This is a genomic window from Stenoxybacter acetivorans DSM 19021 (assembly GCF_000745895.1).
In the GTDB taxonomy this organism is placed as follows: domain Bacteria; phylum Pseudomonadota; class Gammaproteobacteria; order Burkholderiales; family Neisseriaceae; genus Stenoxybacter; species Stenoxybacter acetivorans.
Genome location: NZ_JQKE01000015.1, coordinates 1 through 50,587, shown reverse-complemented (window position 1 = coordinate 50,587; position 50,587 = coordinate 1). Strand labels below are relative to the sequence as shown.

The window sequence follows — 50,587 nt, the reverse complement described above, 5'->3', positions numbered from 1 at the left end:
AAACAAATCATGGCAGAAAACGGCATACCCGCCTATTTAATCAACACCGCAGGCGGCGGTGAAAGCAAACCCGTTAAACAATGTTCCGCCGCCTTGCCGCGTCCGGAATTGAAAGAATGCTTAGCCCCGAACCGGCGCGTGGAAATCACCGCCGAAACGGAATAAAATGTTGAAACAAAATAAAATAAAGACAGCAAAGATTGTTTAACAACCGAAACAAAACCTCAAAAGGGAGATGTGCATCATGAAAGCGAAAGCACACTTAGCCGCCGTACTGTTGGCAGCATTGCCGATGTGGGTTTATGCCGCAGACTACCGCGTGCAGATAACCGACAATGATTTTGTGCGTCAGGGAGAGAACAGCAGCATCAAAGCCGAGAAGCATGATTTTGTTCCCGGAGACGAAATCAGCGCATTCGTTACCATAAGCCATTTTGATGAAGACGACTTCCCGCACCGTCTGGAAGCGAAATGGTATCGCTGCGGCAGACTGATACACAGCCAAACCAAGGATCTGGAAAATATAGACACCCACGTTTGGCAACGCAGCCACCACGCCTGGTTTTGGATCGGCGCGGCGGCCCGGCTGGCGGGCAGCGGACAAGTAGAAATCTTTGCCGACGGTGAAAAAGTCGGGGAAGGCAGCTATAACGTGCGCAATCAAAACAGAAAAACGGTTGAATGCACCCGCGCAGAACCCGCCGCAGCTGAACCCGCACCCGCAGCAGCACCCGCAACGCAAATTGTTGCACCCGCGCCCATTGCCGCTGTTCCTGTTGTTGCACCCGTTCCTGTTGCAGCCATAACAACCGCCCCCACGCGAACCTTAACCGCCGCCGAAGCCGTATCGCAATTTAAAGGACATCGGCATATCCACATACTCATGGGCGGCACCTTATTCCGATTTAACGGCAGCCAAAGCCACCAAATGTACCGCAACGGCGTACAGGAAATAGCGTGGTTAGCACAATCGGTACGGCAAGAATACGAGCGCATCAACGGCGTATTGGTAACCGGCTATGCCGATTACATCGGCAGCCGCAGCTACAACCAGAGCTTATCTCAGGCACGAGCAGAAACGGTGAAACGGCTGCTGGTGGCAAACGGCATTGAAGCGTCCCTGATCAAAACACAAGGACGCGGTGAAGACAATCCGGTGAAATTATGCCCGCCGAGCCTATACGGCGAAGCCCTGCGCGAATGCTTAGCCCCGAACCGCCGAGTGGAAGTTGAAGTTTACGGTGAAACCCAAGATGATTTGGAAAGCGAGACAACCGAAGCCACATTGTCTGCGGAATAAAGCACTGTGTATCGGCAGCAAAATAAACGGCAACAGCCCGTAATCTTTGTTGCAATGTTAAAAAGTAGCTTGGCTGTATAAACAAACAGGCTGCCTGAGTGGTTTCAGGCAGCCTGTTTTACAGCTGTAAACTTTATCTTTTACCACGCATAGCGATAATTCACGTTTATGCCCACGTCTTGTTTCAGATAATGCCCTTTACCATAAGTTGTTTTCAGGGTTAAATTGTGCTGTTTGCCAATATCGGTGCTGATACCTGCTTCGTATAAGCCGCTGCTGCCTGTGCCGCTGATGCGCAACCGCTCATTGTTGTTGTTTAATACAACATCGCCCCAGTTGCTTCTATTCAACCGCCAGTACGCGCCGATAAAAGGGCTGATGCCAATACCGCCTACATTATAGCTACCTTGTGCTTGTATGCCGATTTGGGTCTGCATGAAATTGTGGGCAGGTGTTTCAGCGTTGCCTGATAAACGCCCTGCCAGCACGCCTGCCTGCGGGGTGAGTGACCAATGGGTTGAAACGGGCAAGGTTTTGCCGCCGTTCAATGCCACGCTGTGGGCATGCCAGCGTGATTCGGCAATTTTAGGCGCGGCAGCGGTTAAACGGCTGTAGCGATAAGTGGCATCGGCAAACCAACCATTGTCGTGTTGCCAGCCGCCGTAAATACCGGCAGTAACGGCTTTGACACTGCCATTGCCGTAGTCGCCGCCGAATTCAACGCTGCTTTGGCTTCTACCGATAAACGCACCCAAATAGCTTGTTTGTGCGTTGTTGTGGAAAACTCGGTCATAGCCCAGTTGCTGGCTGTTGCCGTGTTGTTTAAAGCCGCTGGCAGGCAAACCCGCTTCGGCGTAGCCGTTGCGCTGCTGCCATTTGCCGTAATCGCTGTTCAACCACAAGCCATGGTCGCGCTGTTGCTGGCGCAAACTTTGCAAACGCGCTTGCGTGGGTTGCTGTGTTTGGTATAACTGCTGAAATGCGGCTTGGCGAATACCGATTAGGGAATTAGCGCGGGTGCTGATTTCGGGTGCAGTAGGTGGGGTGGGACCTGAGGGCGGTTCAGGGGTATCGGGTTTGCCCGGTGTTACCGGCGGCACCGGCGGCTCAGGTTTATCAGGCGCGGCGGTTGCGCTCAATATCCAATCATTGCCCTCTTGGTTTAGATAATAATGGTATTTACCCAAGTCCACGTATTTATCGAGGAGTTGAAAACTGCCGTCACCGCCTTGGCTGGCTACCAAGATTAATTTGCCGTTGGCATCGGTTGGCGTATTTTTACTGTCGGCTACCTGAATTTGGTGCGCTCCGCCCACAACACCGTTTACCACCAGTTTATCGCCTTTGAGGTTGGCAATATCGGTGTTCATTTTAAATAAGCCGTTGCTGCCGCTTAAATTGCCGTTAATGGTGAGGGTGTGAAAACCGCCGGCTTTATCGAATTCCACCGTGGCTGTGTTGAGGCTTAAGCTATCCAGCTCGCTGTTGGCGTTAAATTTCCATAAACTGTTATTCGATAAAGTTAAATTAACTTGCGGTGCGGGTGTTAAATCAAAGGTAATATTGCCTTCTAAACGTGAGTTATCGGCGTTTAGGTTTAAAAATTGGGATTTTGCATCTTGGGCGGGTAATAAATCACCTGCATCAGTAAACCGTTTATCATTAACAATAACCAAATTGTTGGCGATAATCAGATTGCTGTTTTTGAGATTAACGGTATTTGCCCCTCTGGAATAAGGGTCGCTTCGTAAATAAATACCTTCTCCTGATTTAATCGTGGAGTCGGTAATATTGACTGTGCCGTCTTCCATAAGCATGGCGTAAGAAGAGCTGTCAGTAAAATTCAAACTGCTTTTATTAAAATCAATTTTCCCTCCTTCAAATACATTAAAACCAATGAGCGTTTTTCCTTTGCCGATAATTTCGACATTATCAAAGGAAGCTCGTGCGGTTAAGCCTCTGCCACTGGAATCACCCACAAGCGCAACTATTGCTTGTTCTGTATTTTCAGTTAAGGTAATTTTATGATTTTTAGCAGTTAAAACGCCGGGCTGTACATTAAATGCTTTAACACCAGGCGCATCAAGATAAATATCGGCTTGGTTATTCACTTCTCCTTGAGTTATGTCAACAGCAGAACCGCCCTCAATATTGGCAGCTTGCCCTGTCATCGTGATTTTTGCACCTTTTTCCAATACAACATTGCCGAAAAGTGCTTGAACAGCATTGATTTCATAATATTCGTTGTACGGCGCATACGAATCATCGGCCAAATAAGTGGTATCAACAACAATATTTGCTCCGCTTTTAATGGTCATTTCTGCCGGTTGTGTCCCGTTGGGACTGCCGCGTACAACCATTACACCCCGTGATTGTATGCCTCCGCTTCCTCCTGAAGAAGCAAATTCATCAGCCAGCTCAGTTGGGCTTAGTTTTTTGTTTTGATAATCACCTGCTTTGACAAGCATATTGTCGCCGCTCAAAGCAGTACACCCCGTTGGTGCAGAGCATTCTACATTCGCCGCCAGTGAGTAAGGCGTAAACGCGGTTAGCAATGCCAATGCCAGCGGATTGAGTTTTTTTGATAAAAGAGCCATGGTTTTTCCTTCCAAATCCGATTTCTACCGTACAGCGTCTGATTGTTTTAAGTTGTTATATTATATTTCGATATTATAAATTATGAAAGAAATTATAAATAAAATTACTTGACTGCAAATTCAGGCAAGCTACGCGGTGAAAAAAACAAACAACCGCCAAAAGTATATTGCTGTTTACTTTTGGCGGTTGTTTGTGCAATGTTTTCAGGCAGCCAAGACACTTACTCAATATCTCTGTTCCAATTCCCGTAAACGCTGTTCACTTTGTGTTACTGCATTTTCTAAACCTTGAATGCGTTCCAGATATTTACTGTAGTTGCGCTCATTGCCGTAGCGCACTTGCTTGCCCGCTTCTAAGGCTTGACGTGCTGCGTTTAGTTGGCTGCGGGCGTTTTCGATGTCGTTTGCATAACCCGCTGCTTTTCTTGAGTTTGCTGTATATGCTTCTGCTTGCTCCGCTTCTGCACTGTTGCTGATATTTTCTGTATCAACAACGGGGGCAATGGTGGAAAATCCGCTGCCTAATCGGCTAATCTTGCAATTTTTGCCGCCTTGCTCGGTATAAAATACTCTGCCCGAAGCCTCTTTGCATTCATAAACATCGGCTTGCGCCGCCGCACAAGCAAAACAGGCAGTGATAAATACCGACAAGCGGCGGTAATCAGTGAAATTCATATTTTCTCCTCCAGTAAAATGAATACTTTAATCAATATCGGTTTTTCAAGCGATATAAGAGCCGAATTTGGGAATAAGAGTACGCATTTCACATCATTTTTTATCAGAAATACAGTCTCCAGCCTTTAGGCTGACGTGTTTCCGCCCTGAAAGACAGAAATTTAAGACCGATAAGGAAGAATGTAAAATTGGTTTTTTATTCGCTTTGAATAAGTCGATTTTCTATGATCGCACGCATCGGTAAGGATTTACGGAAACGGAAGCACAAAAAGGCGAGCAGAGCTCACCTTTTTATTTCGCTTAAAGTCAAGGCAGTAACAGCTCAAGGCTGTGACAGCTTATTTTTTGCCTTTAACCGGTGGTGCGGCAACCGCATCTTTCAATACTTTACCGGCACGAAATTTCGGGCTTTTTGAGGCTTTGATTTTCAGAGACTCACCTGTTTTCGGGTTGCGGCCATCACGTGCAGCGCGTTCGCCCACGTAGAAAGTACCAAAACCAATCAAAGTGACGGTATCACCTTTTTTTAAAGCGTTGCCGACCGCACTAATCATGCCGTCCAGTGCTTTGCCTGCCGCTGCTTTAGATAATTCAGCTTCTTGGGCAATTGCTTCAATCAATTCAGATTTGTTCACGGAGAAGTCTCCTTTGTTTAATGTTTAACCCCCGCCTGTTCCACCATGGAATCAGACCGCATACCAACTTTTTAAAACAATATTTTTTTGAAAAATAATGCTTGGCTTTATAACAAGCAACAATCCTCGGTGTCAAGCAAAGAATGGCGGCTTCAGACAATATGACGATATTGGTCAAACTTTTCTGCCAATACACAACATCATTCAGTGCTTGATTGTCTTTTTGCTTGACTTTGCGCCTGTTTCCTTTACCGGCGCATCAGGTTCGCTGTTTTGCCAAGGTGTGGGCTGATATTCTAAACCAAACTGCAACACTTCATCTATCCATTGCACCGGATGAATGGTTAATGCTTGTTTGACATTATCCGGAATTTCTTCCAAATCTTTAACATTATTTTTTGGAATCAGCACATGTTTGATGCCTCCGCGCAAAGCTGCCAGCAGCTTTTCTTTTAAGCCGCCAATCGCCAGCACTTCACCACGCAGGGTAATCTCTCCTGTCATCGCCACATCGGCGCGAACCGGTATTTGAGTAAAAGCAGAAACCAATGCCAAAGTGATGGCAATGCCCGCGCTAGGGCCGTCTTTTGGTGTTGCCCCTTCAGGGACGTGCACGTGAATATCGTTTTTTTCGTAAAAATCCGGTTCAATGCCCAAACTTTCAGCACGCGTACGCACCACACTCCACGCGGCAGACATGGATTCTTGCATAACATCACCCAGCTTGCCTGTGCGAATAATGTTGCCTTTACCGCGGAATCGGCTGGCTTCAATGGTGAGCAATTCGCCGCCCACTTCTGTCCATGCCAAGCCGGTTACTTGTCCGATGCGGTTTTCGCTTTCTGCCACACCGTAGTCGAAACGGCGCACGCCCAAAAAGTCATGGAGATTGTCTATGTTTACTACCATAGTATCTTTTTTGCGGCTGCCTGATTTTTTGGCATTTTTTTCGTCTTTAACCGCTTGCGCCATCACCACTTTTCGGCAAATTTTGGCAATTTCACGATCAAGGGAGCGCACGCCGGCTTCACGGGTGTAGTAACGAATAATGCCGCGCACAGCACTTTCTTCGATGTCAATTTCACCTGCCAATACGCCATTTTGTTTGATTTGCTTGGGAATCAAATACTGTATGGCGATACTGACTTTTTCGTCTTCTGTGTAGCCTGACAGACGAATGATTTCCATGCGATCCATCAATGCAGGCGGAATATTGAAACTATTGGAAGTTGCAATAAACATCACGTCGGATAAATCAAATTCCACTTCAGCGTAATGGTCGCTGAAAGAATGATTTTGCTCAGGATCCAAAACTTCCAATAAGGCACTGGCGGGATCACCGCGGAAATCGCTGCCGAGTTTATCAATTTCATCGAGTAAAAACAGCGGATTTTTAACGCCGATTTTTGCCATATTCTGTAAAATTTTACCCGGCATTGAACCGATATAAGTACGCCGATGTCCGCGAATTTCGCTTTCATCATGCACGCCGCCCAATGCCATACGCACATATTTACGCCCGGTGGCTTTGGCAATGGATTCACCTAAAGAGGTTTTACCGACACCCGGAGGACCAACCAAGCATAGAATGGGTCCTTTGAGTTTATTCATGCGTTTTTGTACGGCTAAATATTCCAAAATACGTTCTTTTACTTTTTCTAAGCCATAATGATCGGCATTCAATACCAAATCGGCTTTCACAATGTCTTTATTGACTTTGGTTTTCTTTTTCCACGGCAATTCCACCAGTGTTTCAATGTAGTTGCGCACAACAGTGGATTCTGATGACATCGGCGGCATCATCCGCAGTTTTCTTAATTCAGACAAAGCCTTGTCTTTTGCTTCTTGACTCATGCCAACGGTATTGATTTGCTTTTCCAGTGCCTCAATTTCATCATCGTCTTCGCCCAATTCTTTTTGAATGGCTTTGACTTGTTCGTTCAAATAATATTCACGCTGTGTTTTTTCCATTTGCCGCTTCACGCGTCCGCGAATGCGTTTTTCAACCTGTAAAATATCCAGCTCATTTTCCAAGAGCTGTAACAGGTGTTCCATGCGGCGGGTAACGTCTGCCAATTCCAAAATTTCCTGGCGTTGCTCCAGCTTCAATTGCAAATGTGCCGCCACGGTATCCACCAAGCGGCCATTATCATCAATGGCATGGATACTTGTCATAACTTCCGGCGGAATTTTTTTGGTTATTTTTACCAGTTGGTCAAATTGCCCCAGCAGGGTTCGGCGCAAGGCTTCATGATCATCCGGATTGCTGATTTCATCTTCTAAAACTTTAACGTAAGCCACCATGTATTCATTACCGGTATTCAGGCGTCTGACAACGGCTCGTTTTTTTCCTTCCACCAATACTTTTACTGTGCCGTCAGGCAATTCCAATACCTGCAATACTTTGGCAATGGTGCCGATTGGATATAAATCATCGAATGATTTCGGGTCTTCCGTGGTGCTGTCGGTTTGTGCCATTAAGAATACCGGCTGCTCGTGTTCCATAGCGCCGTTAAGCGCTGCAATGGATTGCTTTCGCCCGACAAATAAGGGCAACACCATGTTGGGAAATACCACCACATCGCGCAGAGGCAATACCGGCAATGCGTTGGGGTGTTTTTCGTAAACAGATTGAGTCATGCAAGCCTCAGTAGATGTGAAAATATAATATTGCCATATTGCGCTGAATCGGCGGTTTTCAAGTAAACCGTCCATACAATATAAAAGTTCCCGCTTGATGACTGATCGGCGGGAATCTTTATTATTTAATCTGCCGTTTTTTACTCACAGCGAAAATGAAAAATGATGTGCACTGATTCTGAAACCGTGGCGGAAATACAAGCTGTGTGCACCGCAGCGGTCTGCTTCAACGAAAGAATCTGCGTGAATACTTTTGCAGGATTCGGCCTTGGCGATGGTTTTAACGTATTCCAGCAAGGTATCCGCATAACCCCTGCGTGTGGCTTCACCTGTGGTAATCAAATCATTGATGTGCAAAAATTTTCCTGATGCAAATTTGGTGTTGATGCGAAAACCGCACACTGCCACGGCGTTTTGTTTGCCTGCCGCAAAAACACCGATTAGGCGATAACCTTCTTGACGCTGCACCGTAACCAATTCTTGAAACAAATTCAAATCTCTGATTTGCGGGCGCAGGCTTTGCAGTGCGGCAAAAGCCTGTGCGTTGTTTTCAGGCATGATTTCACGAATACTGACAATTTCTTCCGGTGTTTCGGCTGCCTGAACGGTTTCACTTTCACTGTCAGCGGCTTTGCTTATTGTCTGATTGGTTTCGCTTGCGATTATTGCTGCGGCTTCGGCAGGTTCGCCGCTGTTATGTTTCTCAGTTAAGCCGTCTAAAACACGTAAATCATTGTCATGTGCGAAATCCATGAGAAAGCGAAACATGGATTCATTGATTTTTTCCAGTTTGCGGTCAATCACCACACAGCGGATACCGTCCACCAATTTTGGGTGTACCCATTGATGATAAGACAGACGATGCCCTTGATTGAATGAAGATAAAATGCCGCATAAACGCTCAGACCAATCACTGGGGCGAAATGTCTTGCCATTGCCGGTTAAGCCCTGAATCACAATTTCATCTATTGCTTTGTTTTCTTTTTCAGCAAACATAACTATTTCTCTGTTTTTTATTGATGCAGCTTTGGTTTGTTGAGATAAACATCAACGCAAGTAATTTAAACGCAGGTAATTTTTAATTATACTTGAATTCATTATTGCTGCGCCAACCCGCGCATCAATACTTAAAACCCAATAAATAAAAATAGCCGAAGTCTGTATCAACAAACTTCGGCTAACAGGGTATTTCTTTATTTAAGAAATTTTTACTGACCAGCTTTTAATTGCTGGAATAAGCGAACCGACAATTTCACGGCATCAGGTCCTTGCGGCAAAATCACGAAACTTTTTGCCAATACTTCTTGCGGCGGGAAAATGGACGGGTCTTCGGAGTAGGTTTTATCCATTAAAGCGCGTGCGGGTTGGCTGGCGGGTGCATAAGTAACGAAGTCCCCATTTTTAGCTGCCACTTTCGGATCTAGGGTGTTGTTAATGTATTTGTGTGCATTGGCAACATTTTGCGCGTCTTTCGGAATCACAAATGAATCAACCCACACACCCACGCCTTCTTTCGGCACCAACACTTCCAACTTAACTTTATCACCTGCTTCTTTAGCGCGGTTTTTGGCAATATTCAAGTCCCCGCCATAACCAACCGCAACGCATAAATCACCGCGTGCCATGTCATCAATATAACCTGATGAACTGAAACGTTTAATGTCGCCGCGCACGGTTTTCAGCAAATCAGCGGCAGCTTTAATGTCGTCAGGATTGCTGCTGTTGGCATCTTTACCCATGTAGTGAAGCACGATGGGGAAGAGTTCCGATGGGCTGTCGAACACAGAAATGCCGCAGGATTTTAATTTTTGGGTGTATTTCGGATTCAACACCAAATCCCATTGATTTTCCGGCATTGGCAGGTTACCCAAGGCTTTTGTTACTGCCTCTGCATTGATGCCGATGGTATTGATTCCCCAGAAATAAGGCACGGCATATTGATTGCCCGGATCAACTTTGTCCATGAGCTTCAGTAATTCGGGGTCAATATTGCTGTAGAACGAAATTTGGCTTTTATCAATGGGCTGGTAAGCACCTGCCTGAATTTGACGGCCAACATTGGAAATGGACGGCGCAACCAAATCATAACCGGATTTACCCGTTAAAACCTTGGCTTCCAATGTTTCATTACTGTCATAATAATCATAACGTACTTTAACATTGTTTTCTTTTTCAAACGCGCTGACGGTTTCCGGATCCACATAGTCCGACCAGTTGTAGATATTTAATTCACCGGTAACCGCAGGTGCAGAAGCAAGTGTTTCGGCGGAAGCCGTTGCGGCATCGTTTTTTTGAGCAGGCGTGGTGGTGTTTCCGCCGCAAGCACTTAAAAATAAGGCAGTTAATGCTGAAAACAACAGTGTTTTTTTCATGTATTTTTCCTTTATAAGGACAAAGCAGCTCTAGGACAAAGCAACGGTATTTAACCGCCGGCTCAAAAAATGACTGGTCAGCAAACAAAATTTCACACAAGCCAATCAATCGTCTAATTAAACTGTGAAACCGCATTTGATGCAAGAAAATTTTAATGAGAAACAACAATGCTCAATTATGTTATTAAAAATAAAAAGGAAATTGTATTAAATTCTTGTTTATCTGTTTTAAAAATACCAAAAATGGCATGCAAATGCGTTTTCAGGCAATCCATCTTCGTCTTGCCTGAGGAGAAGAGGTTTGGCAACACCAAATCTGTGCCTGATCAATTTCGCCGCCGCACAATAAAATCGCTGCCGGTAACTGAAGAATAGCAGTACAAACAGAAAACCGCTACAATGCCCTATTTCATGTTTTCAGTTGCCGTTTTAGGGAAGATTCAACCATGTTTCATGCTATTGAAAAATATAAATTACCGGCACAAATTTTGTTGGGCTTAATCGCTTTAACCTTTGTCGGCTTTGGTGCAACGGCTTTGGCACCCAGCGGCCATGACTACATTGCCAAAGTGGGCAATATTAAAATAAGCGAAAGCAATGTCAATGATGCTTTGCGTAATTTTCAGGCAGCCGGTGAACGGTTGGATAAAAACGAGGTTTATCAAAGCCTGTTGCAAGAAGCCTATCTACAGCAAGGTGCGGTGGATTTGGGGTTTGTTGTTCCTTTGGAAAGCATTAAAAAAATCATCAGTAAAGATGAATCGTTTCAGGAAAACGGTAAGTTCAGCGAAAGCAAATATCAATCTTTTTTACAGCAATCCGGTTTAACCGAAAAAGCACTGATTGCCGACATCAGCAAACGATTTTCCGTACAAAATTTACTGATGCTGCTGACACAAGACAATTTGGTGAGTGATGCGCAGGCAAAATTTACCATCGCCGTTTCGCAAACCGAACGCGAAATGCGGGCAGTGCCGTTTGAGCCGTCTTCGTTTATCAATCAAATTGCGGTTAATGACGCTGTTTTGGAAAAATACTACCAAGAACACCAAGCACAGTATCAGCAAGACCAAGCGGTGAAGTTTGATTTTGTGGTGCTGGGTGCACCTGACTTGGGCAAGAAAGAAAGTGTGAGCGAAGAAGAATTAAACCAAGCCTACCAACAATTGAATTTCCCAGCATCTGCACCACGCCCTGCTTTGGAAGAAATCAAAGCCGAATTAACTGCCGATATTCAGCAGAAAAAAGGACAAAAACGCTTGCAGCAAGCCAAAGAAGAAATGGCAGATTTGGCGTTTAATAATCCGGAAAGTTTGAAAGCCATTGCCGATAAATTCGGTGTGTCTGTAAAAAAACATGAACAATGGCTGACACGTGCCGAAGCCACTGCACAAGGTATGCCGCCCGCTTTGCTGGCTGCTTTGTTCAGCGATGATGTTTTGGTGAAAAAATACAATTCTGAGCCGATTGAAGTGAACAACAGTTCTGTTTGGGTGGTTCGTGCCGCTGATGTTCGCGCTGAACATTTGGCAAGTTTTGCCGAGGTAAAAGAGCAAGTAAAAACCGACTACACCAATCAAGAAGCCGCTAAACTGGCAGAAGCGGCGGCACAAAAAACCTTGGCGGAAATTGAAAAAGGGGCAACACCCAAATTAGCATGGTCTGAAGCCAGCCGCATAAATGCTGAAACCGCTCGCTCAATAATGCCTGAGAAAGATTTTACTCGCTGGCTTAAAGCCAAGCCGCAAAACGGCAAACCTGCTTACGTGTTAATCAATATGCAAGTACCTGTTTTGGTGGAAATCCAATCACTGCATTTGCCTGAAGAAAATAAAGAAATGCAGGCGAAAGCCAAAAACATGATGAGCCGCAACATCGGCAGTGAATTGCTGGCGGTTTTTTTAAGCCATCAGGAAAAAAAATACCCGATTAAAACCGGTGCGCAAAAATTAGAAAGCCGTACTGAATAAAAGCAAGCATCTTTGCTTATTTACTGTGATTTCGGGCTGTTTGTTTCAGACAGCCCGAAATTATGAAGACCCATCTGTCATTCAAAACTCTTGCAATCAAACGGCAACCATTCCTTAATTTGCACAATTAATTTATCTCTTTGCCCTGCTTCGTTATGGCAAACGGTATTTTTAAATATGATGCACCACCAGCGGCACACCGTTGTGGTTTAATACATCAGCATCTAAATCAAACAAAGTCAGCAAATTTTCTTCAGTAATCATCTCTGTCGGTGTGCCTTGCATCGCAATTTTTCCGTCTTTCATGGCAACAATATGGTCTGCATAAGCGGCTGCCATATTGATGTCATGCACCACCATTACCGTATGCAGGTTTTGTTCATTGGTAAGATGCCGCAATAGGCGCATGAGTTCCCGAGCATGGAATATATCCAAATTATTCAAAGGTTCATCAAGCAGCACATATTCGGTTTGTTGGCAAAAAGTCATGGCGATTAAGGCGCGCTGGCGTTGCCCGCCGGAAAGCTCGCTTAAATAGCGATTTGACAATGCAGTTAAATCAAAGCGATGCAGGGCTTCTTGAACAAGGGTGCGGTCTTCTTCACCAACCAATCCGTGATTGTGCGGATAGCGGCCAAACATCAGTAAATCAGCAACGGTTATGCGGCTGTGAATATGGTTGCTTTGAGTAAGGATCGCCAATTTTTGTGCCAGCCGTATTGATGGCGTTTGGTTCACATCTAAACCGCCGACACAGATTTGCCCGCTTTGCAGCGGTTGTAAGCGCGCAATCAGCGATAGTAAAGTAGATTTACCAGCGCCGTTTGCACCAATCAAAGCAGTGATGCCGCGCTCTGCTAAGGTTAAATTGATGTCGGTTAAAATCGGCGTATTACCGATGCGATAATTTATGTGTTCAATACTTATCATTTTTTCAATTTTTTCGGTTAATTGTTTTCAGGCAGCCTGTTACTGCCAAATAACAATGAAATAACAGCATGATGATGCAAGAAAATTCAGCGGGAATATGCGTTCAACAACGCTCAAACAGCAGGCGTTTTGATGTTGTTTTGTTTACTAAATAATCAAAATCAATTAAATCTTGCGGCGGCGCAACACCAGCCACAAAAATACCAAGCCGCCTAAAAATTCAATCACGACACCCAATACCGCTTTCATTCCCAGCACTTGCTCAAAAATGGTTTGCCCCAGCACCAAAATCACGGCAGCAATTAATACAGCGGCAGGTAAACGCAAGCGGTGGTGAATATGCGGGCTGAGTGCGTTTACCATCGCGCACACCAACAAGCCAAAAAAGCTCACCGGCCCCACCAAAGCCGTAGCCACTGACACCAACACCGTCACCCACAATAAAATGATGCGGCTGTCGCGGCGGTAATCCACGCCTAAACCAATAGCCGTTTCACGCCCGAGCATCAATATATCCAAACGGCGGCACAAACGCCAAATACCGAAAAAACTCATACTCATTACCAACATACCAATGATTAACAGCGTGGTATTTACCGTGGTGAATTGTGCAAAATAACCCGTTTGGGCAACGGCAAACTGATTGGGGTCAATTAATCGCTGCAATAAACTATTTATGCTGCGAAACAACACGCCAAAAATCACGCCAACCAATACCAAACGCGCCAAATCATCGTGTGCCTGCCGTGTAAGCACGGTGAATAATCCAAATGCCGCTGTTATCATCAACGGTGCCGCCAAAGCAAATTGTCCCACTGCGCCCAGCATCACAAAACCGGTACTGCCCAATGCAAACACCAACGCGGTTTGCAGCAGCACATAAAGTGAGTCAAATCCCAGTAAACTGGGCGTGAGAATGGGATTGTGGGTTAAAGTTTGAAACAATAAAGTGGAAACACCCACCGCATAAGCCACCGTGAGCAGCAACAGCCATTTTTTGCCGCGCAAAGGCAGCACAAAATCCCAATTGCCGCGCGTGTTTATGGTAAAAAACAAAATGGTGGCAATCAGCAACGCAGCACCGAGCAAACCCAAAAAAGCAGCATCACTTAAACGTTTTTCAGGCAGCATGAGCGGCATCCTTTCTGAACAGCAAATACAAGAATGCACCCGTTCCCAAAACACCAAACAACACCGATACCGGAATTTCATAAGGTGCGTTTAATACGCGCCCCAGCACATCACACAACAGCAATAAATTTGCGCCCATTAACGCTACTGACGGTAAATTGTGCCGCAATCGATCTCCCGCCAAGCGGGTAACAATATTCGGCACCACTAAGCCGATAAACGGAATCTGCCCCACCGTTACCACCACCACCGATGTAATCACAGCCACCACCATAAGTGATAACCACAGCATCTGCGTATAATTCACGCCCAGACCAATACTGATGTCGCGCCCCAAACCGGCAATGGTTAAACGGTCTGCCAGCAGATATGCCAGTAAAGCCAGTGCACCGGTAAGCCACAGCCATTCATAACGCCCCGCCAGCACCGCTGAAAAATCACCCGCAAACCACACAGCCAGCATTTGTGCGCTTTCTGTTTCGTAGGCAATAAAAGTAACCGCTGATTCAATAATATTGCCGTAAACCAGTCCCACCAAAGGCAGCAGCAACTGCTGGCGCAGCGGTAAACGGCGCAGCATCAGCAAAAATAAACCCATACCCAACAACGCCGCCAACGCGGCAACGCCGGTTTTCGCCCACGGTGCGGCAGCGGGAAAAAACAAACTCATTAATAAAATACCCAGTGCTGCACTCTGCCCTGCGCCCACCATATCCGGGGCAATAAAACGGTTTTTCATCACAATTTGCAGCACCATGCCTGCTACCGCAAGAGCCGCACCGGTCAGTATCACCGCTGCTGTGCGCGGTAATCGGCTGATAAACAGCAGTTCAAGCGATTTTGGGCTTTGCCACAGGTTTTTCCAATCAAAATCTGCCACGCCGACAACAATGCTGGTTGTTATCAAAAACAATAACAACAGCAGATTAATGATATTGAGCTGAATGGGTATGCGCATAAACAGTTATTCTTAAAATTCCTAAAAATCATTGATTTTATGTTGTTTTATTTATAAAAATGCAATAGTGTTGCTTTTTCTTGAGGCTTTGCTTTCAGGCAGCCTGTCCATCAGAAAAATGATTTAAGGCTGCCTGAAAAGTAAAACAAACGGCTTTAAATACAATGAATATTTTTCTAACAGCGTTAATAAAATTGCTGTCATTGCAAAGCGGTTCTCGGAACACAAATACCTTTCTATAAAAAAACCGATGATGATTTTTCGTATAATAAAAAAAGCAGAGTTTGCTGAAAAATTATTTTAAAACGCCTTTAATGCCAATCTCTCTCATCATTTTTTCATAGACAACGGCTTTTTGTTCCAATTTCAACGGGTAGGCACGCGATGATGACGGCATGCGATAGAGCCTCATCGGGTGATTTTCAAACACAAATACGGCACTGCCGGATACTTTCGGTTCGGCAACAGGCAATTGATCGCGTAAGGTGTCCATTGCTTTTTGCCCCGTAACGGCAACGGCGCGGCAATCGGGTATTTGCCGCAATAATCCACAAATATCGGCGGGCTCCACCACTTCGAGAAAATTGTCGGCAGCGTTGTCTTTCAAGCGGCGGATAACGACAGCAGTATCGTAGAGTGCAATACCGCGTTCCGTTAAAAAATCCACAATTTGTGCTTTGTGAAAGGTTTTTGCAGCGGTTTCAACAAAATGATTTTTGTCGCCGTAAAAAATCAAACCCATAATCCGCCACATATCGTTGTTAAGGTTGGGATAGTAAAATTCCATTGACCAACGCTTTTTGGGCGGCGGAAAGCTGCCCAGCATCAATAACTTCGCACCGTTTGGAAGAAATGGCGGCAATGGGTGGCGTTCATTTTGAAGATTATTCATTTTTTATCTATTGAAAATTGTTTATCCGATACAAATCATACACTTTTCACCGAAAAGCAGTCGTATAGCAAACTGAAAAATGAATTATCTCACCGCATAATCACAAAACCATTGCTTTACTTTTCAGGCAGCCGATTCGTTAATGTTTTGCCGTAAAACGGTTTAAAGCGGCCTCAAAAGCGTAAGCGAACAAACTGCCGTGATTTTGGTTCGGATAAACCTGATAATGCACTTGTAAATGAGGAGTATTTGCCCATTTATTTGCCAATTGTTCTGTGCTGTTTTCAGGAACGGCTTTAACTGCTTGGTACAAGGCTTGGGCAGCAGTGTTTACCGCAGGAGCATTTGCTCGCCCGCTTTTGAGTAAAACCAGCGTGGTTTGGTCGGCCAATATCGGATATTGCCCGTTTTGCCATTGCTTCAGCATCAAACCCTTTCTCACCCACAGCGATGGATCGGCGGCAACATAATGCTGAAACATCATGGGTTTGTTTAGCAAAGTGTAAAGCACAAACAAGCCGCCATAAGAATGCCCCCACAAAGTTTGTTCATGCAAATTGATATTTGCCAGCTTCACCACTGATGGTTGAATTTGCATGCGCAGCAAAGTTAAAAATGCCGCCGCACCACCGTTTCGGCGGTTGGGTTGAATGGCATCGGCATATTCCATACCGTTTTCATCAGGAGGTGTGTAATCATAAGCACGTGCTGCGCTGTTCAAGCGTAATTCCGTGTTGTAGCCAATCAATACCAGTATCGGTTTTTTACCCGCTGCCAATGCCTTCAAGCGCGGTGTAGTTAATTCAGCCAGAACAGCATTGCCGTCCAAAGCGTACAAGACAGGGAAACCGCTCGGCGGCGGTGTGGTTTTCGGAATACCGACATACACGCGGTAATGCCGTTTGCCGTCTGCCGAATCAAAATACAGGGTTTGAAAACGATAGGCTGTTTCGCGGTTATTCAATATGCTGAAATCCGCTTGTTGGTTTATTTTGGGCTGCGGCTGTGCTATGGCAGAAACCAGCAGCAGGTAAATACTGAATAAAAATAGACGCATAATAGTTATAGGCTGCCTGAAAAACATTTTGGTTTACTTTTCAGGCAGCCGTTTTTTAAATTAATTAAAAAGATATTTTTAAATTGCCGTAAATCGCACGTCCCGCTTCGTTATAGGTTTGTGCGCTGCTATTATCCGCTTGGCGGTAAAGACGTTTGTCAAAAATATTATTCACGCCAACGCGGGCATCAATGGTTTTATTAAAACGATAACCCGCAGATACACTCCAAATACCATAGCTGCCCAATTCTTGCTTGCTCAACCTGCCGTTATCAATTCTGCTTTCTTCGTATTGACGCGGTTTTTGTCTGCCGTAGTGCGTGAATGTAAGCAAGGTATCGAATTTATCGGTGGTTTGCCATGCCAAGCTGGAATTGATGGTGTATTTTGGAATAACCGATAAAGGATTACCGGTATCTTTATTTTTGGATTGAATCATATAGGTAAAATTGTTTACCCATTTGATTCGGTCTGTAAACGGAATGGTAACGTTGCCTTCAAAACCAGATACCACCGCTTTTTTGGCATTGCTCCATTGCAAAATATTGTTACCTAAGCTGGTTTGCCCTTCAATTTCATCACCGGCAACGATTTTATTTTTGTAGTCGTTGTGGAAATACGCCAATGATGCCAAATAGCCGTCTTTGACAAATTCAACACCGATTTCTTTATTAATACTGGTTTCGGGTTTTAAATCGCTGTTGCCGCGTAAATAACAGCTTCCTGTTGCAATGCTTATCGGACAACCATTGCCGCGCGTTACCAATAAATAGTTGGGGTTTTCCTGATACAAATTCGGGGCTTTATAGGCGCGTGCAATGCCGCCTTTTACGGTGAAATAATCATTTAATTGCTGTGAAATATTCAACCCCGGACTGAGATTACCGCCGGAAGTACTGTGGTAATCAAAACGCAATGCCGGAATCAATTGGGTACGCGGGGTTAAGGAAATATTGTCTTCTGCAAATATTGCCCAATTGTGTGCTTTGGTTTTGCCTGAGCGTTGCGTGTCCATGCCTTCAATCACATCGCCCGGCATAAAACCCTGCACCATAGATGCCGGATCATCAAGGCTGTCGCGGGTATATTCCGAACCAACCGTAAGAACATGTTCTACGCCCCATGTGAATGGAATGTTGGCTTCTGCCGCCAAGCGCCCGCTTTTAAGCAGGCTGTCTTTAAAGTGTTCCTTGTTGATTTGTCCTTCGGTGGCACCCGCCAAACCTTCAGGCAGCCTGCTGTTGGTCGTGCGATCATATTGGGCAGTGATTTTGGTATCGCCCCATTCCCATACACCGTCATGCACTAGGGCATAACTTTGACGATACATGCGGTTGGTTTCTTTGCCGTCGTTTGCCAACTGTTGGGTTAAATCAGAACCATTGTTGCCCTGCGTGTCTCCTGTATAAATATTGCCTTGCCGGCTATAGCTGCTGTCTAAGATAAGTGTCTGCTCAGGAGTCAGCTGCCACGCCAAATGTGCACCTACATCTTTATTGCGAACACCTTCTTTGCCTGCGGCAATATTGGTGGGCGATTTTTGGGTGCTTTTGTTAATATCGGGCAAATCGGCATCGGTTTTATTGTAATTACCATAAAGACGGAACGACAGTGTGTCTTTGATGATGGGACCGCTCAAATTGAAACCGACACGATGGGTTGCTCCTTCTTCGTTATGAATCGGTTGATTGGTGAAATAATTTAATGAGCCGTGAAATTCTTTACTCACTTTTTTGGTAACAATATTCACCACGCCGCCCGTTGCACCCGAGCCATACCGCGCGGCTGCCGGTCCGCGAATCACTTCAATTGATTCAATGTCTTCTGCCGGAATCCAATTACTGTCGCCTCGGGTATCGCGTTCGCCGCGCCAACTGTAACGCACGCTGTTGCGAGAATTTACCGGTCGGCCGTCAATCAAAATTAAGGTGTTTTCGGGACCCATGCCGCGAATATCAATCTGCCGATTGTTACCACGCTGCCCCGAAGCGGTGTTCCCTGTGAGGTTTACACCGGGCATGGTGCGTACAATCTCGGCAATATCATTCACCACCGGACGTTTTTCCAAATCGCTTTTGGTAATTTCCGATACCCCTAAAGACTGCTGCAATTGACGTTCCGCAGTTACATAAACATCACTCAATTCCGTGCTGTCGTGATTATTATCCGCATACGCAAAACCGCTGAATAGAACCAGTGATAAAAGGCTTAAACGAAAATGTTGTGTGTTATCGGTTTTGTTATTCATTTCAACTGTCTTTCCATAAATTTTTAAATTAAAACGGTTAAATCAATAAATTTTATCGTAATGATAATTAGTATCATTTTTAAAATGATAGCACACATTAATATTTTTTATGAACCATTATTTTTTGAAAAATACTGATAAAATAATCAAACCACTGACGATTAAAGGTCTTTTTTGCCCAAATGCCGCAGTGCTTCTGCCAATTCAGGGTGATGTGCCAACCGAGCAGCGGTTTCGGTGAAAGAATTTTGAACAGACTGATTGAGTTTAAGTTTCTTTTGAGCCGCCTTTGTTTCAGGCTGCAATTGAATTTTCACTTGTATTGATTGGATGGATTCGTCCCATGTTTGTATCAATGGCAATAATGCGGGCAGCAACATACGCAAGCGTGATGCCGCCATATTGTTGCGGGACAACACCACCAAACAGCCCTCTCGGATACAGGCTACCTGAAAATAAGGGTATAAATTACTTGGCAGCTGTGCTTGCAATTTTTGGGTTAATTGCCGCCAGTATTGACTTTGACGAAATAAATTATCCAATATCGGCGATTGGCGGCTGATTTGATTGAAATTCATGATTTAAGTTTCACTGTATGCCTTATTTTTCAGGCAGCCGCCTTATTCTACAATAATTTGTTCTGCACCTAATGGTGAAACTTCAGTTTAAAAGAAACCGCCGTTGCGTTAAAATGTTAGGATTTTATTAAATACACACATCATTATAATTAAATACACACATCATTATAATTAACTGATTGATTTTTCACTATTTTAAGAAGGCAGCATCATGCGCACCAATTACTGCGGTTTAATCAACGAACACTATTTAGACCAAAGCGTTACCGTTAAAGGCTGGGTACACCGCCGGCGCGACCACGGCGGGGTGATTTTTATTGACCTGCGCGACCGTGAAGGCATTGTCCAAGTCGTTATCGACCCCGACACCCCCGAAGCCTTTGCGCGTGCGGATTCTTCGCGCAATGAATATGTATTGAGCATCACCGGACGCGTTCGCCGCCGCCCCGAAGGCACTCAAAACGACAAAATGATTTCCGGCGGTATTGAAATTTTGGCAAAAGAGATTGAAATACTGAATATTGCGGCAACACCACCGTTTCAAATTGATGATGAAAATCTGTCTGAAAACGTGCGCCTGACCAACCGTGTCATTGATTTGCGCCGCCCTGTGATGCAAAACAATATGCGCTTGCGCTATCGCGTTGCCATGGCGGTGCGCCGCTATTTAGACGAACAAGGGTTTATTGATATTGAAACCCCGATGCTCACCCGCTCCACACCTGAAGGTGCGCGTGATTATCTTGTTCCCAGCCGCGTTTTCCCGGGTGAATTTTTTGCTTTGCCGCAATCGCCGCAATTGTTTAAACAACTGTTGATGGTGGCGGGATTTGACCGTTATTACCAAATCACCAAATGCTTCCGTGATGAAGATTTACGGGCAGACCGTCAGCCTGAATTCACCCAAATCGACTTGGAAACTTCATTTTTAAATGAAGATGAAATCATGGACATCACCGAAAACATGGCAAAATCGGTGTTTAAAACCACGCTCAATGTTGATTTGGCAGCATTTCCGCGCATGACTTTTGCAGAAGCCATGTTTTTATATGGTTCAGACAAACCCGATTTGCGGGTGAATCTGCAATTTACCGAATTAACCGAGGTGATGAAAACGGAAGAATTCAAAGTTTTCCGTGCCGCGGCTGACATGCCGAACGGGCGCGTGGTTGCTTTGCGTGTTCCGAATGGTGCAAAACTATCGCGCAAAGAAATTGATGCTTATACCGAATTTGTCGGCATCTACGGCGCAAAAGGCTTGGCGTATATTAAAGTAAATGATGTGAGCAACATCGGCAACGGTGAAAACAGCGGTTTGCAATCGCCCATTGTTAAATTCTTGTCTGAGGCTGCCTTAAAAACCATCATCGAAAAAACCGCCGCCCAAAACGGCGACATCATTTTCTTTGGTGCAGACAAAGCCAAAGTGGTTAATGAAGCCATTGGTGCATTGCGAGTAAAAATCGGGCATGAACACGGTAAAAATAACGGCTTTTTTGTGGACGAATGGAAACCTTTGTGGGTAGTGGATTTTCCCATGTTTGAATACGATGAAGAAGAAGATCGCTGGACAGCGATGCACCACCCCTTTACTTCACCGAAAATCGGCCATGAAGATTTAATGGACAGCAATCCGGGCGAATGCCTTGCCCGTGCCTATGATATGGTTTTAAACGGTTGGGAAATCGGCGGCGGTTCGGTGCGTATTCACCGCGCTGATATTCAGGAAAAAGTATTTGCCGCTCTCAAAATCAGCCCTGATGAGCAGCGCAATAAATTCGGCTTCTTGCTGGATAACCTTAAATACGGTGCGCCGCCACACGGTGGTTTGGCGTTTGGTTTAGACCGCTTGGTTACTTTAATGACCGGTGCGGAGTCTATTCGCGATGTGATTGCTTTCCCGAAAACCCAGCGTTCCCAAGATTTGTTGGTGGACGCGCCCAATCAGGTGGACGAAAAGCAATTGCGTGAATTGGGCTTACGTTTGCGTCAAAAAGCAGCAGCCGACGAAAAATCTTAAAGCAGCATGAAGGCGGGTATAAAACTCGCCTTTATATTGTAAACAAATCAAATAATGAAGGAAAAAATATGCAGCCTATTCGTATCGGTATCTTGGGTGTAGGCACTGTTGGCGGCGGTGTGGTGAAATTATTGCAAAACAACGCCGATGAAGTTGCCCGCCGCTTAGGCAGAAAAGTAGTGATTACCCGTGCGGCAGACCGAAACACCGACCACGCCCAACGCTTGTGTGATTCAACCGTTGCGGTAACTGACAACATCAATGACGTGGTGAACGCCGACGATGTGGACATTGTAGTAGAACTCATCGGCGGCAGCACCATCAGCAAAGAAGCGGTTATCCGTGCTATTCAAAATGGCAAACATGTGGTTACTGCCAATAAGAAACTGCTGGCGGAACACGGCAATGAATTATTTCGGCTGGCAGAGCTGCAAAATGTGATGCTGATGTTTGAAGCGGCAGTGGCGGGCGGTATTCCCATAATCAAAGCACTGCGCGAAGGTTTAGCGGCAAACCACATTCAATCCATTGCAGGCATCATCAATGGCACCAGTAATTTTATCCTCAGCGAAATGCGCGCCCACGGCAGTGCTTTTGCCGATGTGTTAAAAGAAGCTCAGGATTTGGGCTATGCCGAAGCCGATCCTACTTTTGATATTGAAGGACACGATGCCGCACATAAACTCAGCATCATGTCTGCTTTGGCATTTGGTACACCCATTAATTTTAACCAATGTTATATGGAAGGCATCAGCCGCTTGGAAAGCCAAGACATTCGCTATGCAGAGGAATTGGGCTACCGCATCAAATTACTGGGCATTACCCGTAAAACCGAAAACGGCATTGAATTGCGGGTACACCCCACACTCATTCCCACCGGACGCTTGCTTGCCAATGTTGAAGGTGTGATGAATGCTGTATTGGTACAAGCCGATATGGTGCAAGAAACTTTGTATTACGGCCCGGGTGCCGGTGCGGCGGCAACCGCCAGCGCAGTAGTAGCAGATATTATCGACATCAGCCGCTTGCTGGATGCCGCCAGCGACAACCGCGTTCCTTATTTAGCGTTTCAGCCGTATCAAATGCAAGCCATTCCGGTATTGGATATGGGCGACATCACCAGCGGCTACTATTTGCGGGTATGCGCCAAAGATGAACCGGGTGTTTTGGGTGAAATCGCCAATATTCTTGCCAATGAGCAGATTTCAATTGAAGCCTTAATCCAAAAAGGCGTTATCAGCCATGAAACGGCTGAAATTGTGATTCTCACTCACACCACTCAAGAAAAACAAATTCAGGCAGCCATTGCCAACATTGAAGCCCTGCCCCGTGTGTTCCCATCGGTTATCATGATTCGCATGGAGAGCTTGCATGGCGGAAAATGAGTTATCCAAACCGTCCGCAGCAGAACCGCCACCCCGTAATAGAATCCGTACCATACGTATTTGGCTGTGGGTAACGGCGGCATTGTTTGCGACAGCATTTTTTTTATCGCAATGCGCGATGAGCAAGCCGCAAGTTAAAGCCGAAATTTTATCGGCATGTATCAAAAACAGCCCATTCAATCCGCAATGGGCTGATGAATTGGCAAAACATGGTTTAAGCAATCAATCTGCCCAAGTGCCTGAGCCTTATTGCCGCTGTATGTGGGAAGAAACCTTGGACGGCATGAGCACCAAACAAATTGAACAATTTGCCAAAGCCTCATCTGAAGACAAATTAAAACAATTGGGTGGTGAAACCATGATGATGCAGCGGCATGAACAATGTTTGGAGAAAATTAAACCAAATATTTAGAAATACAAAATCATTTCCTCACTAAACGCACCAACAAACATTGCGTTTGTTTATTGCGTGTCGGCAATCATTGCGATGCCGCAAACCATTTTAAGGAAACACAAAATGAACACCAGCACCATTACTTTCAGGCAGCCTGAAGATCTGCATACGCACCCTGCCACCGCTTATTGGCGTAAATGCCAAATCAAAGATTTGTTAGACCAACCTTTTTTGGACTTGGTGTTTCAGGCAGCCCAAGTGCATCGAACGTATTTCGATCCGCAAAAAATTCAATTATCTACATTGATTTCCATTAAAACCGGCGGCTGCCCCGAAGATTGCGCTTATTGTCCGCAATCGGCGCATCATCAAACCGATGTACAAAAACAAGCACTTTTAGATGTTGATGATATTGTCGCCAAAGCCAAAATCGCCAAAGCACGCGGAGCTGGCCGATTTTGCATGGGCGCAGCATGGCGCGGACCCAAGCCGCGCGATGTTAAAAAAGTGGCTGAAATCATTGCGGCAGTAAAAGATTTGGGCTTAGAAACCTGCGGCACATTTGGTTTACTGCAAGAAGGCATGGCTGAAGAGCTTAAATCGGCGGGATTGGATTATTACAACCACAATCTGGATACCGACCCCGAACGTTACAGCGATATTATCAGCACCCGAAATTATGAAGAACGCATGGATACGCTGGCAAAAGTGCGCCAAGCAGGTTTAAAAGTGTGCTGCGGCGGGATTGTCGGCATGAATGAAAGCCGTGAAGAACGCGCGGGATTGATTGCCGGCTTGGCAAATTTAGACCCGCAGCCCGAAAGCGTACCGATTAATCAATTGGTAAAAGTGGCAGGAACACCGTTAGAAAATGCCGTTGATTTGGATTGGACGGAGTTTGTGCGCACAGTAGCAGCAGCTCGGATAACCATGCCGAAAAGCTATGTCCGTTTGTCGGCAGGCCGCAATAAAATGCCCGAAGCCATGCAAGCCTTGTGTTTTTTGGCAGGTGCAAATTCTATTTTTTACGGCGAGCAACTACTCACTACCGCCAATGCAGATGAAAACGATGACGCGGATTTGCTGCGCAAGTTAAATTTAATGCCTTTGTAAAATCTGCTGTTATTGAATTCAGAGAATAAAGGCTTTGTTCATTAAATTAAAATCGCGGGCATTCTATTAAACTTGCCCGCGATTCTAATGCTTCTTAAATACAACAATTCTGCTTTATTTTAAGTCAAATCAGCAAATAAAGGCGTGGATAAATAACGCTCGCCGTTAGACGGAATCACAACCACAATCAGCTTACCGCTGTTTTCTGCTTTTGCTGCCAATTGCAATGCTGCCCACACCGCCGCGCCGGAAGAAATACCCACCAGCAATCCTTCTTTCACTGCCAATGCCCGTGCGGTTGTAAATGCGTCTTCGTTCCCAACCTGAATCACACCATCGTAAATTTCGGTGTTCAGCGTTTTTGGAACAAAACCCGCACCAATGCCTTGAATCGGGTGTGGTCCTTTAGCACCGCCCGACAATACGGGTGAAGCTGCCGGCTCTACCGCAAATACCTGTACTGCGGGTTTCTTGGCTTTCAATACTTCACCCACGCCGGTAATAGTACCGCCCGTACCCACGCCGCCGACAAAAATATCCACTTCACCATCGGTATCGCGCCAAATTTCTTCGGCTGTGGTACGGCGGTGTACTTCAGGATTGGCGGTATTTTCAAATTGCTGCGGCATAAAATAATGATCGGGATTTTCATTTACCAAGGCTTCAGCCCGTGCAATTGCCCCACCCATGCCTTCCGCACCCGGTGTTAAAATCAATTGTGCGCCATAGGCTCGCAGCAACATTTGCCGCTCTTTGCTCATGGTTTCAGGCATGGTCAATATTAAAGAATAACCGCGTGCCGCACACACCATTGCCAAACCAATACCGGTATTGCCGCTGGTCGGCTCTACAATGACGGTATCTGCCTTGATTTTGCCCGCTTTTTCCGCTGCATCAATCATTGCTGTCGCAATGCGGTCTTTCACGCTGCCGCCCGGGTTAAAAAATTCCAATTTCAAAGCGACTTTGGCAGGCAACCCTTTAGCCAATTGACCCAGTTGTACTAAAGGTGTGTTGCCGATTAAATCTGTAATGCTGGAAGCGATGCTCATAAAATACCCCTAAAAAGAAAGTTAATTTGCTGCTGATGTGATGTTATTTAACGGCTTTCAGTTCTTCCGGTGATAGCACAATATTTTTTGAATCAATGCCTTCACCGTAAAACGGTGCTACGGCTTCTGCATACGCTTTATTGAAAAACCCTTCATCTGTTAGCTTGATAATTTCCTCATTTAACCAAGCCTGCAAATCTGTATTGCCTTTTTTCACCGCGCCTGCAATCAAATCATTATCACCAAGTTGGTTGATGCTCACTGCAAAACTCGGATTTTCTTTCACCCAAGCATACAACAATGTGTTGTCATGTGCCAAAGCCGCACCGCGCTTGTCTTTTAAGGCATTAAAGGCTTCGGTGTTGTGATCAAAAGACAGGCGGTTAATATCCGGCTGTTGTTTGGCAAACCATATTTCAGCGGTTGTGCCTTTATTCACAATCAGGGTTTTGCCTTTCAATCCCGCTACATCATTAATCGGTTGCGCCTTGGGAGACACCAAACCAATCGCGGTTTTCATATACGGCAAGGCAAAATCAACTTGTTCGGCGCGTTCCGGAGTAACCGTAAAATTTGCCAGCGTAATATCCACCTTGTTTGATTTCAATACGTCCACACGGTTTTGCGCTTCAGTCAGCACAAATTCCACTTTGTTTTCATCGCCCAGTAAATCTTTAGCCAAGCGATGTGCCAATACCACATCATAACCTTGGTTTTTGCCTTCTGCATCAACATAGCCAAACGGCGGTTTGTCGGCAAACACAGCAACACGCAGCACGCCGCGATCTTTGATGCTTTGAATCCCGCTCACAGCCTCTTCTTTGGCTGCAGGTTCACTGCTGCTTGCCGATGCACCACTGCCGTTTTGACCGCAAGCGCCCAAACTCAGCGCAATCGCCGCGATGCCCAGTAAACGGAACCAGCGTTGTGAAAAATGATGATTGTGTTTCATGTTGTTTCCTTTTCTAAAAGTTAAATACATTTAAAAATTGCTGCGCCCGCGATGATTGCGGTTGCATAAAAAAATCTTCAGGTTTTTGTTCTTCAACAATCTTGCCCGCATCCATAAACACAATGCGGTCTGCCACTTTGCGGGCAAAGTTCATTTCATGGGTAACAATCAACATGGTCATACCGTCGTTTGCCAAATCCAAAATCACTTCCAATACTTCGCGCACCATTTCCGGGTCCAGTGAAGCGGTTACTTCGTCAAACAGCATGATTTCAGGGTTCATGCACAATGCCCGTACAATCGCAATACGCTGCTTCTGTCCGCCGGAGAGTGTGCGCGGATACACATGCTGCTTGTCTGACAAACCCACACGCGTCAATAGTGCCAATGCTTGTTCAGCCACTTGTTTTGGATCTCTTTTTTGCGCCTTGGTGGGACCCAATAAAATATTCTCCATAACTGTCATGTTTGGAAATAAATCATAACTTTGAAAAACCATGCCGATTTTTTGCCGTATTTGATGCCAAGATGTTTTCTGTGGGTCTAAAATCTGCCCATCCAGCGCAATATCTCCTTGCTCAAACGTTTCCAAACCATTCAAACAACGTAAAAATGTGGATTTTCCGCAGCCGGAAGGTCCCAGAATAACCACTACTTCAGATGCTTGCACCGTTAAATCAATGCCTTTAAGTACTTCTGTCTCCTGATACGATTTGTGTAGATTTGATACTTGTAAAACAGTGGTTTTATCCATCAATCATGCGTCCTTGCTCTGGGCTAAATGATCTGCCAACTTAGACAGCGGAAAACAAAGTGCGAAATACATCAGCAAAATCACACCATAAATCCATACTGAAACCATTGGGTTTTGTAAATATGCTGATTCAATGATTTGCTGCCCCACCTTAATCAACTCAACCACACCCAACACAAACAGCAGAGAAGTGGTCATAATCATGCGTACGGTTAAATTCACCGCACCGGGTGTAACCCGCTGAACCACTTGCGGTAATAACACATACCGAAAAAGCTGCCGCTGATTCAATCCCACCGCCAAGCCGGATTCAAATTGATGTTTCGGCAAAGAAACCAAAGCTCCGCGAACAATATCGCTCATTTCTGCGCTGCCCCATAAGCTGAATACAATCAATGCCACCCAAAACGAATTTAAATCAATACCGAAATTCGCGGGTAAAAAGTAATACAACAAATAAAGCCAAACCAAAACAGGAATGATGCGGAAACTTTCTAAATACAAGCGCAGCAGCATATTTATCCATTTACCTGCCTGCACTCGAAGTATGCCCATCAATGTTCCCAACACATAGCTGATAACGACAGACAAAGAGGCAATTTCAACGGTTGCCCACAACCCTTGCAACAGACGCTGTAAGTGATTTACATTCAATAAAACATCAATGCCCAAATTCTGCATAACGCACACGCTTTTCCAAAACAGTCAGCCCCCACGACAACACAATCAACACCACAGCATACGCCAGCACCAGTAACAACAAAGCCTCGTTGGTCTTATAAAACATACCGATTTCGGTTTTGGTTACATTCATCAAATCCACCACGGCAATTACACTGAAAATCGATGTCTCTTTAATCAAAAAAATGCAATTTGCCCCAATGGACGGCACACTGTAGCTAACGGCTTGCGGCAGCATCACATACCGCATAATCTGCCCTTGTGTTAAACCAATTGCTTTGGCTGATTCGATTTGGTTTTTTGCAACCCCATTCAAACCACCGCGTATTGCCTCAGCCATAAAACTGCCGCCCAGCAAAGACAAACCCACCATCGCCGTCAATATCGGCGTCATCTTAATACCCAACTGCGGCAACGCGTAAAACATGAAAAAAAGCTGAATCATCAGCGGCGTATTCCGAAACAAGGCAACATATACCCCTGCCGCACGCCTGAATACCGATATTTTTGAATACCACAACACATTACACAGCACCCCGATTGCTATGGCCACTGCAATGCCGACAACGGCAATTTTCAATGTCAGCGACAGTGCTTGACCATAAGCCGGCAGTGTTCGCAAGACATAATCCCAATCCATGCAGCACATCTCCAAATACTCATTGCCGCCATAGTAACGCTTTAGTACATAATTCAAAAATAACTTATTGTTTTATGCTTAGAACGAATTGTTGGTAAAAATGAAATCACTTCGCGAACTATTATAAGAATTTTTATTATTCAAATAATTAGAAGAATCTAGCAACTTGCGCCACAATCCTGTAAACAACGCGAGAAATTCTTACACCTAAAACAATAAGCTGAATAGTACCTGCTGCAATTTTTTTGTAAGCATTTCCAAGCACTGTTACCATTCGATAAATTGCGAGTAAAAGATAAACGTCAGACGGAGGTTATGTAATGCCAAAGCTACTAACAGAAATCAAAGTAACCGTTTATGGTGGACTACGAGAGCTTCACTTTCAAACCACCGAAGATCTGGAGCGGTGGCTGGATTCCGAGGAGCCATTCTGGAAGGACAATGATGGCACGTCCATGAACCAAACCCTGAGAACCTGCTGGAAGAATCAGCACACCTTTTATGTAAATGCCCGCCAAGCTTTGAATGAATTTAAGCGTATGTTAGCCTCAAGTCAGGAGCAGAGTGCACGGCAATTTAACCGGACCCTGATGGATTCTTTCAACCTGATCAGAGATGGGAAAATTATAACCTCTGATTATGCAATTTACCCAGTCATCGCAGACATGGCTAAGGACAATCTTAATGTGGCCGGCCTACTCTACTTGACGGCTAGGAGCGATTCTTCTCAAATGCTTGAGCAGATCTCCTCTGGTATTTCCATTAAAACACTGATTGACCTCATTCTGTTCAACAGCCGTAGTAAAGGCACCAAAGATTGGTTACTTCCCCAACGCAAGGAATTGACCGCGCTGAAAAATGAATTCCAAGTCAGTCTGAACGAAATTCGCACCGCATTTGAAGAACAGACCAATGCCATAGATGAGCAGCAAAAACAAGACCACCAAACGCATTCGGATCGAGAAGACCAGTGGAATACGCTCAAGAAGAAAATGGAATCCGACTGGGAGGGACTCAAAAGAGTCTACGACGAGCAGTTGGCACTGTTGGCTCCCACACAGTATTGGGGTGATCGCGCACAAAAACACCTCTATGTAGCCATTGCCTTCGCCGTGGCTTTCGTTATTGTGTTGGGTCTATCCATATGTGGATTCATAAAATATATACCAAATTTATCTGACACAGCCAAGGGAGCTTCCATCATCTTAACCTTGATTCCAATTGCGATTCCGGCTTTTGCCGCAGTTTGGGTTCTGAAGATGCTGAGTCGCTTACTGTCCGAAAACTTGCAGATGAGTCGAGACGCTCGTGAACGTGAAACGATGGTTAAGACCTTTCTTGCATTGATGCGTGAAGACCGAAATGGAGAACCCATGATTAAAGAGAATGACCGTATCCTTATCCTTCATTCTCTGTTCCGCCCATCTTCTGTAACTGCTGTTGATGATGCACCGCCCGTGCATTGGTTTGATATTCTGATCAGCAAAACTGCTCAGAAATAATCCTAAGACGTCGGCCTTAGTCACTTTGAAAAACTTGTCTGCCCACGATACGGTTCTTCATGTATCAATATAGTATGCGCTGCGATTTTTTATGATAAAATTTGACGATTTATTGGAATAAACACATTTACTTAATTTTCCGCCTTATGGTTTTTTCATATTCAGCAGATTACATCAGACCATGCTGATGTTATTTATCATCCACGCAACACACCACAAACCCGCCGAAAACGCACAAATTATCAATGCCGCCGAAACAGGCTGCCTGAAAAATACATTGCCTACTTAAGTAAAAAAAAGGAATCGCCGTTATGGTATTCATCGAAGAAAAATCATTTTTGGTTGTATCAGCTTATGCCGATAAAATCAGCGAACGCTTTAACCGCACTGATTTTTGCCCTGATGGTTTATTAAAAAAGCAAATTTGGCAGCAAGACAGCAAGCAGGAATACATTACGGTAAAAGCAGTATTTTTCTGGCAAAGCCGAGAAGCCTATAAGGCATGGAAAAAAAGCCCGGAACACCTCGCCGCACACCAAAACAAACCTGCCGAACAGCCCGACTACATCAAAGAAGTAAAAGCCGCCATGTATTGGCTGAATGCAGAAATTTAAACCAATCTCTGTTTTTATTGTCGTTAAAAATCAATCATTCAGGCTGCCTGAAAACGTACCCATAAGCACATCACACAAACAGTAAACAATTTATTTTGTTTGATTAAGGAACACTGAACATGCCATCGAACGCCACCATATTGCAGCACCTGCCCGTCGGTCAAAAAGTAGGCATCGCCTTTTCCGGCGGTTTGGATACTTCCGCCGCCTTATTGTGGATGAAACTCAAAGGCGCATTACCCTTTGCCTACACCGCCAACTTAGGGCAGCCCGATGAAAGCGATTATGAAGCCATTCCGCGTAAAGCCACGCAATACGGCGCACAGAATGCCCGTTTAATTGATTGCCGCAGCCAACTGGCGCATGAAGGTATTGCCGCAATTCAATGCGGTGCGTTTCACATACACACCGGCGGCATGCCCTATTTCAACACCACACCGCTGGGTCGTGCCGTAACCGGCACCATGCTGGTGGCGGCTATGAAAGAAGACAATGTCAATATTTGGGGCGACGGTTCTACCTACAAAGGCAATGATATTGAACGTTTTTATCGTTACGGCTTGCTTACCAATCCCGATTTACGCATCTACAAACCGTGGCTTGACCAACAATTTATCGATGAATTGGGCGGCCGCCAAGAAATGTCGGAGTTTCTGATTGCCAATGGTTTTGACTACAAAATGTCGGTAGAAAAAGCCTATTCCACCGATTCCAATATGCTCGGGGCAACCCATGAAGCCAAAGATTTGGAATTTTTAAACAGCAGCGTCAAAATCGTAAACCCGATTATGGGTATAGCGTTTTGGCGTGATGATGTAGCGATTAAAGCGGAAGAAGTGCGTGTGCGCTTTGAAGAAGGTGTACCCGTTGCCCTGAACGGACAAGAATTCGCCGATCCTGTCGCTTTGTTTTTAGAAGCCAACCGCATCGGCGGCAGACACGGCTTGGGCATGACCGATCAAATTGAAAACCGCATCATTGAAGCCAAATCACGCGGCATTTACGAAGCCCCGGGCATGGCATTACTGCACACCGCTTATGAACGCCTGCTCACCGGCATTCACAACGAAGACACCATCGAACAATACCGCATCAATGGCTTGCGGCTGGGACGGCTGCTGTATCAAGGCCGCTGGTTCGATTCACAAGCACTGATGCTGCGCGAAACCGCACAACGCTGGGTGGCAAAAGCGATTACCGGTGAAGTTACATTAGAATTGCGGCGCGGCAACGATTATTCCATTCTGAATACCGAATCGCCCAACCTCACTTATCAACCTGAGCGTTTGAGTATGGAAAAAGTGGAAAACGCCGCATTTACACCTGCCGACCGCATCGGACAGCTCACCATGCGCAACCTCGACATCAGCGATACCCGCGCCAAATTGAATGTCTATGCAAAAACAGGATTGCTGTCCTTGGGCAGTGATTCCGTGTTGCCGCAGCTGGGCAATGAATAGGTTCACAAAGTACCTCATGGCTTTTCGGCGCGTGATACTCAATCATCGCGCCGCAATATTCCCTAATTGATTTTCAGGCAGCCTGAAACATTCCGAAAGCCACTACAGCATGTTGATTCACCCCAATTTTGATCCGGTGCTGCTGCAACTGGGTCCTTTAGCCATTCGCTGGTATGCCCTCAGCTACATCGTGGGTTTTGTTCTGTTCATTTGGCTTGGACGTCGGCGCATACGCACAGGCAATACCGTTTTTACCAACGATATGCTTGATGATTTTTTAACATGGGGCATTTTGGGCGTTATCCTCGGCGGACGTTTGGGCTATGTGCTGTTTTACCAGCCTGATTTTTATTTATCAAACCCGCTTTCTATTTTGAAAGTATGGGAAGGCGGCATGTCGTTTCACGGCGGTTTCCTCGGCGTGTTGTGTGCCATGTGGTTATTTGCCCGAAAACATCATCTTCCTGTTCTTCAAGTGGCTGATTTTATTGCACCGCTCGTGCCGCTGGGCTTGGCAAGCGGCCGCATCGGTAATTTTATCAACGGTGAATTATGGGGGCGGCTTACCAGCCCCAATGCTTTTTGGGCAATGGGATTTCCGCATGCACAAGCGGAAGATGCCGCTGCGGTGGTGCGAAACCCGCAGCAATGGGCTTCTGTTTGGGAACAATTTCACTTGCTGCCGCGCCACCCGTCGCAGCTGTATCAATTTGCCTTAGAAGGCATTGCCTTATTTGTATTGCTGTGGCTGTTTTCCAAAAAACTACGCCCCGCAGGGCAAGTTGCTGCACTGTTTCTACTCGGCTACGGTTTTTTCCGCTTTATTGCCGAATTCGCCCGCGAACCGGATAACTTCTTGGGATTGCTGCGTTTTAATTTATCCATGGGACAATGGCTCAGCTTACCCATGATGATTTTGGGTGCAGTATTGTTTGTGTATTTTGGAAAACACAAAACAAATTCCAAAACTCAATAAAGAAAACAGCATGAAATTCCAAACCGACTTTTGGGTGAATCCGCGCACCTACCGCCAAGCCGCGTTTTACGTAAATTTAGTGGGCAGCCTGTTATTTACACTCAATTGGCAAGCACAAAATCCGGTGGCTTTTGTCGGTGTATTGATTTTATTTATTTCAGCATTTATTGCCATTACCGGTGTAATGCTTGGCATTAAAAAACAAGACAATACTCTTGTTATTCAATGTGTAATTCTGATGATGTGGGCAATCTTATTACCATTGATATTGTTGTCTAAGCACATCGCGTAAAACCATTATTCACAATTAAATACATTGATGAGTAACTTATTGCGACGGCTTTCAACGAATTCCCTGTATGATATTGGGTAATTTGTTTACCTCATCGTGATTGCCGTTTCGTTCACACTGCCCTCTTGATTACTTTCACCGCACCCGCCATGTACACTTTATTCCAATCCCTGCTCTTCTCCTTAGATGCCGAAAGAGCGCATCACCTCACACTTGCCGCCTTAAAACGTGCTGAAAAAATGGGTTTATTGTGCTTCAGCATACCCAAAACACCGCAAGGCAAACCGATTAAACTCATGGGTCTGGATTTGCCCAATGCGGTTGGCTTGGCGGCGGGTTTAGACAAAAACGGCGAATGTATTGATGCACTGGCAGCACTTGGCTTCAGTTTTCTGGAAGTGGGCACGGTTACACCCAAAGCGCAGGCGGGTAATCCCAAGCCGCGTTTATTCAGGCTGCCTGAAAAACAAGCCATTATCAATCGTATGGGTTTTAATAACCACGGTATTGATGCCTTAATCCGCAATATTCAAACCAGCCGCTTTCGCGGCGTATTGGGCATCAACATCGGTAAAAATGCCGCCACACCAATCGAAAATGCTGCTGCCGATTATTTGATTTGTTTGGAAAAAGCCTATCCGCATGCAAGCTACATCGCCGTGAATATTTCCTCACCCAACACCCAAAATCTGCGCAGTTTACAAAGTGAAGACGAATTACAAACACTTTTAGGCTGCCTGAAAAACCGCCAAACACAGCTGGCAAGCCAACACGGACGTTATGTGCCGCTGGCGGTTAAAATTGCACCGGATTTAGACGAAGCCCAAATTGCCGCCATCGCCGAAGTTGCCGTACAAACCGAAATCGACGGCATCATTGCCACCAACACCACCATTGATAAATCCGCATTAAGCCCGCATTCTTTAGCGCAAGAAAACGGCGGTTTATCGGGTTTACCTGTACGCGAAAAGAGCAACCGCGTTTTACGCGAACTGGCGCAGCATTTAAACGGCAAAATTCCTTTAATCGGTGTGGGTGGTATTGTCTCTGCTGCTGATGCGGCAAACAAATTGGCTTTGGGTGCGTCTGCGGTGCAGGTTTACAGCGGGCTGGTGTTTCAAGGACCCGCATTGGTTCATGACTGTATCCGTGCCTGTGCCGCCGTGGCTTCAGACTCATCTTCGGTACATACATCATGAATTTGGCTGACACTTCAAACCGCCCGCTGACCATTGCCCTGTGTGCAGGTGAAGCCTCGGGCGACGCATTGGGTGCGCATCTAATTGCCGCCATTAAAGCACACCGCCCCGATGCACAGTTTGTCGGCATCGGCGGTCCGCGCATGAAAGCCGAAGGCATGGACAGCTTCTATGATCAAGAACGGCTGGCAGTGCGCGGTTTAACCGAAGTTTTCAAGCGGCTGCCTGAAATTATGCGCATTCGCCGCGGCTTGATTCACCGTTTAACCAATATACACCCCGATGTTTTTGTGGGCATTGATGCGCCCGACTTTAATCTCGGTGTGGCGGAAAAACTGAAAGCAGCGGGAATACCGACGGTACATTATGTCAGCCCATCGGTCTGGGCTTGGCGGCGCGGGCGTGTAAAAAAAATAGTTCGCCAAACAGATGAAGTTTTGTGCCTGTTTCCCATGGAGCCGGACTTATACCGCCAAGCAGGCGGGCAAGCGCAGTTTGTCGGACACCCTTTGGCACAAACACTGCCGTTACACGCCGATAAAGCCCGTGCGCGTGAGCAGCTGCGTATCAATCAAAATATACCCGTATTTGTTTTGATGCCGGGCAGCCGCGTCAGCGAAATTGAATACATGCTGCCCCTATTCCTTCATGCCGCCCGCTTAATTTGGCAGCAGCACGAAAATGCTCGGTTTCTATTGCCGCTGGCAACCCGCGCCACTTGGCAATTGGCACAAATCATACTTCAGCAAAATGAATTTTATGATTTGCCCGTTCAACCCATTCGCGCACATGCCGATATGGCATCTACTGCCGCCGATGCGGTATTGGTCGCCAGCGGCACCGCTACGTTGGAAGTGGCATTGTGCAAATGCCCAATGGTTATCAGCTACCGTATTTCACCGCTTACCTATATGTGGGTTAAGCGTTTAATTAAAGTGCCGTATGTGGGCTTGCCCAATATTTTGCTGAATAAAGCAGTCGCACCGGAATTGCTGCAAAATGATGCCACGCCGCAAAAACTCGCTGATGCCGTGTGCCATTGGTATCAATCACCACAAGAAGTTTCTGCTTTACAAAACGATTTTTTAAAACTGCATGAGTCTTTACGCAAAGACACTGCCGCGCTGGCTGCCGAAGCGGTATTGGCACACACAAAGGCGCGGTTATGAGTTCGATACCATCGGTTTCAGTTTATGCTGTTTCGCCGCAGCACGCCGGTGTCGATGAAGCCGGGCGCGGTGCTTTGGTTGGCAGTGTGTTTGCCGCCGCTGTCATACTGCCACTTCACTTTGATTTACCGGGGTTGACTGATTCCAAAAAGCTGTCTGAAAAAAAACGCGATGATTTAACGGTGTTAATCAAACAACAAGCCACCGCTTATGCTGTGGCTTATGCTGATGTTGCGGAGATTCATCAATACAATATTTTGCATGCCGCTTTACTGGCGATGAAACGCGCTGTAAACGCCTTGCCGTTGCGCCTTGAAAAAGTGTGGATAGACGGTAACCGCATACCGCCCGATTTATCTGTGCCGGCTGAAGCAGTGGTTAAAGGCGACAGCAAAATTGCTGCTGTTTCTGCTGCTTCTGTTTTGGCAAAGACCGCGCGCGACGCCGAAATGTATGATTTGGCACAACGTTATCCGCAATATGGGTTTGATCGGCACAAGGGCTACGGCACGGCACAACATCTGGCGGCTTTGCAGCGTTATGGTGTACTGCCCCAACACCGCCAAGATTTCGCTCCTGTCAGAGCCTTGATTGCGCAAGGACGATTGTTTGAATAAATTGAAATTCGATTGAATATGCCCGCACAACACCTGAACGCTCTATCCCTAATTTTACCGAATACCCGTTTTATTACCGATAAGTCCGATATGGCGGTATTTTGTATTGACCAGCGCGCCCGCTTTCAAGCTGATGCGTGGGCAGTGCTGCAACCGTCAACCGTGTCTGATGTTCAAGCCCTCATGCGTTATTGTTTTCATGAGAATATTCCCGTTACCCCGCAAGGCGGCAATACCGGATTGTGTGGCGGTGCGACACCTCATGCACGCTTAGGCGGCAAAGGGTTTATTGTGTCGCTCAGTCGGCTGAATGCTTTGCGTGAACTGAATTTGGCAGACAATGCCATAACGGTTGAAGCCGGCATGGTGTTGGCACAAGTACAAGCCATTGCTCAAAAAGCAGAACGTTTTTTCCCTTTAAGCCTTGCCAGTGAGGGATCGTGCCAAATCGGCGGCAATATTGCCTGCAATGCGGGCGGACTGAATGTTGTGCGCTACGGCACGATGCGCGATTTGGTGCTGGGTTTGGAAACCGTATTGCCCAGCGGTGAATTGGTCAGCCATTTACAGCCTTTGCACAAAAACACCACAGGCTACGCTTGGCAACAGCAAATCACCGGCTCGGAAGGCACGCTCGGCATCATCACCGCCGCTACGCTCAAGCTATTTGCACCGCCGCGCAGTGTATTAACCGCGTGGGCAGGCATTGACAATATTCAGGCAGCCTTGTCTTTGCTTGCTGCTGTTAAAAATTATTTTGCCGAGCGGTTAAGCAGTTTTGAAATCATCAGCAATGATGCTTTGCAATTGTCTGCTGGTTACAGCCGTTTAAATCCGCCGGTTTCAGCTGTTTGGCATGTGTTAATGGAAATCAGCGATAGCTTGCCCTGTGTATCCAATCATCAAGAACAATTGTTTGAAGTCTTATCTGATGCTGATTGTTTCAATGCAGTAATCGCCCAATCGGAACAAGAACGGCAAAATTTATGGAAATTGCGAGAAAATATCTCTGCTGCCCAGCGCAATTTGGGTGCCAGTATCAAGCACGATATATCTTTGCCAATTGCCGCTGTTGCTGACTTTATTGCCGAATGCCAACCGATTATTCAGCAGGCTTATCCGCATGCCAATATCGTGGTATTCGGTCATCTGGGCGACGGCAGCCTGCACTACAACGTGTTTCTGCCCGAAGTATTAGGCAATGATGTTTATCGTTTTGAGGAACACATTAATATTTTGGTTTATGAGTGTGTATTAAAACACAGCGGCAGTATCGCCGCTGAACACGGTATCGGGCAAATCAAAAACCATTGGCTGCCGCGTGTGCGCACGGCTGAAGAGATCGCGTGGATGCGATCACAGAAACACTTTTTCGACCCCAACAACATAATGAACCCAGGTAAATTATTACCGTCTGAAACAGATGTATAACAATGTGTTTCAGGCAGCCTAATACGCACGTGCGCGGGTTTCATTTTGTTTATTCCACGGGTATAAACCCACAAGTCAAGCAAGTTTATTTATCGCCGGCGGATACTGCCGAAGCAGCATTACTCTGTGTTTTCGGCATAGATGCGGTATCGCTTTCGTTCTCCCACGCATTGGTTTCCGCTTCACGCTCAAAAGGTTTACCGTTAAGCAATAAGCGGTTGTCTTTAACTTGAATGGTGGTTTTGATGAGATTTTTATCGGAGGTGATATAGCCGTCTTGAACCAAAACACGAATGGTACTGCTCACCATTAAACGTATGGTTTCATCTAAATCAGCCTGAATGGCATCACTGTCTTCGCCGGGTGCAATGCTGATGAGGTTACGCATTTGCCCGATTGCCATTGTTTCCAAGAGTTTATCGGGAATTTGCAAGTCAAAAACGGCATCGGTTTTGCGCACGATACTGCGGGCATCGTGTAAATCCGCTGCTTCCAGACCTGTCAACGCAAGCGAGCCATGCGCAGCCACCACGCCTTGCGGCATTTGCAGATGAAACTGATTGAGTTTGAACACAGGGTTGTGGGTAAATAAACCCAAACCCTGTTCACGTGCTGCCTGAATCAGAGCAACTCGCATTTTTTCTTCAGGCATTTTTTGGGCAGACAATTCAAGCAATTTGTTTTTCAATGCCAGCAAACTTTTGGCTTGTAAATGTTCAGCAGCAGCATCAATAACGAGCGGACCGTATTCATCGCTGCCATAGCGCAATTTACCAAATTCAAAACTGCCGTTGCTGTTAATCCATTCACCGCTCTCTTGCATGTGCGTTGCAAATGACAAATCTTCAACAACAATTTTCCCGGGCGGTACACTGCCAACAGGATTGATGAACGCACCGATTTGTAATTCGCTGACCATATTTATCAATTCATTCAGACGAATATCGTAGTTCACACCATCGCCCCATTGTGCATCTAATTGCTTTAAGGATACGCGGCTATTGCCCAAAGCCAAGCCATTTTGCCCATGTTCGGTATGGGTATTGATGTCTAAACCCTGATAAGACATTTCACCGAAATCAGCAAGTGTTAATTTCAAGCCCGGTGATTGCGTGTGAATATCATAACTTTGAAAATCAGCATCATAATTTGCTTTACTTTGTAAACCCTGCCACACCAGTTTGATACCGGACAATTCCTCATAGTCAAAAGCCGGCATATTAATTTCCCATTGACCGCCGCCTGTGAGCGACAGTGTATTGCGCAGCTGTATCGGAGTTTGCTGCTCAAAAAAACGCGTGAGCGTGCGTTTTACTTCGGGCGTAAACTGAACGTCGGTATCAATGCGCGCACGCACCGGTTTCAGGCTGCCTGCAAACAATCCGTGGCGCACATTTCCTTGTAAAGTAATCGGTTCTTGCAAAATTTTTCGCACATTTTCGGGCAAACGCTGCTGAACGGTTGCCAAAAACGTGGATTTAAAACGCAGTACCGTGGTTTCGGAAGACGAGAACCAACCGCGCCGGTATTCGTGTTTTTCCACACTCAAAAAAGAAGTATTTGCCAGCAATTCATATTGCTGTTTCAGGCTTTGTTCGGCTTTAATGCCCAAATAATAAGGAATAACCAAGGCAATCATCAGCACCAATACCGCTGCCGCACCGCCGATTCCCCATTTGATTAAAGTTTTCTTGTTCATAACTCGTGCAAATAATCGCGTTTCAAAATAGCTCTAAGGATAACACCAAACACCCATTTACGCGCTGCAACAAAGCAGTTTTTTAATTGTGTTCTTACGCGTACAATAATATGCTTATAAATTTTTAACGGATTATTTGTTATGAGCCGCAATATACGCACCCGTTTCGCACCCAGTCCCACCGGTTATCTGCACATTGGCGGCGTGCGCACTGCTTTGTTTTCATGGGCATTTTCCAAAAAAAATCAAGGCAAATTTATTTTGCGAATTGAAGACACCGATTTGGATCGTTCCACGCCCGAATCGGTACAGGCAATTTTGGACGGTATGCACTGGGTGGGTTTAGACTACGATGAAGGCCCTTTTTACCAAACTCAACGATTCGACCGCTACGCAGCCATGATCCAAGAATTATTGGTAGCAGGACACGCTTATTACGATTACACCACCAAAGAAGAATTGGAAGCCATGCGCGCCCAAGCAGAGGCAAAAGGCGAGCATTTTTGGTATGACCGCCGCTGGCGTCCCGAAGCCGGCAAAACCCTGCCCTGCATTCCCGAAGGCATTCCGCCTGTGGTGCGCTTTAAAATGCCTTTAGACGGCATCACTGCATGGGACGACTTGGTTAAAGGGCATATTGAAATCAGCAACCATGAATTAGACGATTTAATCATCGCCCGCGCCGACGGCAGCCCCACTTATAATTTCTGCGTTGTGGTCGATGATTTTGACATGAACATCACCCACGTGATTCGCGGCGATGATCACGTCAATAACACACCAAAGCAAATCAATATCTTAAAAGCCATGAAAGCCGCTTTACCTCAATACGCGCATCTGCCGATGATTTTGAATGAAAGCGGTGCAAAAATGAGTAAACGGCGCGATGCCGTCAGCGTAGTGGATTATGATCGCCAAGGCATTTTGCCCGAAGCCTTGCTCAATTACTTGGCACGCTTGGGCTGGGGACACGGCGACGATGAATTTTTCAGCATGGCACAATTTATTGATTGGTTTGATTTGGCAGATGTCAGCCCGTCTGCCAGCCGTTTTAATCATGAAAAACTGCTGTGGCTCAACGCACAGCACATCAAAAACACCGCTGATGACGTGCTCTCAGTAATGGTGCGCCCGCGTTTACACGTGCGCGGCATCGAAGAACAGGAACAACCCGCTTTGGCAAACATCATCAAGCTGGTGAAAGAACGGGTGCAAGATTTAAACCAACTTGCCGATGAATGCGCCTATTTCTATGCCAAAGCCACACCAACGGCAGAAGAAACCGCCAAACATTGGGACAATGACGCACCGCCGCGTATGCTGCGTTTTGCCGAACGCTTGGAAGCCCTGAACAACTGGACAGCAGAAGACATTCATGCTTTATTTAAACCATTTTGTGATGATGAAGGCATTAAAATGGGCAAACTTGGCATGCCTCTTCGTTTGGCCGTATGCGGAACGAGCAAAACTCCGTCAATTGACGCCGTTTTGGCTCTGATTGGGCGTGAAGAAGTATTGCGGCGAATCCGCGAGTAACGGCTGCGCCTTATTATAAGGCTGCCTGAAAAACGGGTTTCAGGCAGCCGTTAAAATAAGTTACGCTATTTTTGGTAAAGCAATTTTTTGACAGCATCATCTATTTTTCCCGATGCCATTATTGAATATGAACACATGAATCACACTGAAGAACAAAACACCGATGCGGTTTGGGTCAGCAAAACCCAAAAGAAAAAGGAAATGGACGCACTGCAAGACTTGGGTGTTGCCTTAACCAAACTTGCACCCGATACACTCAAAAAAATCGGGCTGCCTGAAGACTTGCTGCAAGCCGTGCTGGCACACAAAAAAATTACTTCCAACAGCGCATTAAAACGGCAAACCCAATACATTGGCCGCTTAATGCGTGAAATTGATCCTGCGCCCATTGAAGCCTATTTGGCAAAACTCAAAGGAGAAAATAATGCCCACAATGCCTATATGCAGCGGCTGGAAATGCTGCGTGAGCGGCTGATTGACAACGATGATGCACTCACCGATTTAATCGGCAAACACCCTCACATTGATATTGCCGCCTTGCGTGTATTGATACGCAACGCCCGCAAAGAGCGCGAACAGCAAAAACCACCCAAAGCATTCCGCGCCCTGTTTCAGCAACTGCGCCAAGAAATCAACGAAACCGATGCCGTCTGACTGCCCGCACAAAGCCTTATTAAACACACTGCCACGCTACCAAAGCCCTGCATGGCTTTGCGGCGCACATGCGCAAACCATTTGGGCAAAAGCCGTTGCCGAACCCATACCTCCTTATCGGCGCAGCCTTCATGCAGACAGTACAGGGCTTACCCAAACGGCTTACGACCACATTGACAGCAGCAACCAAACTGCACCGCTGGTGGTTTTATTTCATGGTTTGGAAGGCAGCAGCCGCAGCCATTATGCCCGCGCACTGATGAACACCGTTGCCAAATACGGCTGGCAGGGCTGCGTGGCGCATTTCCGCGGCTGCGGCGGCGTTCCCAACACCGCACCTGTGGCTTATCATTGCGGCGACAGCAACGAAATTGCCCATATACTTCGCACGGTTCATGATTTGTATCCGCAAAGATCTTTATTTGCTGTCGGCGTGTCTTTGGGCGGCAACGCCTTGGCAAAATATCTGGCGGAAAACGGTGAAAATGCCTTATGCTGTGCCGCTGCCGTGGTCAGTGCACCCATAGATTTACCGGCAGGCAGCATCGCTTTGGAACGCGGCTTAAACCGCCGCATCTATGCACCCTATTTCCTCAAAACGCTGCTGCCCAAAGTGCAGGCGGAAATCGGCTCTTATCCTGATGTTGATTTGGCTGCCGTCTTAAAAAGCTGTTCACTCGGTGATTTTGACGACACATTCACCGCTCCGGTACATGGTTTTGCCAATAAATACGACTACTACCGCCGAAGTGCCGCCAAACCTTTATTACCGGAAATTAAAACACCCACCCTGCTGATTAACGCAAAAAACGATCCTTTCCTGCCGGCTGAAGCCTTGCCGAGCAAACACGATGTTTCTGCCGCCGTTTATTTATTGCAGCCCAAACACGGCGGTCATGCCGGTTTTGTCAGCGGCAGCGGGCGCGGACACATACGCTGGCTGCCTGAAACCGTGCTTCGTTTTTTTAAATATCAACTCTAAACCTGATTAAGGATATGGTTATGGACAATTTTTTATCTCAAATTATCACCACCAAAACCCAAGAAGTACTGGCTGCCGCCGCAAAAGAACCCTTGGCGGATATTCGTGCCAAAGCACAAGATCGTCCTCCTGCCCGTGATTTTATCGGTGCCATTCAAAGCAAACACCAAAACCGCCAAATAGCCGTAATTGCCGAAGTGAAAAAAGCCAGCCCGTCCAAAGGCATTATTCGTGAAGATTTTCACCCTGTTTCCATCGCCCAAGCCTATGAGCGCGGCGGCGCGGCATGTTTGTCGGTATTAACCGATGAAAAATATTTTCAAGGTGATGCGTTGTATCTGTACCAAGCACGCCGTGCCACCAAATTGCCTGTTTTACGCAAAGATTTTATGATAGACCCCTATCAAATCTACCAAGCCCGTACATGGGATGCCGATGCTGTATTGCTGATTGCCGCCATATTAGAGCGTGAACAACTCTTGGAAATGGAAAGCATTGCCCATGAATTGGGCATGGCAGTGTTGCTGGAACTGCACCACGAAAGCGAATTGGAAAAATGCAGGGGCATGAAAACACCGCTGTGGGGCATCAACAACCGCGATTTAACCACGTTTAAAGTCAATTTAAAAACCTCTTTACGCATGATGAGCAAACCGGAATTACAAGGAAAAACGGTGGTTACCGAGAGCGGCATCACCTCTGTTGATGATATTCGCATGATGAGAAATCAAGGCATACACACCTTTTTAATTGGTGAAACCTTAATGCGTGCCGACAATATCGAAGCCGAATTATCGAATTTACTGCACGTTTAAAACAACAATCTGCTTTTCAGGCAGCCAATAAACATGCTACCTGAAAACCACAATACACAAAAGGATTGACAACATGGCAGTGGTGATCAAAACCCCGGAAGAAATCGAACAAATGCGCATTGCCGGCCGTTTGGCGGCAGAAGCACTCGACTACATCGGTACATTCATCAAACCCGGCGTAAGCACCAATGAATTGGACAAACGGATACACGACTACCACATCAACGTGCAAGGCGGTGTTCCCGCCACATTGGGCTACGGCAATCCGCCTTTCCCAAAATCTTGCTGCACCTCCATCAACCACGTGATTTGCCACGGTATTCCTGATGACAAACCATTGAAGAACGGCGATATTTTAAACATAGACATCACTATTCTCAAAAATGGTTTTCACGGCGACTCCAGCCGCATGTTTACTGTCGGCGAAGTCAGCCCGCAAGCCAAACGGCTGATTAAAATTACCCACGACGCCATGATGGCGGGCATTGAAGCGGTTAAACCCGGCGCAACACTCGGCGACATCGGCTATGCCTGTCAAACAGTCGCAGAAAACGCAGGCTATTCTGTGGTGCAAGAATTTTGCGGACACGGTGTCGGCAGAGATTTTCATGAAGAGCCGCAAGTCTTGCATTACGGCAGACGCAACAGCGGCATCAAACTGGAACCCGGCATGATTTTCACCATTGAGCCAATGATTAACCAAGGCAAACGCCATTTGCGTATCCTTGCCGATGGCTGGACAGTGGTTACCAAAGACCGCTCTCTTTCAGCGCAATGGGAACACGAAGTTTTGGTAACCGACACAGGTTATGAAATCCTCACCATCAGCCCTGCCACCGGTAAACCATAAATATTTTTCAGGTCAATATATCAATATATAAGGCAGCCTAACCACACACATTCAAGGACAATAATAATATGACTCACCGCCATTTTGATTACCTCGTTATCGGCGGCGGCAGCGGCGGCATTGCCTCCGTGAACCGCGCCGCTTCCTACGGCAAAAAATGCGCCTTAATCGAAGCCAAAGCACTGGGCGGCACCTGCGTGAACGTCGGCTGCGTGCCGAAAAAAGTGATGTGGTACGGTGCGCAAATTGCCGAAGCCATTCACCTGTACGCATCTGACTACGGCTTTGACGTAACACTCAAACACTTTGATTTCGCCAAACTGGTAAAAAACCGCCAAGCCTATATCCAACGCATTCATGAATCATACCAACGCGTTTTAAAAGGCAATAATGTAGAAGTGATTAACGGTTTTGCCCGCTTTGTGAACCGCAACACCGTTGAAGTTAACGGAGAAACCATCAGTGCCGACCATATTTTAATCGCCACCGGCTGCCGCCCAAGTATTCCCGACATTCCCGGCGCATCGCTCGGCATCAATTCCGACGGCGTATTTGCACTGCAACAATTGCCGAACAGCATTACCATTGCCGGCGCAGGCTATGTGGCAGTGGAATTGGCGGGCGTGTTCCAACAATTGGGTGTTCACGTGAATTTATTGGTGCGCGGCGAACGCATTTTACGCAGTTTCGATACCCTGCTTACAGATACCCTGCTTGAATCCATGCAAACCGCCGGTATCCATGTAAAACGGCACATTGACGTTACCGCCGCAGAACGCAATCACAGCGGCGGCATAACCTTAAATCTCAGTGATAACAGCACCCTTGACACCGATATTTTGATTTGGGCAATTGGAAGAGAACCCGTTACCGACCAATTGAATTTAGCCGCCGCCGATGTAAGTACCGATGAACGCGGCTATATTCAGGTTGATGCTTTTCAAAACACTGCCGCCCCGCAAATTTACGCCGTGGGCGACAACACTGGTGCAATTGCATTAACACCGGTTGCGGTGGCGGCGGGGCGGCGTTTGGCAGAGCGTTTATTCAACAACAAACCAAACGAACACATGGATTACACCCTGATTCCAACCGTGGTTTTCAGCCACCCGCCGATCGGTACGGTTGGGCTGTCTGAAACCGAAGCACGCACGCAATACGGCGATGCGGCAATCAAAGTCTATACATCATCATTCACCTCAATGTACACCGCCGTTACCCAACACCGCCAACCATGCCGCATGAAACTGGTGTGCGTCGGCAGCGAAGAAAAAATTGTGGGTTTGCACGGCATCGGCTATGGTGTGGACGAAATGATTCAGGGCTTTGCGGTGGCAATCAAAATGGGCGCAACCAAGCGTGATTTTGACAACACCGTTGCCATACACCCAACCGGCTCAGAAGAATTTGTTACCATGCGCTGAGCATGAATAATTTTATTTCTTTCTATTTTCAAGGCAATAAATAAAGGCTGCCTGAAGTTTTCAGGCAGCCTCAGAAAACAGAAAAACCACAATTGATTATTATTACCGCATTACTTTGGTCGTCATCATTTTGAACCATTGCGCAGCTGCATATTACGCCTTGATTGTATAAGCAAAAATTTTTCCTTGTCTTATGTCTTAATCCATAAGCAAGCATCTGCTCACACGATGTTTTTAATTGTAACGTCAATAAAACTGAAAAATTATCTTAATCAAGCGGGCGTGATGCCGATTTTCTTTGCCGCAGCACCTTGGCGGCGTATTTTTTAAACACTATTTTGATTTAAATTGAAGCGTTGCGGTGGTGTTTTTGCTATGATGCCGCCCACAAAAAATATTATTTTTCTGGAACAGATTATGGTTTCTGCCGGTCCGCAGTCATTGCGCCTTACTCGTGTCAATTATGCTTTCGCCGCCTTGCTTATCGGTATGGTGGCTTACTTTATTTTTTGGGGATTAAACTACACCAACCATCAATCACCCGTGTTGTTTGTCTTGGCAACGCTGTTTGGTGTGTTTATGGCGTTTAATATCGGCGGCAACGATGTTGCCAATTCATTCGGCACCAGCGTGGGTGCGGGTACGCTCACCGTGCCGCAGGCTTTGGGTGTGGCGGCAGTGTTTGAAGTGTCGGGTGCGGTGATTGCCGGCGGAGAGGTTACCAAAACCATTCGGCAAGGCATTGTGGATTTGTCGGCATTGCCTATGGAGCCGACACAATTCATTTTTCTGATGATGTCTGCCTTGCTTGCCGCCGCTTTGTGGCTCTTGTTTGCCACAAAAAAAGGATTGCCGGTATCCACCACCCACGCCATTATCGGCGGTATTATCGGCAGCAGCCTGTGTTTGGGCTTTTTACTAACCGACGGACCAGGTGCTTTATCTTTGGTGAAATGGTCGAAAATCGGTGAAATTGCCATTTCGTGGGTGCTGTCGCCGCTACTTGGCGGCGCGATGGCGTACTTATTGTTCGGACAAATCAAAAAGCATGTTTTGGACTACAACGATAAAGTTGAAATACAGCTCAAACAAATTAAACGCGATAAAAAAGCCTTTAAAGAACAGCATAAAAACCGTTTTGAGCAATTAAATGAATCCGATAAAATTTCTGCCGCATCTGCCATGGCGCGAGATGCGCAGATTTATTCCGAACCGGATTACCAAAACGAGGAGTTGGAATCGGAATATTATCGCGGGCTGGCTGAAATTGAGCAGCGCAAAAACGAAATTGATACCTACAAATCACTGCATCATTGGGTACCGTTGATTTCTGCCATTGGCGGGATGATGATTGCCGCCATGCTGATGTTCAAAGGTTTGTCCAATCTGCATTTGGAATTATCGGTTTTGCATACCTGCTTAATTATCGGTATGCTGGGGGCATTGATTTGGCTGGCAACTTTTATTTATGCCAAAACCTTAAAACGTAAAGACTTGAACAAATCTACCTTTCTGATGTTCAGTTGGATGCAGGTGTTTTCCGCTTCCGGCTTTGCATTCAGCCACGGCGCAAATGACATTGCCAATGCAATCGGTCCGTTTGCCGCAATCATGGACGTGATTAAAACCGGCAATATCGGCACGCAATCCCCTATCCCCACGGTGGTAATGCTCACTTTTGGCATTGCCCTGATCGTTGGCTTGTGGTTTATCGGCAAAGAAGTGATTCAAACCATCGGTACAAATCTGGCAGAAATGCACCCTTCTTCCGGTTTCACTGCTGAATTATCTGCTGCATCAGTAGTGATGCTGGCTTCACTTATGGGTCTGCCCGTATCCAGCACCCATATTTTAGTGGGTTCAGTCTTGGGCATCGGCTTAGTGAATCGCAATGCCAATTGGCAATTGATGAAACCGATTGGTTTGGCGTGGATTGTTACCTTGCCCTCGGCGGCAATTTTATCGGCATTGGTATTTTTTGGTTTGCGTGCTGTCTTTTAAAGCACCGATAAACTCGCTCTTAGTGTATGTTTTATCAAAAAAAATCACTGACATAAACGGCGCAAAAACCCATTGTTTACAATTTAATTATTGAATAATGGATTACTGCGCCGCTGCATTTTTCAGGTAGCCTGATTTGTATTGTTATGAAAGTAATCCCGTCTTTTATCGCCCTTGCACCCACTTTTTATTATAATCAATCATCTTATAGTTTCTTTTGGAAAGCACCTGTTGCGTCATGCTGAAAAAATGGTTACACAAAGTTTTGCCGAAACGTTCAGCCAAACACGCTGCACACAAACAAGTATTGCCTTTGTCTGAACATCATATCCACGCTGATACCATTAGCTTTGCCGCTGAAAAAGTGATTAGCCGCTTACAGCAAGCGGGTTTTCAGGCTTTTGTGGTGGGCGGTGCGGTGCGCGATTTGTTGCTGGGAATTGAGCCGAAAGATTTTGATGTCGCTACCGATGCCACACCCGAAGAAGTACACAAACTGTTTCGCCGAAGCCGTATTATCGGGCGGCGTTTTCCGATTGTGCATGTTATGGTGGGTTCGGAAACCATTGAAGTAACCACTTTCCGCGGCGGCAATATCCACAGCCACAACGAGCTCGGTCGCATTATGAAAGACGCGAGCTTCGGCACAATGGCGCAAGATGCGGCACGGCGCGACTTCACCTGCAACGCTTTGTATTACGACCCCACGCATCAAGTTGTGCTGGACTACCATCATGGTGTTGCCGATGTTCGCGCCAAACGTTTGGTGATGATTGGCAAACCCGAAGCGCGTTATTTGGAAGACCCTGTGCGTATGTTGCGTGCGGCGCGGTTATCGGGCAAATTGGGATTTGAAGTCGATGCTGACACCGCTGCACCGATTGCACAATGCGCCGCGTTGCTGCAACGTGAACCGATAGCACGGTTGTTTGACGAAATCATGAAAATTATTTTTTCAGGCAGCGCACAAGCCTGCTTGGAACAAATCAATCGGCTCGGTTTGGGCGGCAAAGCGCACCCGCTGCTTGATGCTCTATTGACGGCAGCAGACGACAATAACAACATAGCATCTCTGGCTTTACACAATACTGACCGCCGGCTTCGCGCAGATCAATCGGTATCGGTGGGATTTGTGCTGGCAGCGGTTTTCTGGCCGCAGCTGTATTCATCGTGGCAAGAAAAACAACAACAAACAAAAGCCGCACCCGCCCTGAACGAAGCCATCAGCATGATGCGCGAGCGCATGGACAAAGGCTGGGGCATTCCGCAGCGATTCAGTGCCACCATGCGTGAAATTTGGTTGCTGCAACCGCAATTTGAATATCGGCGCGGCGCACGTCCTTTTCGTTTATTAACACAGCCGCGCTTTCGTGCCGCTTTTGATTTTTTGGTGCTGCGTTCCCAAGCGGATGAAATTGATGCGGAGATTGTTGACTGGTGGCAGCGTTTTCAGCACGCTGACGACACCGAGCGAGAAACCATGATTCAGGCAGCCCAAGCAACCGAAGCAGACGCTCCCAAGAAAAAACGGCGGCGTAAACCCAAAAAGAAACCGGCTGATGCAACGAGTGAATCATGAATCAACCCGTTTGGCACACTGCAATAATCGCTTTGGGCAGTAATCTAGACCACCCAAAACAACACATTCAGGCAGCAGTTACCGCTTTATCGGCATTGGTGCACAGCCGTTTGCTTCGCGTTTCCTCCCTTTATCAAACAAAACCGGTGGGCTATCTGAATCAGCCTGATTTTATTAATGCTGCTGCTTTGCTGCACACCCAATTATCGGCACATGAATTATTGGCACAATTACACCAAATCGAAAACCGTTTCGGACGGGTGCGTACCTTTCGCAACGCGCCGCGCACATTGGATTTGGATATGATTGACTACGACGGGCAATGCAACGATGACTCTGATTTAACCTTACCACACCCGCGTGCGCATGAACGCGCTTTTGTTATGCTGCCTTTGGCGGAAATTGCCCCCGACCATGTTTTACCCAAACGAGGACGTGCCGATGAATTGGCTCATGCACTGAGTCAAAATTTATCGGAAAATGAAATTATCAGGCTGCCTGAGAAATTGTATGGGACATGACAACCAAACAAGGCATTAAAATGTCTAAAAAGGAGTCATGGCAATGGTTTGCAAGTACCAAAAAAGTTCGTCACTTTCTGATGCAAAAATGCGGCAAATTATCAAGTGTTTTTCGCTTGATTTAACTGCCTCTCAAACCGCAAAATTAACCGGAATCAGTCGTCAGTCAATCAATCGAATATACACAAAGATTAGGTTGCGAATTTTTACGTATTGTTTGCAAAATACGCCTTTCAACGGGGAATTGGAAGCCGATGAAAGTTACTTCGGTGCCAAGCGGGTGCGCGGTAAG

Annotated in this window: 43 protein-coding genes and 1 pseudogene; 25 read left to right on the top strand and 19 right to left on the bottom strand. The window is 46.2% G+C overall.

Annotation, left to right across the window (positions count from 1 at the left end):
* Positions 1 to 244: 244 nt before the first annotated feature.
* Positions 245 to 1,300 (top strand): OmpA family protein, encoded by a 1,056-nt coding sequence (locus Q384_RS12545; protein WP_051940319.1) that lies wholly within the window; start codon positions 245 to 247, stop codon positions 1,298 to 1,300.
* A 140-nt stretch (positions 1,301 to 1,440) separates the two neighbouring features.
* Here the strand turns inward: Q384_RS12545 and Q384_RS02530 are convergent, their stop codons facing one another.
* The 6 genes from Q384_RS02530 to Q384_RS02505 all read right to left on the bottom strand — a co-directional run bounded on the left by Q384_RS02530 (position 1,441) and on the right by Q384_RS02505 (position 10,219).
* Entirely contained in the window at positions 1,441 to 3,897 is a 2,457-nt protein-coding gene (locus Q384_RS02530; protein ID WP_037585774.1) for an autotransporter outer membrane beta-barrel domain-containing protein, read from the bottom strand.
* Positions 3,898 to 4,122: 225 nt separating this feature from the next.
* Positions 4,123 to 4,572 (bottom strand): DUF4124 domain-containing protein, encoded by a 450-nt coding sequence (locus Q384_RS02525; RefSeq protein ID WP_037585773.1) that lies wholly within the window; start codon positions 4,570 to 4,572, stop codon positions 4,123 to 4,125.
* Between the two features lie 338 nt (positions 4,573 to 4,910).
* Positions 4,911 to 5,207: an HU family DNA-binding protein gene (locus tag Q384_RS02520; RefSeq protein WP_037585772.1), complete on the bottom strand. Its 297-nt coding sequence runs from the start codon at positions 5,205 to 5,207 to the stop codon at positions 4,911 to 4,913.
* Positions 5,208 to 5,411: 204 nt separating this feature from the next.
* Positions 5,412 to 7,847, bottom strand: coding sequence for an endopeptidase La (gene lon / locus Q384_RS02515; RefSeq protein WP_037585784.1), 2,436 nt, complete (start codon positions 7,845 to 7,847; stop codon positions 5,412 to 5,414).
* Between the two features lie 144 nt (positions 7,848 to 7,991).
* Positions 7,992 to 8,843: a GNAT family N-acetyltransferase gene (locus tag Q384_RS02510; protein WP_037585771.1), complete on the bottom strand. Its 852-nt coding sequence runs from the start codon at positions 8,841 to 8,843 to the stop codon at positions 7,992 to 7,994.
* A 212-nt stretch (positions 8,844 to 9,055) separates the two neighbouring features.
* Positions 9,056 to 10,219, bottom strand: a complete 1,164-nt coding sequence (locus tag Q384_RS02505; protein WP_037585770.1) for a polyamine ABC transporter substrate-binding protein — start codon at positions 10,217 to 10,219, stop codon at positions 9,056 to 9,058.
* A gap of 446 nt (positions 10,220 to 10,665) precedes the next feature.
* Between Q384_RS02505 and Q384_RS02500 the strand changes: the two genes are divergently transcribed.
* On the top strand, positions 10,666 to 12,189 hold the full coding sequence (locus Q384_RS02500) for a peptidylprolyl isomerase (RefSeq protein WP_037585769.1): 1,524 nt from the start codon (positions 10,666 to 10,668) through the stop codon (positions 12,187 to 12,189).
* A gap of 171 nt (positions 12,190 to 12,360) precedes the next feature.
* Here Q384_RS02500 and Q384_RS02495 read toward each other — a convergent pair whose 3' ends face one another.
* The 7 genes from Q384_RS02495 to Q384_RS02465 form a co-directional block, all read right to left on the bottom strand.
* Positions 12,361 to 13,119 carry an iron ABC transporter ATP-binding protein gene (locus Q384_RS02495; protein WP_037585768.1) on the bottom strand — a complete coding sequence of 253 codons (759 nt, stop codon included), beginning with the start codon at positions 13,117 to 13,119 and terminating at the stop codon, positions 12,361 to 12,363.
* A gap of 165 nt (positions 13,120 to 13,284) precedes the next feature.
* The gene (locus Q384_RS02490; protein ID WP_051940316.1) at positions 13,285 to 14,250 is read right to left on the bottom strand and encodes an iron chelate uptake ABC transporter family permease subunit; all 966 of its coding nucleotides are present in this window, start codon (positions 14,248 to 14,250) and stop codon (positions 13,285 to 13,287) included.
* Complete coding sequence (locus Q384_RS02485) at positions 14,240 to 15,208, bottom strand: iron chelate uptake ABC transporter family permease subunit (RefSeq protein WP_037585767.1); 969 nt, start codon at positions 15,206 to 15,208, stop codon at positions 14,240 to 14,242. The genes Q384_RS02490 and Q384_RS02485 overlap by 11 nt, the downstream gene beginning before the upstream one ends.
* A gap of 295 nt (positions 15,209 to 15,503) precedes the next feature.
* The gene (locus Q384_RS02480; protein WP_037585766.1) at positions 15,504 to 16,100 is read right to left on the bottom strand and encodes a uracil-DNA glycosylase family protein; all 597 of its coding nucleotides are present in this window, start codon (positions 16,098 to 16,100) and stop codon (positions 15,504 to 15,506) included.
* Positions 16,101 to 16,239: 139 nt separating this feature from the next.
* Complete coding sequence (locus Q384_RS02475; RefSeq protein WP_037585765.1) at positions 16,240 to 17,157, bottom strand: alpha/beta hydrolase; 918 nt, start codon at positions 17,155 to 17,157, stop codon at positions 16,240 to 16,242.
* Positions 17,158 to 17,221: 64 nt separating this feature from the next.
* On the bottom strand, positions 17,222 to 19,405 hold the full coding sequence (locus tag Q384_RS02470; RefSeq protein WP_037585764.1) for a FepA family TonB-dependent siderophore receptor: 2,184 nt from the start codon (positions 19,403 to 19,405) through the stop codon (positions 17,222 to 17,224).
* 161 nt (positions 19,406 to 19,566) lie between these two features.
* The gene (locus Q384_RS02465; protein ID WP_037585763.1) at positions 19,567 to 19,983 is read right to left on the bottom strand and encodes a DciA family protein; all 417 of its coding nucleotides are present in this window, start codon (positions 19,981 to 19,983) and stop codon (positions 19,567 to 19,569) included.
* A gap of 211 nt (positions 19,984 to 20,194) precedes the next feature.
* Here Q384_RS02465 and aspS point away from each other — a divergent pair, with 211 nt between their 5' ends.
* The 4 genes from aspS (at position 20,195) to bioB (ending at position 24,895) form a co-directional block, all read left to right on the top strand.
* On the top strand, positions 20,195 to 22,003 hold the full coding sequence (aspS, locus tag Q384_RS02460; protein ID WP_037585762.1) for an aspartate--tRNA ligase: 1,809 nt from the start codon (positions 20,195 to 20,197) through the stop codon (positions 22,001 to 22,003).
* Positions 22,004 to 22,071: 68 nt separating this feature from the next.
* Positions 22,072 to 23,388: a homoserine dehydrogenase gene (locus Q384_RS02455; protein ID WP_037585761.1), complete on the top strand. Its 1,317-nt coding sequence runs from the start codon at positions 22,072 to 22,074 to the stop codon at positions 23,386 to 23,388.
* Entirely contained in the window at positions 23,375 to 23,800 is a 426-nt protein-coding gene (locus Q384_RS02450) for a hypothetical protein (protein WP_037585760.1), read from the top strand. The genes Q384_RS02455 and Q384_RS02450 overlap by 14 nt, the downstream gene beginning before the upstream one ends.
* Before the next feature lie 105 nt (positions 23,801 to 23,905).
* Positions 23,906 to 24,895 (top strand): biotin synthase BioB, encoded by a 990-nt coding sequence (gene bioB / locus Q384_RS02445; RefSeq protein WP_037585782.1) that lies wholly within the window; start codon positions 23,906 to 23,908, stop codon positions 24,893 to 24,895.
* 119 nt (positions 24,896 to 25,014) lie between these two features.
* Here the strand turns inward: bioB and cysK are convergent, their stop codons facing one another.
* From cysK to Q384_RS02420, 5 genes are read right to left on the bottom strand one after another with little or no spacing between them, the layout of a single operon-like run.
* Positions 25,015 to 25,947, bottom strand: a complete 933-nt coding sequence (gene cysK, locus Q384_RS02440; protein WP_037585759.1) for a cysteine synthase A — start codon at positions 25,945 to 25,947, stop codon at positions 25,015 to 25,017.
* A gap of 43 nt (positions 25,948 to 25,990) precedes the next feature.
* Positions 25,991 to 26,899 (bottom strand): cysteine ABC transporter substrate-binding protein, encoded by a 909-nt coding sequence (locus Q384_RS02435; protein WP_037585758.1) that lies wholly within the window; start codon positions 26,897 to 26,899, stop codon positions 25,991 to 25,993.
* 13 nt (positions 26,900 to 26,912) lie between these two features.
* A complete protein-coding gene (locus Q384_RS02430) occupies positions 26,913 to 27,653 on the bottom strand; it encodes an amino acid ABC transporter ATP-binding protein (RefSeq protein ID WP_037585757.1) in 741 nt (246 codons plus the stop codon).
* Between the two features lie 3 nt (positions 27,654 to 27,656).
* Complete coding sequence (locus Q384_RS02425; protein WP_425423467.1) at positions 27,657 to 28,325, bottom strand: amino acid ABC transporter permease; 669 nt, start codon at positions 28,323 to 28,325, stop codon at positions 27,657 to 27,659.
* Positions 28,315 to 29,031, bottom strand: a complete 717-nt coding sequence (locus Q384_RS02420; protein WP_211251067.1) for an amino acid ABC transporter permease — start codon at positions 29,029 to 29,031, stop codon at positions 28,315 to 28,317. Before Q384_RS02420 ends, Q384_RS02425 begins: the two co-directional genes overlap by 11 nt.
* 263 nt (positions 29,032 to 29,294) lie before the next feature.
* Here Q384_RS02420 and Q384_RS02415 point away from each other — a divergent pair, with 263 nt between their 5' ends.
* The 9 genes from Q384_RS02415 to Q384_RS02375 all read left to right on the top strand — a co-directional run bounded on the left by Q384_RS02415 (position 29,295) and on the right by Q384_RS02375 (position 38,234).
* Complete coding sequence (locus Q384_RS02415; RefSeq protein WP_037585754.1) at positions 29,295 to 30,476, top strand: DUF6161 domain-containing protein; 1,182 nt, start codon at positions 29,295 to 29,297, stop codon at positions 30,474 to 30,476.
* A 311-nt stretch (positions 30,477 to 30,787) separates the two neighbouring features.
* Positions 30,788 to 31,090 (top strand): antibiotic biosynthesis monooxygenase, encoded by a 303-nt coding sequence (locus Q384_RS02410; protein ID WP_037585753.1) that lies wholly within the window; start codon positions 30,788 to 30,790, stop codon positions 31,088 to 31,090.
* 119 nt (positions 31,091 to 31,209) lie between these two features.
* On the top strand, positions 31,210 to 32,550 hold the full coding sequence (gene argG / locus Q384_RS02405; protein WP_037585751.1) for an argininosuccinate synthase: 1,341 nt from the start codon (positions 31,210 to 31,212) through the stop codon (positions 32,548 to 32,550).
* Positions 32,551 to 32,659: 109 nt separating this feature from the next.
* On the top strand, positions 32,660 to 33,526 hold the full coding sequence (gene lgt, locus Q384_RS02400; RefSeq protein WP_037585750.1) for a prolipoprotein diacylglyceryl transferase: 867 nt from the start codon (positions 32,660 to 32,662) through the stop codon (positions 33,524 to 33,526).
* Positions 33,527 to 33,536: 10 nt separating this feature from the next.
* The gene (locus tag Q384_RS02395) at positions 33,537 to 33,818 is read left to right on the top strand and encodes a hypothetical protein (RefSeq protein ID WP_037585749.1); all 282 of its coding nucleotides are present in this window, start codon (positions 33,537 to 33,539) and stop codon (positions 33,816 to 33,818) included.
* A gap of 149 nt (positions 33,819 to 33,967) precedes the next feature.
* Positions 33,968 to 35,017: a quinone-dependent dihydroorotate dehydrogenase gene (locus tag Q384_RS02390; protein WP_037585748.1), complete on the top strand. Its 1,050-nt coding sequence runs from the start codon at positions 33,968 to 33,970 to the stop codon at positions 35,015 to 35,017.
* Positions 35,014 to 36,186 carry a lipid-A-disaccharide synthase gene (gene lpxB / locus Q384_RS02385; RefSeq protein ID WP_037585747.1) on the top strand — a complete coding sequence of 391 codons (1,173 nt, stop codon included), beginning with the start codon at positions 35,014 to 35,016 and terminating at the stop codon, positions 36,184 to 36,186. Before Q384_RS02390 ends, lpxB begins: the two co-directional genes overlap by 4 nt.
* On the top strand, positions 36,183 to 36,803 hold the full coding sequence (rnhB, locus tag Q384_RS02380; RefSeq protein WP_037585746.1) for a ribonuclease HII: 621 nt from the start codon (positions 36,183 to 36,185) through the stop codon (positions 36,801 to 36,803). Before lpxB ends, rnhB begins: the two co-directional genes overlap by 4 nt.
* A 90-nt stretch (positions 36,804 to 36,893) precedes the next feature.
* Complete coding sequence (locus Q384_RS02375) at positions 36,894 to 38,234, top strand: FAD-binding oxidoreductase (RefSeq protein WP_051940323.1); 1,341 nt, start codon at positions 36,894 to 36,896, stop codon at positions 38,232 to 38,234.
* 85 nt (positions 38,235 to 38,319) lie between these two features.
* On the opposite strand, the gene Q384_RS02370 is transcribed toward Q384_RS02375, so the two are convergent.
* The gene (locus tag Q384_RS02370) at positions 38,320 to 39,933 is read right to left on the bottom strand and encodes a YdgA family protein (RefSeq protein WP_051940314.1); all 1,614 of its coding nucleotides are present in this window, start codon (positions 39,931 to 39,933) and stop codon (positions 38,320 to 38,322) included.
* A 141-nt stretch (positions 39,934 to 40,074) separates the two neighbouring features.
* Here Q384_RS02370 and gltX point away from each other — a divergent pair, with 141 nt between their 5' ends.
* The 10 genes and pseudogenes from gltX to Q384_RS13735 form a co-directional block, all read left to right on the top strand.
* Positions 40,075 to 41,469 carry a glutamate--tRNA ligase gene (gltX, locus tag Q384_RS02365; RefSeq protein ID WP_037585744.1) on the top strand — a complete coding sequence of 465 codons (1,395 nt, stop codon included), beginning with the start codon at positions 40,075 to 40,077 and terminating at the stop codon, positions 41,467 to 41,469.
* A 135-nt stretch (positions 41,470 to 41,604) separates the two neighbouring features.
* Positions 41,605 to 42,123 (top strand): ribosome biogenesis factor YjgA, encoded by a 519-nt coding sequence (gene yjgA / locus Q384_RS02360; RefSeq protein ID WP_037585779.1) that lies wholly within the window; start codon positions 41,605 to 41,607, stop codon positions 42,121 to 42,123.
* On the top strand, positions 42,113 to 43,105 hold the full coding sequence (locus Q384_RS02355) for a YheT family hydrolase (RefSeq protein WP_051940313.1): 993 nt from the start codon (positions 42,113 to 42,115) through the stop codon (positions 43,103 to 43,105). Before yjgA ends, Q384_RS02355 begins: the two co-directional genes overlap by 11 nt.
* A 20-nt stretch (positions 43,106 to 43,125) precedes the next feature.
* A complete protein-coding gene (gene trpC, locus Q384_RS02350) occupies positions 43,126 to 43,920 on the top strand; it encodes an indole-3-glycerol phosphate synthase TrpC (protein WP_037585743.1) in 795 nt (264 codons plus the stop codon).
* A 73-nt stretch (positions 43,921 to 43,993) separates the two neighbouring features.
* Positions 43,994 to 44,770 carry a type I methionyl aminopeptidase gene (gene map / locus Q384_RS02345; protein WP_037585742.1) on the top strand — a complete coding sequence of 259 codons (777 nt, stop codon included), beginning with the start codon at positions 43,994 to 43,996 and terminating at the stop codon, positions 44,768 to 44,770.
* 68 nt (positions 44,771 to 44,838) lie between these two features.
* Positions 44,839 to 46,194 carry a glutathione-disulfide reductase gene (gorA, locus tag Q384_RS02340; protein WP_037585741.1) on the top strand — a complete coding sequence of 452 codons (1,356 nt, stop codon included), beginning with the start codon at positions 44,839 to 44,841 and terminating at the stop codon, positions 46,192 to 46,194.
* Between the two features lie 417 nt (positions 46,195 to 46,611).
* On the top strand, positions 46,612 to 48,195 hold the full coding sequence (locus tag Q384_RS02335) for an inorganic phosphate transporter (RefSeq protein WP_051940321.1): 1,584 nt from the start codon (positions 46,612 to 46,614) through the stop codon (positions 48,193 to 48,195).
* A 238-nt stretch (positions 48,196 to 48,433) separates the two neighbouring features.
* Positions 48,434 to 49,774 (top strand): polynucleotide adenylyltransferase PcnB, encoded by a 1,341-nt coding sequence (pcnB, locus tag Q384_RS02330; protein WP_037585740.1) that lies wholly within the window; start codon positions 48,434 to 48,436, stop codon positions 49,772 to 49,774.
* Entirely contained in the window at positions 49,771 to 50,295 is a 525-nt protein-coding gene (gene folK, locus Q384_RS02325) for a 2-amino-4-hydroxy-6-hydroxymethyldihydropteridine diphosphokinase (protein ID WP_037585739.1), read from the top strand. Before pcnB ends, folK begins: the two co-directional genes overlap by 4 nt.
* Positions 50,296 to 50,332: 37 nt before the next feature.
* A pseudogene (locus Q384_RS13735) lies at positions 50,333 to 50,587 on the top strand (IS1595 family transposase); the annotation flags it as partial.

Excerpts from the sequence above, each read along its gene's own strand:
- Q384_RS02530 (WP_037585774.1), bottom strand. The coding sequence starts at position 3,897 with ATGGCTCTTTTATCAAAAAAACTCAATCCGCTGGCATTGGCATTGCTA.
- gltX (WP_037585744.1), top strand. The coding sequence starts at position 40,075 with ATGAGCCGCAATATACGCACCCGTTTCGCACCCAGTCCCACCGGTTAT.
- lpxB (WP_037585747.1), top strand. The coding sequence starts at position 35,014 with ATGAATTTGGCTGACACTTCAAACCGCCCGCTGACCATTGCCCTGTGT.
- folK (WP_037585739.1), top strand. The coding sequence starts at position 49,771 with ATGAATCAACCCGTTTGGCACACTGCAATAATCGCTTTGGGCAGTAAT.
- Q384_RS02470 (WP_037585764.1), bottom strand. The coding sequence starts at position 19,405 with ATGAATAACAAAACCGATAACACACAACATTTTCGTTTAAGCCTTTTA.
- Q384_RS02490 (WP_051940316.1), bottom strand. The coding sequence starts at position 14,250 with ATGCTGCCTGAAAAACGTTTAAGTGATGCTGCTTTTTTGGGTTTGCTC.
- Q384_RS02355 (WP_051940313.1), top strand. The coding sequence starts at position 42,113 with ATGCCGTCTGACTGCCCGCACAAAGCCTTATTAAACACACTGCCACGC.
- Q384_RS02480 (WP_037585766.1), bottom strand. The coding sequence starts at position 16,100 with ATGAATAATCTTCAAAATGAACGCCACCCATTGCCGCCATTTCTTCCA.
- pcnB (WP_037585740.1), top strand. The coding sequence starts at position 48,434 with ATGCTGAAAAAATGGTTACACAAAGTTTTGCCGAAACGTTCAGCCAAA.
- gorA (WP_037585741.1), top strand. The coding sequence starts at position 44,839 with ATGACTCACCGCCATTTTGATTACCTCGTTATCGGCGGCGGCAGCGGC.
- Q384_RS12545 (WP_051940319.1), top strand. The coding sequence starts at position 245 with ATGAAAGCGAAAGCACACTTAGCCGCCGTACTGTTGGCAGCATTGCCG.
- Q384_RS02475 (WP_037585765.1), bottom strand. The coding sequence starts at position 17,157 with ATGCGTCTATTTTTATTCAGTATTTACCTGCTGCTGGTTTCTGCCATA.
- cysK (WP_037585759.1), bottom strand. The coding sequence starts at position 25,947 with ATGAGCATCGCTTCCAGCATTACAGATTTAATCGGCAACACACCTTTA.
- Q384_RS02505 (WP_037585770.1), bottom strand. The coding sequence starts at position 10,219 with ATGAAAAAAACACTGTTGTTTTCAGCATTAACTGCCTTATTTTTAAGT.
- argG (WP_037585751.1), top strand. The coding sequence starts at position 31,210 with ATGCCATCGAACGCCACCATATTGCAGCACCTGCCCGTCGGTCAAAAA.
- Q384_RS02495 (WP_037585768.1), bottom strand. The coding sequence starts at position 13,119 with ATGATAAGTATTGAACACATAAATTATCGCATCGGTAATACGCCGATT.
- Q384_RS02500 (WP_037585769.1), top strand. The coding sequence starts at position 10,666 with ATGTTTCATGCTATTGAAAAATATAAATTACCGGCACAAATTTTGTTG.
- Q384_RS02450 (WP_037585760.1), top strand. The coding sequence starts at position 23,375 with ATGGCGGAAAATGAGTTATCCAAACCGTCCGCAGCAGAACCGCCACCC.
- trpC (WP_037585743.1), top strand. The coding sequence starts at position 43,126 with ATGGACAATTTTTTATCTCAAATTATCACCACCAAAACCCAAGAAGTA.
- Q384_RS02485 (WP_037585767.1), bottom strand. The coding sequence starts at position 15,208 with ATGCGCATACCCATTCAGCTCAATATCATTAATCTGCTGTTGTTATTG.
- Q384_RS02395 (WP_037585749.1), top strand. The coding sequence starts at position 33,537 with ATGAAATTCCAAACCGACTTTTGGGTGAATCCGCGCACCTACCGCCAA.
- Q384_RS02435 (WP_037585758.1), bottom strand. The coding sequence starts at position 26,899 with ATGAAACACAATCATCATTTTTCACAACGCTGGTTCCGTTTACTGGGC.
- Q384_RS02415 (WP_037585754.1), top strand. The coding sequence starts at position 29,295 with ATGCCAAAGCTACTAACAGAAATCAAAGTAACCGTTTATGGTGGACTA.
- Q384_RS02390 (WP_037585748.1), top strand. The coding sequence starts at position 33,968 with ATGTACACTTTATTCCAATCCCTGCTCTTCTCCTTAGATGCCGAAAGA.
- Q384_RS02370 (WP_051940314.1), bottom strand. The coding sequence starts at position 39,933 with ATGAACAAGAAAACTTTAATCAAATGGGGAATCGGCGGTGCGGCAGCG.
- Q384_RS02525 (WP_037585773.1), bottom strand. The coding sequence starts at position 4,572 with ATGAATTTCACTGATTACCGCCGCTTGTCGGTATTTATCACTGCCTGT.
- Q384_RS02430 (WP_037585757.1), bottom strand. The coding sequence starts at position 27,653 with ATGGATAAAACCACTGTTTTACAAGTATCAAATCTACACAAATCGTAT.
- yjgA (WP_037585779.1), top strand. The coding sequence starts at position 41,605 with ATGAATCACACTGAAGAACAAAACACCGATGCGGTTTGGGTCAGCAAA.
- Q384_RS02455 (WP_037585761.1), top strand. The coding sequence starts at position 22,072 with ATGCAGCCTATTCGTATCGGTATCTTGGGTGTAGGCACTGTTGGCGGC.
- Q384_RS02465 (WP_037585763.1), bottom strand. The coding sequence starts at position 19,983 with ATGAATTTCAATCAAATCAGCCGCCAATCGCCGATATTGGATAATTTA.
- rnhB (WP_037585746.1), top strand. The coding sequence starts at position 36,183 with ATGAGTTCGATACCATCGGTTTCAGTTTATGCTGTTTCGCCGCAGCAC.
- lgt (WP_037585750.1), top strand. The coding sequence starts at position 32,660 with ATGTTGATTCACCCCAATTTTGATCCGGTGCTGCTGCAACTGGGTCCT.
- Q384_RS02335 (WP_051940321.1), top strand. The coding sequence starts at position 46,612 with ATGGTTTCTGCCGGTCCGCAGTCATTGCGCCTTACTCGTGTCAATTAT.
- Q384_RS02510 (WP_037585771.1), bottom strand. The coding sequence starts at position 8,843 with ATGTTTGCTGAAAAAGAAAACAAAGCAATAGATGAAATTGTGATTCAG.
- lon (WP_037585784.1), bottom strand. The coding sequence starts at position 7,847 with ATGACTCAATCTGTTTACGAAAAACACCCCAACGCATTGCCGGTATTG.
- aspS (WP_037585762.1), top strand. The coding sequence starts at position 20,195 with ATGCGCACCAATTACTGCGGTTTAATCAACGAACACTATTTAGACCAA.
- bioB (WP_037585782.1), top strand. The coding sequence starts at position 23,906 with ATGAACACCAGCACCATTACTTTCAGGCAGCCTGAAGATCTGCATACG.
- map (WP_037585742.1), top strand. The coding sequence starts at position 43,994 with ATGGCAGTGGTGATCAAAACCCCGGAAGAAATCGAACAAATGCGCATT.
- Q384_RS02410 (WP_037585753.1), top strand. The coding sequence starts at position 30,788 with ATGGTATTCATCGAAGAAAAATCATTTTTGGTTGTATCAGCTTATGCC.
- Q384_RS02375 (WP_051940323.1), top strand. The coding sequence starts at position 36,894 with ATGGCGGTATTTTGTATTGACCAGCGCGCCCGCTTTCAAGCTGATGCG.